We start from the raw sequence: 57,671 nt of genomic DNA on the forward strand, positions 1-57,671 counted from the left end.
CCGTGCCCTTGATGCTGGGCTTTGGCGAAGGCGCTGAGCTGCGCCGGCCGCTGGGCATCGCCATCTTCGGTGGCCTGCTGCTCAGCCAACTGCTGACCATCTTCACGACCCCGGTCGTCTATCTGGCCTTCGACCGTCTGGCCCCGACCGCCAAGCGCGAGCGCCGCGAAGAGGGCCCGCATCCCGACCGCATCGATCCGGACCCGATCCCGGGGGCGCCGTCGTGAACCTGTCGGGACCCTTCATCCGGCGGCCGGTCGCCACTATCCTGCTGACCATCGGCGTGGCGCTGGCGGGCATCTTCGCCTTCTTCGTGCTGCCGGTCTCGCCCCTGCCGCAGGTGGACTTCCCGACCATCTCGGTCTCGGCCAACCTGTCGGGCGCCAGTCCCGAGACCATGGCCTCCAGCGTCGCCACGCCGCTGGAACGCCGCCTGGGCACGATCTCCGGCGTCAACGAAATGACCTCGCAGAGTTCGACGGGCTCCAGCCGGGTCACCTTGCAGTTCGACCTGAACCGCAAGATCGACGGCGCCGCGCGCGAGGTGCAGGCCGCGATCAACGCCGCCCGCGCAGACCTGCCGGCGACGCTGCGCAGCAATCCGACCTATCGCAAGATGAACCCGTCGGACGCGCCGGTGATCATCCTGGCCCTGACCTCCAACACCAAGACGCCCGGCCAGATCTACGACGCGGTTTCCAACATCGTCGCCCAGCGCATCGCCCAGGTGACCGGCGTCGGCGATGTCGAGATCGGCGGCGGCTCGCTGCCGGCCGTGCGGATCTCGGCCAACCCCTTCCTGCTGAACCAGTACGGCGTGGCCATGGAAGACGTCCGCGCGGCGATCCAGTCGGCCAACGCCAACCGCCCCAAGGGCGCGCTGGAGGGCAACGGCCAGCGCTACCAGATCTACACCACCGGCGCGGGCCGCAAGGCCGCCGACTATGCCGGCCTGGTCGTCGCCTGGCGCGGCGGCGCGGCGATCCGCCTGTCCGACGTGGCGACCGTCACCGACAGCGTCGCCGACACTCGCACGCTAGGCCTCTTCAACGGCAAGCCGGCCATCATCGTGCTGATCACCGCCCAGCCCGGCGCCAACATCATCCAGACGGTCGACAGCGTCCGCGACGCCCTGCCCGAGCTGCGCGCCCAGTTGCCCAGCGACATCACGGTCGACGTCGCCAGCGACCGCACCAACTCGATCCGCGCCTCGCTGCACGAGATCGAGATCACCCTGCTGATCTCCATCGTCCTGGTCATCGTGGTGGTCAGCGTCTTCCTGCGCAGCGCGCGGGCGACCTTCATCCCGGCGGCGGCGACCATTGTCTCGCTGCTGGGAACGTTCGGGGTCATGTACCTGCTGGGCTTCTCGCTCAACAACCTCAGCCTGATGGCCATCACGGTCGCGACCGGCTTCGTGGTCGACGACGCTATCGTCGTGCTGGAGAACACCGCCCGCCACATCGAGAAGGGCATGGACCGCTTCGAGGCCGCCCTGCTGGGCGCGCGGGAAGTGGGCTTCACGGTGCTGTCGATCAGCATCTCGCTGGTCGCCGTCTTCATCCCCCTCCTCTTCATGGGCGGCCAGGTTGGGCGGCTGTTCCGCGAGTTCGCCGTCACCCTGTCGGCGGCAGTGCTGATCTCGCTGGTCATCAGCCTGACCACCACGCCGATGATGTGCGCCTACCTGCTACGTCCCGAGAAGAAGGAGAAGGAAGGCCGCCTGGCCCGCTTCTTCGAGCGCGCCTTCGACCGCGTGCACAAGATGTACGAGCACAGCCTGGACTGGGCCCTGGCCGCCAAGCCGCTGGTCATCCTGATCCTGGTCGCCGTCATCGCCATGACCGCCTGGCTCTACATCGCCGTGCCCAAGGGCTTCTTCCCGCAGCAGGACAGCGGCCAGCTGAACGCCGGCATCCGCGCCGACCAGTCGGTCTCGTCCCAGGCCATGCAGAAGAAGCTGCGCCAGGTGGTCGGCATCATCGACAAGGACCCCGCGGTCGACACCGTGGTCGGCTTCACTGGCGGCGGCCGGGCCGGCGGCGGCTTCCTGTTCGTGAACCTCAAGCCGATCGGCGAGCGCAAGGAGAAGGGCTCGGACGTCATCGCGCGCCTGCGGCCGCAGCTGCAGAAGGTGACCGGCCTCAACGTCTTCCTGAACCCGGTGCAGGACCTGCGCATGGGCGGCCGGCAGAGCAACTCGACCTACCAGTACACCCTGACCAGCGACTCGAGCGCCGCCCTCAAGGAATGGTCCGGCAAGCTGGCCGAGGCCATGAAGGGCCATGACGACGTGTTGACCGACGTCGACTCCGACCAGCAGGAGAACGGCGTCGAGACCTTGGTGACCATCGACCGCGACAGCGCCTCGCGCCTGGGAATCACGCCGCGCGCGGTCGACAACGCGCTGTACAACGCCTTCGGCCAGCGCCAGGTCGCGACCATCTACGAGGACGTCAACCAGTACGCCGTGATCCTGGAGTGGCAGCAGAAGTTCGCCCAGGGTCCCGAGGCGCTGAACGACGTCCACGTGCCGACCCGCCCCTCGGGAACGGCGACGGCGACCGGTCCCAGCGTCAATCCAGCCTTGCGTGACCAGTCGACCGGCTCGGCCCTCAACACCGCCGCCACGGCCATGACGCCGCTATCGGCCATCGCCAGCGTCTCACAGAACGCCACCCCGACCTCGGTCAACCACCAGAACGGCGAGCTGGCCACGACGGTCTCGTTCAACCTGGCCGAGGGCAAGTCGCTCAGCGACGCCCAGGCCGCCGTCGCCGCGGCCGAGGCCGAGATCGGCATGCCCACCAGCGTGCGCGGCAGCTTCCAGGGCCAGGCCCGCCAGGCCAACGACCAGATGAAGCAGCAGCCGCTGCTGATCCTGGCCGCGATCGTGGCGATCTACATCGTGCTGGGCATTCTCTACGAGAGCTACGTCCACCCGATCACGGTGCTGTCCACCCTGCCCGCCGCTGGCGTCGGCGCGGTTATCGCCCTGCTGATCTTCAAGATGGAGTTCTCGATCATCGCCTTGATCGGGGTCTTCCTGCTGCTGGGCATCGTCAAGAAGAACGCCATCCTGATCATCGACTTCGCCCTGGACGCCCAGCGCAGCCGAGGCCTGACCGCCCAGGAAGCCGCGCGCGAAGCCAGCCTGTTGCGCTTCCGCCCGATCCTGATGACCACCCTGGCCGCAGCCCTGGGCGCCCTGCCCCTGGCCATCGGTTTCGGCGAAGGCGCCGAGCTGCGCCGCCCGCTGGGCGTGGCCATCATCGGCGGCCTGATCGCCAGCCAGCTCCTGACCCTGATCACCACCCCCGTGGTCTATGTCTATCTCGACCGTCTGCGCGGCAAGGCGCGCGACAAGGACGAGCGGCATCTGACCCACCACGCGCCGGAACCCGCTCGATGACCCGCTTTCTCCATCTGATCGGCGCGGCCTCGCTGCTCGCCCTCGGCGCCTGCTCGATGACGCCGGCCTACGAGACGCCCGCCCTGAAATCCGCCCCGCCGGCCCAGTTCAAGGCCATGGAGGGCTGGAAGACCGCTACGCCGTCCGACCACCTGGATCGCGGCGACTGGTGGACGCTGCTCGGCGATCCGCAGCTGAACGCCCTGGCCGAGCGGGTGAAGGTGGACAACCAGACCATCGCCGCCGCCGAGGCCGCCTATCGCCAGGCCAGAGCGCTCGTTCGCGAGCAGCGCGCCGGCCTGTTCCCCAGTATCGACCTGTCGGGCTCGGCCACCAAGTCCGGCGGCGGCGGCACCAAGACCACAACGTCGGCCGGTGGCGCCACCAGCGCCGGCGACACCCAGCGCTATCAGGTCGGCATTGGCGCCAGCTGGGAGCCCGACGTCTGGGGCCGTATCCGCGCCGGCATCAGCGGGGCCAAGGCCTCGGCCGACGCCAGCGAGGCTGACCTCGCCGCCGCCCGTCTCTCCGCGCAAGGCGAACTGGCGACCAGCTATCTGGGCCTGCGCCGCGCCGACGCCGAGATCGCCATGGTCCAGTCCACGGTCGAGGGCTACCAGCGCAGCCTGCAGATCACCACCAACCGCTACAACGCCGCCATCGCGCCCAAGTCGGACGTGCTGCAGGCCCAGAGCCAGCTGGCCAACGCCCAGTCGACGCTGGAGGGCTTGGTCCAGGACCGCACAGCCTTCGAGAACGCCATCGCCGTTCTAGTCGGCGAGCCGGCCAGCGGCTTCCGCCTGGCGGCAGTTGCCAATTGGCAACCGGTCGTGCCCGAGATCCCGGTCGGCGTGCCCTCGGCCCTGCTGGAGCGCCGTCCCGACGTCGCCGCCGCCGAGCGCCGCGTGGCCGCCGCCAATGCCGACATCGGCGTGGCCCGCGCCGCCTTCTTCCCGACCTTCAACCTCAGCGCCGACGGTCGCTCGACCGCCAGCCGGCTGGGCGACCTGTTCGCGACCACGGCCAACACCTGGTCGCTGGGCCTGACCGCCGCCCAGACCCTGTTCGACGCCGGCGCTCGCCGCGCCCAGGTCGCCCAGAGCCGCGCCGCCTATGACCAGACGGCCGCCAACTACCGCCAGACGGCCCTGCAGGCCTTCGAGGACGTCGAAAACCAGCTGACCGCCGCCCGCACCCTGGAACGTCAGTACGCCCTGCAACTGACCGCCTCCCAGGCGGCCGACCAGACCGAGCAGATGCTGCTGAACCAGTACAAGGCCGGCCAGGTCGCCTACACGGACGTCGTCGCAGCCCAAGCCTCGGCCTTGTCGGCGCGGCGGACGCTGGTGACCACGGCGGTGTCGCGCCAGACGACGGCGGTGGCGCTGGTCCAGGCCCTGGGCGGCGGCTGGCGCTGAAAACTAGTTGAGGCCCCGGCCGCGCGACTCTAACACTTGTTTGAGCGCGACGATCCGGGAGCCTTCGCATGACGACCGCCTATCTCTGTGACGGGATCCGCACGCCGATCGGCCGCTATGGCGGCGCGCTATCCAAGGTCCGCGCAGACGACCTGGCGGCGATCCCGCTGAAGGCCCTGGCGGCGCGCAACGCCGGCCTCGATCTCTCCGCCATCGACGAGGTGGTGCTGGGCTGCGCCAACCAGGCTGGCGAGGACAACCGCAACGTCGCGCGCATGGGCCTGCTGCTGGCTGGCTATCCGGTCGAGGTTCCGGGCGTGACGGTCAACCGCCTGTGCGCCTCGGGCCTGGAGGCCGTCGGCTATGCCGCCCGCGCCATCCTTTCCGGCCACAACGACCTGGTCATCGCCGGCGGCGTCGAGAGCATGAGCCGCGCGCCGTTCGTGATGCCCAAGGCCGACAGCGCCTTCGCCCGCAACGCCGAGATCTACGACACCACGATCGGCTGGCGGTTCATCAATCCGGCGATGCGCCAGCTGTACGGCGTCGACTCAATGCCCGAGACCGCCGAGAACGTCGCCGCCGACTATGGCGTCAACCGCGAGGACCAAGACGCCTTCGCCCTGCGCAGCCAGCAGCGGGCGGCGGCCGCCCAGGCGAGCGGCTTCCTGGCCGGTGAGATCACCCCGGTCGAGATCCCTGGCAAGGCCGGCCCTACGATCGTCGACCGTGACGAACATCCGCGCGAGACCACCCTCGAAGCGCTCGCCAAGCTGAAACCCGTCGTCCGCGAAGGCGGCACGGTGACAGCGGGCAACGCGTCGGGCGTCAATGACGGTGCGGTGGCCATGATCGTCGCCTCCGAGGACGCCGTGAAGCGGCACGGCTTGACGCCTCGCGCAAGGATCACCGGCTATGCCACCGCCGGCGTCGCGCCGCGCGTGATGGGCATCGGCCCGGTCCCGGCGGTCCGTAAGCTGCTGGCCAAGACCGGCCTCGCCATCGGTGACTTCGACACGGTCGAACTGAACGAGGCCTTCGCCGCCCAGGGCCTGGCGGTCCTGCGCCAGCTCGGCCTGCCCGACGACGGCGCGCATGTGAACGCCAACGGCGGCGCCATCGCCCTGGGCCACCCGCTCGGCGCGTCCGGCGCGCGGCTGGTGCTGACGGCCCTGCGCCAGCTGGAAGCCACTGGCGGCAAGCGCGGCCTCGCCACCCTCTGCATCGGCGTCGGCCAGGGCGCGGCGCTGTCGTTCGAGCGCGTCTAGTGGACGCCGAACTGATCGAGGCCCTGCGACAGACGGTGCGGGCCCTGTGCCGCGACTTCCCGCCGCCCTACTGGCGCGCTCTGGACCGCGAGAAGGCCTATCCGACCGACTTCGTGGCCGCGATGACCAAGGCCGGCCTGCTGGGCGTGCTGATCCCGGAAGAGTACGGCGGCGGCGGTCTTGGCCTGACGGCAGCGGCGGCGATCCTGGAAGAGGTTCACGCCAGCGGCGGCAACGCCGCGGCCCTTCACGCCCAGATGTACACCATGGGCACGGTCCTGAGGCACGGCTCTATCGCGCAGAAAGAGACTTGGCTGCCCCGGATCGCCGATGGCTCTATCCGCCTCCAGGCCTTCGGCGTCACCGAGCCTACGGCCGGCACCGACACCACCTCGATCTCGACCTTCGCCCGGCGCGAGGGCGACACCTATGTCATCAACGGCCAGAAGGTCTGGACCAGCCGCGCCGAGCACTCCGACCTGATGGTTCTGCTGGCCCGCACCACGTCCAAGGACCAGGTCGCCCGCAAGAGCGAAGGCCTGTCGGTCTTCCTGGTCGACATGCGCGAGGCGAAGGGCAACGGCCTGACGATCAAGCCGATCGCCACCATGCTGAACCACGCCACGACCGAGGTCTTCTTCGACAACCTCGTCATTCCCGCCGACAGCCTGATCGGCGAGGAAGGCAAGGGCTTCCGCTACATCCTGGACGGCATGAACGCCGAGCGGATCCTGATCGGGGCCGAGTGCCTGGGTGACGCCGCCTGGCTGATCGGCAAGGCCCGTGACTACGCCAACAGCCGCGTCGTATTCGGCCGGCCAATCGGCCAGAACCAGGGCGTGCAGTTCCCGATCGCCCGCGCCTACGCCCAGGCCCACGCCGCGCGCCTGACGATCTATGATGCGGCCGCGCGCTACGACGCCGGGCAGCCGTGCGGCGAGCAGGCCAATATCGGCAAGATGCTGGCCTCGGAGGCCTCGTGGGCGGCGGCCGACATGTGCCTGCAGACCCACGGCGGCTTCGGCTTCGCCGAGGAGTACGACATCGAGCGCAAATTCCGCGAGACGCGCCTCTACCAGGTGGCGCCGATCTCGACGAATCTGATCCTGGCCTATGTCGCCGAGCACGTGCTCGGCCTGCCCCGGTCGTACTGATGCAGCGGCGGCGGACGGCGGTCCTGGCGGGTTCGGACCTGACGCGCCTGGCGGCGGTGCTCGACCGCCCCACGCCGACCGAAGTCCCGCCCGCCTGGCACTGGGCCTGCCTCGCCGAGCCTGTCCCGCGCGCTGACCTCGGCGCCGACGGTCATCAGAGGCGCGGCCTGTTCCTGCCGGCGATCGAAGCTCCCCGTCGGATGTTCGCTGCGGCTGACCTTCGGTTTACAAAACCGCTGCACCCCGGCCTCGAGACCGAGCTCGTCGAGGCCATCGCCAACGTCGAAGAAAAGCCGGGCGCGAGCGGCCCGCTAACCTTCGTCACCGTCGACCGAGCGTTCAGTCAGGCCGGCAAGGTCTGCGTCACTGAGCGCCAGACGATCGTCTACGCCGCTACTCCGCCCGCGCCGCGTACGCCCGATGACGAGCTTCCGCAGGCCGAGTGGTCCCACGAAACCCCCACCGATCCTGTGCTGCTGTTCGCCTTCTCGGCGGCGACCTCGAACAGCCACCGCATCCACTACGACCAGGCCTATGCGACCGACATCGAGGGTTACGCGGGCCTCGTCGTCCACGGCCCGCTGATCGCTTTGCTGCTGCTGGAGGCCATGCCCGCACGGCCGATCTCGCGCTTCTCGTTCCGCGCCCTGAAGCCCGCCTTCGCCGGCGAGACGATCACCGCCCACGGCCGGCTGACCGACGACGGTGCCGAGCTGTGGGCCACGAGCGGCGGCGCGGTGCTGATAAAGGCCCGCGCCGGCTTCTGACCCGCCCTACTCCTCCAGCGTCGACGTATCGAAGCCGTGATACAGCGATAGGAACCGGAACGGGTGGCCGGGCACGTATTCCTTGAACATCACGTTGTTGATGTCGGTGTTGGTGTCGAAAGCCCCGACCTTGGCCCCGGGCAGATGGATCGCCAGGTGGGCGCGGGCCAGGTTCAGGGCGACCTGGTCGATCCAGCGGGTGACGACCGCGCGCGACAGCCGGGCGTCCAGATAGGTCCGCAGCCAGCGCAACAGCACCGAGGTCGCCTCGGTCGGACGCGCCAGCACCAGATTGGCGGTGATCCGCGAGCCGGCCTGCATGTTGCGCTCGTTCTCGTTGATCACGAGATCGGCGTCGGCCCACTGCTGCAGAAGGTCGGCGACGCCGCGCTGCAGCAGCAGGTCGATGTCCGAGACGAACACCGGCCGTTGCAGCAGGTCCAGTAGGCCGCCCAGGCGCTGGAAGCGCACCGACTGGTAGTGGGCGACGGGAATCTCGATCAGGCCCTTGGGCGGGGCCTCGTAGCACTTGATCGTCACCTTGGCGGCGTCGAAGTCGTCGCCGGTGAAGACCAGTCGCGGGTCGTCTATCCGAACCGTCGCGGCCGCCTGGGCCAGACGCCCCGCGCCGCCGATCACGTGGATCACCACCAGGAACGGCACGTCGCCGTGCTTGATCACCGACAGGGTCAGCCAGCGGGCATAGAGCTCGACATACCGCTCGTCGGCGGCGGCGAAGAACACCACCCGGGCCCCCAGGGCGTCGGCGTGGGCCTTGAGCCCCTCGGCGTCCAGTGTCTTGCCGTCGCCAGTCAGGAAGGTCTGCGGACCATCGTCCGGCGCGGGCGGCGTCGGGCCGTCCAGATCGGCGCCAGTCAGGGCGTCCATCACCGCGCTGTAGTGGTGGATCCAGCCGACCCATTCCTCGCCCGGCGAGTCCACGTCCATGGCCGCCGCCTCGGCCAGGATCAGCTCGAACAGGTCCAGGCGCTGGCGCGTCGGGTGCTCGCACAGGATCAGGCTGGTGGCGTCGTGGTAGTATTTCATCCGGCCCAGCGGATGCAGTTTCCCGTGGTCGCGGGCCTGGGCCAGGGCCTGGACTAACTGCCCTTCGATATCGACCTTCGACGACGGCGGCGAGCTCTGGGGCGCGGCGCTGGTCACCTCGACACCCTCGAAGAAGCGGCCCAGCAGGGCCTGCATCATGGCGCGCGGCAGCGAAGCGCCCTCCCCGCCCAGGATCTCGAAGCGCAAGGCGCCACGCCAGCCGACCTGCAGCTCGAAGCGGTCCTGGGCCTGCTCCCAGACGGTCTCGCCGGGGAAAACCAGGTGCTCGACCTGTGGGGCCTTGGGCGCCAGCGTCAGCACGCCATCCAGATGGTCGACGCCCCAGCGGTGATGGGCGAAGCCGCGATGTGGTCCCTCGACCTTCAGCATCTCCAGATAGCGTGACGGCATGGTGATCCAGCCCGCCTCGGCCAGCAGCGGCAGGCGCTCGAGCAGCGTCGAGGGCCGGGCCAGCATCTGCATGACATGCAGCGCCACGACATAGTCGAAGCGGCCCTCGCGGGCGACCTGGGCCAGCAGGGCGCGATAGATGTCGGGATCGGAAAGGTCGCCGGTGAACGCGCCCACCGCCCCGCCAAGGGTCGCGTCGCACAGGTCGCTCGGCCACCCCGGCGGGCCGCCGCCGATCACCAGCACGCGGAAGCCGGGATCGGCGGCCTTGCGGCGACGCAGGTAGTCGATCAGCCCGTTCAGGGCGTTCAGCACCGCCAGGCGGCTGAACTGCGCCGGTCGGGCGACGCCGGGCGCGAACAGCGCGTCCATCCCCGGGGTGACCTCGACCGGAGCCTCCAGCGGCTCGCGGCTCACGAGCCTGCGTCCTCCCACAGCCGGCCGTCGGCGGGGATGGCCTTGACGCTGTGGCGACGAGCCAGTTCGTGGCGATAGAGGGCGTGCAGGTCGGGCTCGGCCTGCATCTCGCGATCGTCGCGATCCAGGGCCAGGCCGATCTCCAGATAGGTGCGCAGGTTGGCCAGGTTCGGCTGCGGGCGATTGCCGGCCTGATACTCGGCGATCATCTCGCCGTAGAGCTCTTCCAGCTTGCCGGCCAGCAGGTCCATGTCGAACAGCACGCAGGTGTCGCGGGTGGCCTCGAGCTGGGCGCGCAGAGCGCGGGCCTTCTCGGGGTTGGCCCCCAGTTCGACGGCCTTGTCGACATAGGCCTGGGCGCTGTCGACGACCAGCTCGGGCAGGCCGGCGCTGCGCACCAGGCTGCCGCAGACGCGCGAGGCGAAGCTCTTGCCCGACCAGGTCAGCACCGGCACGGCCATCCACAGCGCGTCCGAGGCCGTGGTGTGGGCGCCGTAGGGCGTGGTGTCCAGGAACAGGTCCGCCAGGCGGTAGCGCGCCAGGTGGAAGGCGTTCTGCAGCTTCTGGGCGAAGACCAGGCGGGTGCGATCCACGCCCCGCGCCTCGGCCGCGTCGCGCAGGCGGCCGTTGGTCTCGGGATTGTTGTCCAGCAACCACAGCACGCTGCCGGGCGTGCGCTTGAGGATCTCCATCCAGCGGTCGAAGACGAAGGGCGTGATCTTCTGCGTGCCATTGAAGCAGCAGAACACGAAAGCGTCCTCGGGCAGGCCGGCCTCGGTCCGCGTCGGCGCGACGTCGTTGACCTTCCGGCGGCGGTCGTTGGGCTGGTAGCAGGGGATCCGACGGACAGCCTCGGAGTAGTAGAGCTCCATCTCCGGCGGGATGATCCACGGATCGGCGACGATGTAGTGGTGGTAGTCGCTGCCCATCGTGCCCGGATAGCCCAGCCAATTGACCAGGATCGGGGCCGGACGGCGGGCGAAGACGGCCGTGCGGGCGTCGCGCGTGTGGCCGTTGACGTCGACCAGGATGTCGATCTGGTCATCGACGATGCGCTGGGCGGCTTCATCGTCCGACATCGGACGAATGTCGGTGAAGTGCTCGGCCGCGGCGCGAATGCGGGTGTTCAGGCCGTCGCTGGACTCCGGCCCGCAGTAGTAGGCGAAGACCTCGACCTTCGACTTGTCGTGCACCTCGAACAGCTCGGCCATCAGATAACCGACGGCGTGGTCGCGCAGGTCCGACGAGATGTAGCCGATGCGCGGGCGACGGCCCTTGATGTCGATCGGGGCGTCGCGGCGGTCGGCGCGGATCTGTTCGGGCGTGGTCTTGGACTCGCGCTCGATGAAGTGGTTGCCGGCCGCCAGCAGCAGCAGCGGGTCGTCGCTATAGGCCGAGATCGACAGCGGATTGACGCCGCGCAGCAGAGTCTCCCGGCTCAGGCGCTCGGTCGGCTGCAGGGCCGGCCACTTGCATTGGGCCAGACGAGTGGCGACCAGTTGGCCGATCACCTCCTCGGCGGTGGGGTCGAGGTCGGCGGCGCGCAGCAGGGCCAGCTCGGCCCGCGCGGGCTGCGAGATGTCGCCCAGCAGGCGGGCGATCTGCTTGAGGCAGGTGAAGGCGTAGTTCACGCCCATGCCGCTGGGAACGACGCTGCGGTTGGCTCCGGTCTCCCAGGTGGCCACGGCCATCTCGTGCAGGCCCGCCCGCTCCTGCAGGCCGCCCAGATTGACATAGGCGGGCATGAAGTCAGCGTTCAGCGCGATCGCCTGCTCCAGCGAGGCCGCCGCGCCGATGTTGTCGCCCAGGGCCGATTGCAGGATCGACCGATTGAACAGCGCCACGCACAGCTGCGGATGCTCGGGATTGAAGCGGATCCAGATCTTATAGGCCTGGTCGGCCAGGGCGGGTTGCCCCCCTGTCCCGAAGCGGGCGGCTATGGTGATCACTTCACCGAGCGAGCAACCCTCGGCGGTAAGCTTGCTGAGCAGATCCAGCGTATCGACGTCGGCCATTGTCTTCCTGATACCGATAAGCGGCGAGGGACAGGCGCGCGCAAAGGCGACGCGCGAGTCGGCGCAGCGCGATCATGGCATGGGGCTGGGGGCTCGACCAATGGCCGAGAGAGGGTTCGCCGCCCGCGCCGGTGGGCGCGAGCGGCGGCCGTTACTAGGTCGCGTTCAGGTACGAGACGATCTGGGCGTCGCTCAGGCTTTGCACCTGGCTCTGCGTCAGGGCGTTGGCCTGGGTCGGCGTCATCGCTTCGATGTTGGTCGTCGACAGGAAGTCCAGCTGGGTGGCGGTCAGACCCGGCAGTTGGCTGACTTCCAGCTGACCGACCTGGGTGGTGGTCAGCGCCGCGATCACGTCGGTCGACAGCTGGGCCACCTGGGTGGTGGCCAGCGAGGCCAGTTGCGTGCCGGCCAGGTCGGCCACGTCGGTCGCCGTCAGACCCTTCAGCTGCGACGCCGTCAGACCCTTGATCTGCGCCGTGGTGAGCGACGCGGTCTGGGTGGCGTCGAGGGCCGAGATGTTGGCCGACGAGATCGACTGCAGTTGCTGGGTGCTCAGCGCGCCGATCTGGGTGCCGACGAACTGACCGACGTCGGTGGCGTTCATCGCCCCGAGCTGGGTCGTGGTGATGGCCTTGACCTGGGTCTCGCTCAGAGCCGCCACCTGGGTGTCGGCCAGGCTCGAGAACGTCGTCGTGGTCATCGCCGCGACCTGGGTCGTGGCCATGGCGCCGATCTGGGTCACCGACAGCTCGCCCGCCTGGGCCGCGCTGAGCAGAACCACCTGGGCGGTGTTCAGCGCGCCGATCTGGGCCGTGGTCAGTTCGCCGATGTCGGTCGTCGACAGACCCTTCACCTGGTCGCCCGTGAGCGCCTTGATGTGGGTCGAGGTCAGCGAGCCCATCTGGGTCGCGTCCATCGCCGACAGGTTGGTGGTCGTCAGCGCGACCAGCTGGCTGGTGGCCAGGGACTGGATCATCCCGGTCGTCAGCTCGCCGATATCGGTCGTCGTCAGGTTCTTGATCTGATCGACGGTGATGCCCTTGATCTGCGTGGCGTTCAGCCCCGCCATCTGGGTGGCGTCCATCGCCGAGAAAGCGCTGGTCGTCATCGCGCCGATCTGAGCCGCCGACAGCGCCTGGATCTGGGTATCCGCCAGCTCGCCGATGTCGGTGGTCGTCAGGCCCTTCATGTGGGCGGTCGTCAGGCCCTTCAGCTGCGTCGCGGTCAGCACAGCCACCTGGGTGCTGTTCAGGCTCGAGAAGCCGCCGGAGGTCATGCCCGCCAGCTGGGTCGAGGTCAGGGCCTGGACCTGGGTGTCGGCCATGGCCGCGATGCTGGTCGCGTTCAGGCCGGCCATCTGGCTGGTCGTCAGACCCTTGACCTGATCAGCGCTCAGGGCGGCGATCTGGGTGTCGTTCAACTGGTTGAAGTTCGTCGACGAGATCGCCGAGATCTGGCCCGTGGTCAGGCCGCCGATCTGGGTGGTCGACAGCTCTTGCAGCTGGGTCAGGGCCAGGGCCCCGACCTGCAGGTTCGAGAGTGCGCCGATCTGGGTCGACGACAGCTCATCGATGTCGCTGACCGACAGACCCTTGAGTTGCGAGGCCGAGAGCGCCTGGATCTGGGTGTTGGCCAGGACAGCAACCTGGGTGTCGGCCAGGGCCGAGACACTGGCCGCCGACAGGTTCTTGATCTGGTCGACGGTCAGGGCCGCGATCTGGGTCGTCGTGAACTCGCCCACATCCGTCGCGTTCAGGGCCGCGATCTGGCTGGTGGCGATGCTCTTGATCTGAGTGACCGTGAGCGCCGCGACCTGCGTGGCGTCCAACGCCGAGAAGCTGCCCGTGCTCAGGGCCGACAGCTGCGTGCCGGTCAGGGCCTTGACCTGGGTGTCGGCCAGCTCGGCGATGTCGGTCGTCGTCAGGTTTTTGACCTGCAGGGTGGTGAGACCCTTGATCTGCGACTCGTTGAGCGCCGCCATCTGCGTGCCGTCCAGGGCCGAGAAGGCCGTGGTCGTCAGCGCCGACAGCTGGGTGGCGCTCAGTGCGGCGACCTGGGTATTGGCCAGTTCGGCGACATCCGTGGCGCGCAGCGCGCCGACCTGCTGGGTCGTCAGACCCTTCAGCTGGTTGGCCGTCAGCGACCCCATCTGGGTTGCGTCCAGGGCCTGAAGGGCCGAGGTCGTCAGGCCCGCGATCTGGGTCGAGGCCAGGGAGCCGATCTGCGTCGTCGAGAGCTGCGCGGCCTGGGTCGTGGCCAGGGCGGTGACCTGACCGGCGCTCAGGGCCGCGATCTGGGTGTCGACCAGTTCGCCGATGTCGGTCGTGTTCAGGCTTTGGATCTGAGCGTTCGACAGACCCTTCACCTGGGTGACCGTCAGCGAGGCCATCTGGGTCGCGTCCAGCGCCGACAGATTGCCGGTCGTCAGGGCGGCCAACTGGCTGGAGCTCAGGGCCTGGATCTGCGTGGTCGCCAACTCACCGATGTCGGTGGTCGTCAGGTTCTTCAGCTGGTCGACCGTAATGCCCTTGATCTGGGTAGCGGTCAGCGAGCCGAACTGGGTGGCGTCCAGGGCCGAGAAGCTGCTCGTCGTCAGAGCGGCGATCTGCGAGGTCGACAGCGCCTGGAGCTGAGTGGTCGCCAGATCGCCGACATCCGTCGTCGACATGTTCTTCAGCTGGGTCGCCGTGATGCCCTTGACCTGGTCGGCCGAGAGCGCGGCGACCTGGGTCCCGTTCAGAGCCGAGAAGCTGGTCGTCGTCAGGGCGCCGATCTGCGCGGTCGACAGCGCCTGCACCTGGGTATCCGCCAGGGCGGCGACGTTGGTGCTGGTCAGCGCGGCCGCCTGCTGGGACGTCAGCCCCTTGAGCTGAGCCGTCGTCAGGGCGCCGATCTGGGTGTCGTTCAGCAGCTGAACGTTGGTGGTCGAGAGCGCGCCCACCTGGGCGGCCGAAAGCCCGCCGATCTGGGTCGTCGACAGTTCCTGCACCTGGGTGCCGGCCAGCGAGCCGATCTGCAGGACCGACAGCGCGCCGACCTGGGCCGAGCTCAGTTCGTCGATGTCGGTAACCGACAAGCCCTTCAGCTGGGTCGCCGAGAGCGCCTGGATCTGGGTGTTGGCCAGGGCCGCGACCTGGGTGTCGGCCAGGGCCGAGACGCTGGCCGCCGACAGGCTCTTGATCTGATCGGCGCTCAGGGCCGCGACCTGGGTCGTCGCCAGCTCACCGATGTCGGTCGCACTCAGGTTCTTGAGCTGCGTCGCCGTGACGGCCTTCATCTGGGTCACGGTCAGCGACGCCACTTGGGTGGCGTCCAGGGCCGCGAAGGCCGTGTCGGTCAGGGACGCGATCTGCGAGGTAGTCAGCTGCGAGACCTGGGTCGTCGTCAGCTCACCGATGTCGGTCGTGGTCAGCGCCTTGAGCTGGCTGGCCGTGATCGACTTGATCTGGGTCTCGTTCAAGGTCGCCACCTGGGTGGCGCTCAGGGCCGAGAAGCCGGCCGTCGACAGAGCGGCCAGCTGGGTGCCCGCCAGGGCGGCCACCTGGGTGTCGGCCAGTTCGCCGACGTCCGTCGCGCTCAGGGCGCTGAGCTGGCTGGTCGTCAGGCCCTTCATCTGGGTCGTGGCCAGCGCGCCCACCTGGGTGGCGTCCCAGGCCGCGAACTTGGTCGCGCCCAGAGCGCCGATCAGCGTGGTGCTGAGGCCCTGGATCTGGGTCGTGGTCAGGTCATTGACGTTCAGCGCGGCGATCTGGACGCTCGAGAGCGCGCCAACCTGGGTATCGGCAAGTTCGCTGATGTCGGTGGTCGACAGACCGCCCAGCTGGCTGGTCGTCAGGCCCTTCATCTGGGTGACCGTCAGGGCCGCCGTCTGGGTCGCGTCCAGCGCCGACAGGTTCGCCGGCGTCAGGCTCTTGATCTGGTCGACGCTCAAGCCGCCGATCTGGGTCGTGGTCAGCTCGGCGACGTCCGTCGTGCTCAGGTTCTTCACCTGATCCAGCGTCACGCCCTTCAGCTGGCTGGTCGTCAGCGCGCTGAACTGGGTGGCGTCCAGCGCCGAGAAGCTGCTCGTCGTCAGGGCCGCGATCTGCGAGGTCGTCAGCTGGGAGACCTGCGTCGTCGTCAGCTCACCGACGTCGGTGGCGGTCAGCGCCTTGATCTGGCTGACCGTGATGGCCTTGACCTGGGTTTCGTTCAGCGCCGCCACCTGGGTGGCGTTCAGGGCCAAGAAGCTGCCGGTCGACAGGGCGGCGACCTGGGCGCCGGACAGGCCCTGGATCTGGGTGTCAGCGAGGGCGCTGACATTGGTGGTCGTCAGGGCGGCCGCCTGCTGGGTGGTCAGGCCCTTGAGCTGCCCCGCCGTCAGCGAGCCCAACTGGGTCCCGTCCATCAGCGTCAGGTTGGTCGAGGTGATCGCGCCAAGCTGGGTCGAGGTCAGACCGCCGATCTGGGTGGTCGACAGCTCCTGCACCTGGGTCGAGGCCAGGCCGGTGATCTGGGCGGCCGTCAACGCGCCGATCTGGGCCGAGGACAGCTCGTCGATGTCGGTGGTCGTCAGGCTCTTCAGCTGGGTGGCGTTCAGCGCCTGCAGCTGGGTGTTGACCAGCGCCGACACCTGGGTGGAGTCCATGGCCGAGATGCTGGCGGCCGACAGGCTCTTGATCTGGTCGACGGTCAGCGAACCGATCTGGGTCGAGGTGAACTCGCCGATGTCGGTGGTCGACAGGTTCTTCAGCTGGGTGGCCGTCAGGGCCTTGATTTGCGTCGTTTCCAGCGCCGCGACCTGCGTCGCGTTCAGCGCCGCGAAGCCGGTGTCGGTCAGCTGCGACACCTGAGCGGTCGTCAGCGCCTTCACCTGCGTATCGGCGAGCTCGCCGATGTCCGTCGCCGACATGGCGCGCAGCTGGCTGGTCGTGAGACTCTTCATCTGAGTCTCGGTCAGCGCCGCCATCTGGGTGCCGTCCAGGGCCGTGAAGGCCCCGGTGGTCAGAGCCGCCAGCTGCGTCGCGCCCAGGGCCGCGACCTGGGTCGTGGCCAGTTCGGCGACGTCGGTCGCGTTCAGGCCCTTAACCTGGTCGACGGTCAGGCCCTTGATCTGGGCCGCGCTCAGGGCGCCGACCTGGGTCGCGTCCATCGCGGAGAAGTTGCTGGCCGAGAACGCGCCCACCTGGCTGGCGCTGAGGCCGCCGATCTGGGTGACCGACAGGCTCTTCACCGCGGTCTGGCTCAGCGCCGCCAACTGCGAGTTCGCCAGCGCCTGGACCTGGGTGTCGGCCAGTTCGCCGACGTCGGTTGCGTTCAGCGCGCCGATCTGGGCGGTCGTCAGCCCCTTGATCTGGGTGGCCGTCAGGACCGCGACCTGGGTGTCGGCCAGGGCCGAGATGTTGCTCGTCGAGAGCGTCTTGATCTGGTCGGCGGTCAGGGCGCCGATCTGGGTCGTCGTCAGCTCACCGATGTCGGTGGTCGACAGACCCTGCAGCTGGCTGGTCGTCAGGCCCTTGATCTGGGCGGTCGTCAGGGCCGCCATCTGGGTGGCGTCCAGCGCCGACAGGCTGCCCGTCGTCATCGCGCTCATCTGCGCGGTCGACAGCGAGGCGATCTGGGTGGTCGACAGCTCGCCGACGTCGGTCGTCGTCAGGCCCTTGATCTGGCTGGCGGTCACGCCCTTCAGCTGATCGGTCGTCAGGGCCGCGACCTGCGTCGCGTTCAGCGACGAGAAGCTGGCGGTGTTGATCGCGCCCACCTGGGCGGCCGACAGCGCGCCCACCTGGGTGTCGGCCAGATTGCCGATGTTGGTGGTCGTCAGCGCGGCCAGCTGCTGGGTCGTCATGCCCTTCAGCTGCAGCGCGCTCAGCGAACCCATCTGGGTCGCGTCCATGACCACGAGGTTGGTCGTGGTGATCGCGCCCACCTGGCTCGAGGTCAGGCCGCCGATCTGGGTCGCCGACAGCGCATTGACCTGCGTACCGGCCAGGGCGGCGATCTGCGAGGTCGTCATCGCGCCCACCTGGGCCGCCGACAGCTCGCCGATGTCCGTGGCGTTCAGCGCCTTCACCTGGGCGACCGTCAGGGCCGCCATCTGGGTGGTGGCCAGCAGCGCGACCTGAGTGGTGCTCAGCGCCGAGACGCTGGCGGTCGTGAGGTTCTTGATCTGGTCAACGGTCAGGGCGGCGACCTGGGTATCGGCCAGTTCGCCGATGTCGGTCACGCTCAGGCCGGCCACCTGCTGGGTGGTCAGGCCCTTGATCTGGGCCGCCGTCAGGCCGGCGACCTGGGTCTCGTCCAGCGCCGAGATGTTGCCGGTCGTGACGTTGGAGAGCTGGGTCGTGCTCAGCGCGCCGATCTGGGTCGCCGCCAGCTCGCCGATGTCGGTCGTCGTCAGCGCCTTCAGCTGGCTGACGGTGATGCCCTTGACCTGGTCGGTCGAGAGCGCCGCCACCTGGGTCAGGTCCAGGCCCGAGAAGGCGCTCGTGGTGAGCGAGCCCAGTTGGGTGGCGCTCAGCGCGCCCACCTGGGTGTTGGCCAGCTCGCTGACATTGGTGGCGTCCAGCGCCCCCAGCTGCTGGGTGGTCACCGCCTTGATCTGGGTCTCGTTCAACGAGCCGACCTGGGTGGCGTCCAGCGCCTTGAAGGCCGAGGTCGTCAGGGCCGCGACCTGGGTCGTGGCCAGGGCGGCGACCTGGGTCGTGGCCAGGGCGGAGGCCTGGGTCGTGGCCAGCAGCGCGACCTGCGCGGTGGTCAGCGAGCCGATCTGGCCCGTGGTGAATTCACCGATGTCGGTGGCGTTCAGCGCCTTGACCTGGTCGGCGGTGACGGCCTTGATCTGATTGGCCGACAGGCCGGCCACCTGGGTGGTGTCCAGAGCCGAGAAGGTGGCGGGCTTCAGCGAGGCGATCTGCTGGGTCGTCAGGGCGCCGACCTGGGCCGCCGATAGCTCGCCGACGTCGGTCGCGTTCAGGCCATTGATCTGGCTGGTGGTCAGCGACGCGATCTGGTTGGTGCTGAGGACCGAGATCTGGGTCCCGTCCATCGCCGAAATATTGGTGGCCGAAAGCGCGGTCAGGCGATCGGTCGAGAGATAAGAAATCTGGGTGCCCGACATCTCGCCGATGTCGGTGACCGAAAGACCCTTCACCTGGGCGACGGTCAGGCCCTTGACCTGGGTCTCGTTGAGCTGGCCGACCTGGGTGGAGTCCAGCCCCGAGAAATTGGTGGCCGACAAAGCGCCGATCTGGGTCGAGCTGAGGACGGCGATGTGCGAGGTGTCCAGCGACGCCAGCTGGGTCGAGGTGAGCGCGGAAACCTGGTTGGTCGAAAGCTGGGTCAGCTGGGTGACGTCGAAGGTCACCGAAGTGGCGAACTTCGGGATCTGCGTCGTGGTGAGCGCCTTGACCTGGGTCGCGCTGAGCGCGGCGACCTGGGTGTCCGCGAGCGCGCCGATGCCGGTCGCGCTGATAGCGGCGATCTGTGATCCGTTGAGGGACTGGATGTCCGTAGTGGACAGGCCCTGGATCGCGGTGACCGAGAGAGCCGTAATCTGCCCGACGGAGAGACTCGAGATCGCCATACATTCATCCTTGCTGATGAACGCGCCCCAGCGCGCGCCCGAAGCAATGTGAAGACGCCCCCCAAAACGCAAGCGCCTCAATCAAGCCACACTACGGCCCGACGGGCGTAACCTTATTTCCTTTCCAAGTCCTTTCAACGAGACATGCGGCCGCAGACGACATTCCTGGGCTCGCACGGCTCCAGACGTGGAAGTCTCGGACGCATGAAGTCCGAAAAATCCTTACAAGACAAGGGCCATCAGTAAAGCTGCCGGAAGTGGCGCCTATGCCTGCCTCTGCAAGATTCTCCTAACGAGCGACTAATGCAGAGCGGTTTTCGAGCCGTTTGCGGCTCTTGGAGCCCCTCCGAGCCGTTTACGGTCGAACACGCGATTCGCGAGTCACCCTCTACCCAACCGGGAGAAGCTCGAAACTGGCGGCTAATCCGTCGACCGAAGAACTGGCGATCCAGACGTCGAATACTCCGGGTTCGGAGATCCAATAGTCGTTGTCGCCGACAAACATCAGGTGTTGTCGCTTCAGTTCGAACCGCACCTCCCGCTCGGCGCCCGGCGCCAGGGAGACGCGCTGGAAGCCCTTCAGCTCGCGCACTGGCCGGGTGCGGCTGGCGACACGGTCCCGGATGTACAGCTGAACGACATGGTCGCCGTGCAGGTTGCCGCTGTTCTTGACCTTGGCGCTCACGTGCAGCGTGTCGTTCCAGGCCAGGCGCGGCGTCGACAGCTTCATGTCGGTGACGTCGAAGCGCGTGTAGCTGAGGCCGAAGCCGAACGGATAGAGCGCGTCGTTGCGGATCGAGCGCCAGCGCGCCTTGTACTCCTGGCCGTTCGGATCGGACGGCGCGGGACGGCCGGTGGTGCGGCCGTTGTAGAAGAACGGCTCCTGGCCGCTGTCGATCGGGAAGCTGACCGGCAGCTTGCCCGACGGGTTCACAGCCCCGAACAGCACGTCGGCCACGGCGTTGCCCATCTCGCTGCCCAGGAACCAGGTCGCCACGATCGCCGGGGCGTCGCGGACCACACCATCCAGCTGGATGGCGCGGCCGTGGCGCAGCAGCACGATAACCGGCTTGCCCGTGGCGGCGATGGCCTCGGCCAGGCGCTGCTGGACGGGCGGGATGCGGATGTCTGTGCGCGACTTGGCCTCGCCCGTCATGTCCTGGCTCTCGCCGATGGCCAGCAGGACGATGTCGGCGGCGCGGGCCGCGGCCACGGCGCGCTCGAAGCCGTCGGCGATAGTGGTCTCGACCTCGCAGCCGCGCTCGACGATCAGGCTGCCGGGGTCAGCCAGCTGGGCGCGCAGGCCCGTGGCCAGGTCGACGTTCAGGCTGCGGTCGGCGAAGAAGCCGCCCCAGGCGCCCAGCACGTTGTCGCGATCGTCCGCAAACGGACCGATCAGCGCCAGGCGCTTGCCGGCCTTGGGCAGCGGCAGCAGCGCCCGGTCGTTCTTCAGCAGCACGATCGACCGCGCGCCGGCTTCGCGGCTCAGGGCCCGGATGGCGGGCGTCGCGGTATGCTCGGCCTCGTCGCGCGGGTCCAGCGAGCGATAGGGATTGTCGAAGAGGCCGATCGCCTCCTTCAGCGCCAGCACGCGGCGCACCGAGGCGTCGACCACCGCCATCGGCACCGCGCCCGAGGCGACCAGTTCCGGCAGGTAGCGATTGTAGAGGCCGCTCTGCATGCTCATGTCGACGCCGGCCAGGATGGCCAGGCGGGCGGCGTCGCGGTCGTCGGCGGCGAAGCCGTGGGCCACCAGCTCCTGGTCGGCCGTGTAGTCCGAGACCACCACACCCTTAAACCCCCACTCCCCGCGCAGGATGTCGGTCAGCAGCATCTTGTTGGCCGTGGCCGGCACGCCGTTGACGTCGTTGAACGCCGACATGGTGGTCAGGGCGCCGGCCGCGAAGGCGGCCTGGAACGGCGGCAGGTGCACCTCGCGCAGCGTGGCGTCCGACAGCTCGACGGAATTGTACTCCAGCCCCGCCGTCACCGCGCCATAGGCGGCGAAGTGCTTGGGCGTGGCCAGCATGCTGTCGTCGGCCTTCAGGTCCTTGCCCTGGAAGCCCCGCACGCGAGCGGCGGCCAGCACCTCGCCCAAGAACACGTCCTCGCCCGAGCCTTCGGCCACCCGGCCCCAGCGCTGGTCGCGGGCGACGTCGACCATCGGCGCGAAGGTCCAGTGCAGGCCCGAGGCCGTGGCCTCGACCGCCGTGGCGCGGGCGGTGCGCTCGGCCAGGTGTGGGTCGAAGCTGGCGGCCTCGGCTAGCGGGATCGGGAACACCGTGCGGAAACCGTGGATCACGTCGGCGGCGAACAGCAGCGGGATCTTCAGCCGCGAGCCCTCGATCGCGGCCTTCTGGGTGTCGCGCGCGGCCTGGGCGCCGACGCCATTGAACAGCGCGCCGATGCGGCCGGCCTTGACCTCGGCGGTCAGGATCTGGGCGTTGCGGATATTGACCAGCGGGTTCATGTCGCCGATCGGCGGCCGGATCATGTCGGCGAAGCACGACAGCTGGCCGGCCTTCTCCTCGATCGTCATCTGGGCCAGCAGGGCCTCGACACGACTGGAGGCGGCGAAGGCCTTGGGGGCGGTGACGGCCAGGCCCGCCAGGGCCGCGGCACCGGACAGGAAGGCGCGTCGGCTGGCCCCCACGGGGGCGCCGTTCGTCGTCTTCAAAGTCATGGAATCCCCCGGGGACGCTTCAACAGGCCGGCAAAATTGCCGCTAAAGCCTCCCGGCGCAACCGCGCTCGCCTATTCGGCGGGGTGCAATTGCGCCTCGGCCGGAACGCGAGCGGCGTTGTAGGTCTCCAGGTCCAGGATCCCTTCCCGCTTGGCCACGATGGTCGGGACCAGGGCCTGACCGGCGACGTTCACGGCGGTGCGGCCCATGTCCAGGATCGGGTCGATGGCCAGCAGCAAGCCCACGCCTTCCAGCGGCAGGCCCAGGGTCGACAGGGTCAGGGTCAGCATCACGGTCGCGCCGGTCAGGCCCGCCGTGGCGGCCGAGCCGATCACCGAGACGAAGACGATCAGGAAATAGTCCGACCAGCCCAGGTGCACGCCGAAGAACTGGGCCACGAAGATCGCTGAGATCGCCGGATAGATCGCTGCGCAGCCGTCCATCTTGGTGGTCGCGCCGAACGGCACGGCGAAGGCGGCATAGGCGCGCGGCACGCCCAGGCTGGTCTCGGTCACCGCTTCCGTCACCGGCAGGGTGCCGACCGACGAGCGCGACACGAAACCCAGTTGGATCGCCGGCCAGGCCCCCTGGAAGAACTTCACGGGGTTGAGGCCATTCAGCGCCAGGATCGTCGGGTAGACGACCAGCAGCACCAGGGCCAGACCGATATAGATCGCGCCGGTGAAGGCGCCCAGTTGGCCCAGAGTGGTCCAGCCGTACTGGGCCACCGCGTTGCCAAACAGGCCGATGGTGCCGATGGGCGTCAGGCGGATCACCCACCACAGCACCTTGCGCACGATGGCCAGGGCCGAGGCGTTGAACTTCAGGAAGGCCTCGCCCGCCTCGCCGACCTTCAGGGCCGCGACGCCGGTGACCAGCGAGATGACCACGATCTGCAGGACGTTGAACGACAGCGAGGTCGTGGCCGCGCCCTCGACGACCTTGGTCGAGGCGGCCAGGCCCAGGATGTTGCCGGGCACCAAGCCGGTCAGGAAGTCGAGCCACGAGCCGTGGGTCTTGGGCGCCTTGGCCGCGGCGGCCTCGACCGTGGTGTGCAGGCCCGGCTGCAGGATCAGACCCAGGACGATGCCGATCAGCACCGCGATCAGGGCGGTGACCGCGAACCAGAACAGGGTGCGCCAGACCAGGCGGGCGGCGTTCTGCAGCTGGGCGATGTTGGCGATCGAGGCGACGATGGCCGTGAACACCAGCGGCGGCACCAGGACGCGCAGCAGTTGGACGAAGATCGAGCCCACCTGGTGCAGGGTCTCGGCCAGGGCGTAGCCCGCCTGCCCTTCCGCCGGTCCCAGGTGGCGCGCCAGCAGGCCCAGGCCCAGACCCACGACCATGGCGGCCAGAACCTGGAACCCGAACCCGCTGATGAAGCGGCTACTCTTGGCTACGGCCATGTTCGATCCTCGACGAAATACTCAGGCGATAAATGTCGTGCGCCGTAGTGGGAATTACGAGCGAGGTTTTCCGGGAGCCCCTACCAGGAAAACTGAATCATGCCCCGGCGCCTAAAGGCTCGGCAGCAACTTCGCGTGATGCTCTTTCCGGCCTCTCGACAGGACTCGCCGGGGGCTGCAATTGCCTTTGCGGCAAAGGGGGCAGGCATGCGTGTGGCGGACTATGCGAGCGCAGTGAACGACGCTGGAGCGCCCGCGACCAAGTCACCTCGCGCCGTCGGACCGGACCTGCTGCGCGCCCTCGCCGTGCTGATGGTCATGCTGTGGCACCTGCCCCGGCCCGCGCGGGTCGGGATACTGCCGGACGCCTGGCCGTGGGGCTGGCTGGGGGTCGACGTCTTCTTCGTGCTGAGCGGCTATCTGATCGGCGGCCAGCTGATGGCGCGGATGGCCCAGGGCCGCCGCATCGACTTCGCCGACTTCTACCTGCGACGCGCCTTTCGCATCCTGCCGGCGTTCCTGGCCGTGCTGGCGCTGTATCTGCTGGTCCCGACCATGCGCGAAGGCAAGGACATGCTGCCCGCCTGGCGGTTCCTGACCTTCAGCATGAACTGGGACCTCGACAGCAAGGCGGCCGGGACGTTCAGCTCAGCCTGGTCGTTGTGCGTGGAGGAGTACTTCTACCTGCTGGCGCCCCTGACCCTGCTGGCCCTGCGGGGTCGCGCCAAGTGGATTGGCCCGGTTCTCGCCGGCTTGATCCTGGTGGGCGGCATGGCCTTGCGGGCCGGGCTCTACCCGTCCGTGGCCGACGCGCCGTGGAACCTCTACATGGCCAAGCTCTACTATCCGACCTGGGTGCGGTTGGACGGCCTGCTGCTAGGTGTGCTGCTGGCGGCGGGACGGACCTTCCGGCCCCAGCTGATGGCCTGCTGGTTGCCGTCATGGGCGGCGCTGCTGGGCGGTCTCGCGGTCATGGCCGGCGCCTTGCTAGTGATCAAGGACCAGGGCCCGCACCTGGACTTCGCCGGCTCGACCTTCGGCTATCCGCTGTTCTCGCTGGCCTGCGCCCTCCTGCTGTCGGCCTCGCTGGACGCCGAGCCGTGGCTGGCCAGGATCCCCCTGCCCGGCGTCGCGACCTTGGCGACGCTGTCCTACAGCCTCTACCTGGTCCACAAGCCGGTCTACACGCTGGACAAGGCCTGGCTGGACTCGGAAGCCCTCTCGGGCTGGCCGGCCCTGGCGCTCTATGGCTGCACCGTGATCGTGGCCGCGCTGGCGCTGCACTACGCCGTCGAGCGACCGTTCCTGAAGCTGCGGGACCGCGCCCTGCGGCGCTAGCCTTTCAGCTTCACCTTCACCGTCGTCGACAAGCCCGGCCGCAGACGCGCGACCTCGGCCTGGCCCGGATCGATGCGGATGCGCACCGGCACGCGCTGGACGATCTTGGTGAAGTTGCCCGTGCCCGGTTCGAACGGCAGCAGCGAGAACTGCGAGCCCGAGCCCGGCGCGAAGCTCTCGACGTGACCCTTCAGCGCCTTGCCGTCCAGGGCGTCGACCTTGATCGTCGCTTCCTGGCCCGGAAGCATGCGCGCGACCTGGGTCTCCTTGAAGTTGGCGACCACATAGAGCGCCTTCATCGGGACGATGGTCATCAGTCGCGTGCCGGGCTGGACGTAGTCGCCGGGCTCGGCTTGGCGGTCGCCCACCACGCCGTCCATCGGCGAGACGATCACCGTATGCGTCTGGTCCTGGCGGGCCAGGATCGAGGCGGCGCGAGCGCGGGCCACGGCGGCTTCGGCCTGAGCCAGATTGGCAGTCAGGGTGGCGCGCTTGGCGGCGGTGACAGCGGCCTGGTCCTGGCTGACCGATAGCTGGGCGCGGCTGCGGTCGGCGGCCGACTGGGCCCCGACGGCGGCGGCGCGGAAGCGTTCGACATCGCGCCGGGCCACCGCCCCGCTGTCGGCGAGGTCCTCGTAGCGCTTGCGGTCGGCCTGGGCGCGGACGTTCTCGGCGTCGGCGGCGGCGATCCCGGTCTGGGCGGCGCGGATGTTGGAACCGGCCAGGCGCTGCTCGGCGTCCAGCGAGATCAAAGCGGCTCGCGCGCTGGCGGCGGCGGCCTCGGCATTGGCGATGTCGGCGTCGGCCGAGGCCACGCGGGCGTCGAACTCCTCGGGATCGATGCGGACCAGCGGGTCGCCGCGCTTGACGGACTGGTTGTGGGCGACCAGCACCTGGGACACCAGGCCTCGGACCTTGGGCGCGACGCTGGAGCTGTCGGCCTGGACATAGGCCGCGTCGGTCGAGACCGCGCCCTTGGGCATGGCGATCAGCGCCGCGCCGCCGGCCGCGACGACGATCGCCCCGCCGACAGCCAGCACGGTCTTGCGCGAGAACGGCGCCTTCTTGGCCTTGGCGGCCGGGGCCTCGACGAGGCCTTCCTTGAACGTGGCGTCGGTCATTGGGCGGCCTCCAGGCCGAGGCGGCGCTTCAGGTGCGTCCGCGAGCGTTCGAGAATGGCGTCGGAGCGGTCGGCGTCGGGCTCGGCCCGCGCCAGGGTCAGGGCGCCGACCAATTCGGCCAGGGTCGAGCTGGCCTCGTCCTCGGCATGGTCGCGGCCCAGGGCCGACAGGTGCGTGGCGATGATCCCGGTCAGGTGCGCCACGCCCTTGGCGTAGCGTTCGCGCGAGGCCTCGGACAGCCGCGGCGCGTCGACGGCCAGGTACGGCAGCGGGCAGCCGCCGGTCCGCGAGTCGCGGTGCCGGGCCGACAGGTAGAAGTCGATATAGCCGGTGAGGGCTTCGCGCGGCGGCAGCTCCTTGACCTTCTCCAGCATGACCGTCGGCCCGCCTTCGAACATGTGGGCGATGGCGTCGGCGACGAACGCCTCCTTCGACGGGAAGTGGGCGTAGAAGCCGCCGTGCGTCAGGCCCGCGCGGGCCATGATCCCGGCCACGCCCAGGCGGTGCGGCCCCTCCTCGCGGATGGCCTTGGCGGCCTCGTCCAGCACCTTCTGGCGGGTGCGCGCCTTGTGTTCGTTGTCGTAGCGCATCTTGCGGCCTCGATTACATGACGCATATAATATTATAGCCATCATACTTTCAAGGGGCGCTCCGTGAGCCAACCGCCGATCGACCCTGGGGCCCTGCCCGACCGGACCAAGTTCCTGATCTTCGGCGTGATGGCGTTCGGCCAGTTCATGGCCCTGATCGACATCCAGATCGTCGCCGCCTCGCTGAACGACGTGCAGGCGGGTCTGTCCGCCGGACCGGACGAGATCAGCTGGGTGCAGACCGGCTACCTCATGGCCGAGCTGGTGATGATCCCGTTCGCGGCCTTCCTGGCTCAGGCGCTGTCGACGCGGTGGCTGTTCGCCCTGTCGGCGGGCCTGTTCACGATCTCGTCGGCCCTGTGCGGCATGGCCTGGGACATCGACTCGATGATCCTGTTCCGTGTGCTGCAGGGCTTCACCGGCGGGGCCATGGTGCCGACCGTCTTCGCCACGGGTTTCGCGATGTTCTCCGGACCGCAGCGGGCGATGATCCCGGCGATCCTGGGCATGGTCTCGGTGCTGGCCCCGACCCTGGGCCCCACGGTCGGCGGCTGGCTGACCGACGCCATCGGCTGGCGCTCGATCTTCTACATCAACATCGTGCCAGGCGCGCTCGTCACCCTGCTGGCGATCAACGTCATCAAGGTCGACCGACCGAATCTCTCGATGCTCAAGAAGATCGACTATTCGCACCTGGCGGCGATGGCGATCTTCCTGGGCGGCCTGGAGTTCGTGCTGGAGGAAGGCCCGCGCAAGCAGTGGTTCGAAGACACCCACATCGCGATCGCCGCCTGGGTCAGCGTCGTGGCCTTCGCCCTGTTCATCGAGCGCTCGTTCCGGTCGGGCGGGCCGATCGTGCGGCTGTCGCCGTTCCGCAAACCGACCTTCGCCTTCGCCTGCCTGTTCAACCTGGTGATCGGTTTCGGCCTCTATTCGTCGACCTATCTGATCCCCGTCTTCCTGGGCCGGGTGCGCGGCTATGACAGCCTGGAGATCGGCACGACGGTCTTCGTCACCGGCATCGCCCAGATCCTGTCGACGGTGATCGCCGCGCGGCTGTCGACGCGGGTCGATCCGCGCATCGTCGTCAGCGCCGGCCTGACCCTGTTCGCCGCCGCCCTGTGGCTGACCTCGCACATGACCAGCGAGTGGGGCTTCATGGCCCTGCTGGCTCCGCAGGCCCTGCGCGGTTTCGCGATCATGCTGTGCATCGTGCCCAGCGTGACGCTGGCGCTCGGCGGGTTCGAGATGGCCGCGCTGCGCTACGCCTCGGGCCTGTTCAACCTGATGCGCAACCTGGGCGGGGCCATCGGCATCGCCGTGGTCAACACCTGGCTGGGCGACAACGCCCGCATCCACGTGGCCCGCTTTGGCGAGGCCCTGGGCCAGGCCGGCCGCTCGGGGACCGACGCCCTCTCCACGCTGGCCGCCCGCATCGCCGAGCGCACGCCCGACGCTGCCCAGGCCGCGCTGATCCTGCAGGGCGAACTGGCCAAGGTGGTCGGCCGCGAGGCCCTGACCCTGGCCTTCAACGACGTCTTCCGAGTGATGGCCGTGCTGTTCCTGGCCGCCCTGGTCATGGCCCCGTTCTGCAAGCCCCCGCCCCTGGCCGGCGCCAAGCCTCCGCCGGATGCACACTAAAAAAATCCCCCGGGAACACGTGCTTCCCCGGGGTGCTTGCAGGTAGTTCGGAAAAGTCCTTCGAGGCTTAGTGGCCGCCGGCCACGCCTTCCTCGATCTCGTGCGTCGGGGCCTTCTTGGCCACGATCGCGAACCACAGGACGTAGAGGTAGCAGACCAGCGGAGCGATGAAGCCCATCGAGATCGAGCCGGTCAGCTCCTCGATCTTGGCGAAGGCCAGCGGCAGGAAGGCGCCGCCGACGATGGCCATGCACAGCAGACCCGAGGTCGCCGAGGTCGGCGCCGAGGAGCGTTGCAGGGTCAGGGTGAAGATGGTCGGGAACATGATCGAGTTGAACAGGCCGATCAGCAGCGCCGCGAAGGCCGGGATCAGGCCGCTGGTCAGCGGGGCCGAGGCCAGCAGCAGGTTCACGGTGCCGGTGTGAGCCGTCGGGGTCATGTCCTTAGTCACGATGACGACCAGGCACAGGGCGATGGCGCCCACGGCCACGAAGGTCAGCAGGGCGTAGTCCTTCACCGTCTTCAGCAGGGCCGAGCCGCCGAAGCGACCGATCATGGCGAACACCATGTAGAAGGTGGTCAGCTTGCCGGCCTGCTCGGACGGGATGTCCAGGATGCGCGCCTGCTCCAGGAACAGCAGCAGGTGCAGCGAGATCGCGACTTCAGCGCCGACGTACAGGAAGATGCCGATCGCGCCCAGGTTCGCCCACTTCGAGGTCAGGGCGGTGAACGGGTTGACCAGGTGGCCGGTCTTCGGCGCGGCGTCGGTGATCTTCTGGCGGACCAGGAAGATCAGCAGGATGAACAGCGCCAGACCCACGCCGATGGCGAGGTAGACGTTGGAGACGAAGCCCAGCGCCTGCTCGCGCATGGCCTGGGTGATCACCACGTCCTTGGTGAAGATCTCGCCCTTGAGCAGGAAGTTGGCGCCGAACCACAGGCCGCAGGCCGCGCCCAGCGAGTTGAACGCTTGCGACAGGTTCAGGCGGAACGACGACTCTTCGGGCTTGCCCATCGAGGCGATCAGCGGGTTGGCGGCCACCTGCAGCAGGGTCACGCCCGAGGCCATGACGAACAGGCCGACCAGGAAGATCCCGAAGGTGTGCAGCTTGGCCGCGGCGATGGCGATGAAGCAGCCGGCGACGATGCCGCCCAGGCCGACCATCACCGACTTGGCGTAGCCCAGCTTGGACAGGAACGCGGCCGACGGCAGCGACATGATCCCGTAGGCGATGAAGAAGGCAAAGCCCGTCAGGCTGGCTTCGACGGGGCTCAAAGTGAAGACGGTCTTGAAGGTCTTCAGCAGCGGGTCGAGCAGGTTGGTGACCAGGGCCCAGATGAAGAACAGGCAGGTCACATAGACGACGGCCAGCTTGACGCCGTTGCCTTTCGTCGTGGTTTTCGCGATCGCGGCGTCGGTCATCGGACGGCGCCCTCGAGGCTGTATTTTACCGCAATCACTTCACCACTCCCTAAGCGACGATGTTTCTGAGTCCGTCTTTGCGCGAACGCGCCATTCACCGGAAGCGTGACAACGTTGTCAACCACAGTCGTGGTTTTTCCACGATTGTTAGCGCTAACATTGGAACCAGATTTCTCCGTCTCCGCTGTTCTGGGCGGGATAGGAGAAAAACATGTCCGTCGTGGTGATCCTGGTGATGACGAGCGTGTTCGTGCTGGCGGCCATGGTCGGCCTGGCCGACGCCTTCGTGCATTTCATTTGCTGGAGCGCGAGCCGCCTGAGCGAGTCGGAGACGCTGACCGAGACGGCTCAGCCGCCGGCGCAGGGGATCACGGCGTAGCGCCGAGCCGTCCGCCAAGCGCTGCCCGAAGCATCCGTGAGTTCCAGGACGTACGGCGCCTTTGGCGTCCAGGCGCCCGCCTTGAGCGCTGGGTCCAGCGGGCCTTCGTCATCCCATAGCGGCCGAACGATCCAGGCCGGCGCGTCCGAGGCGGCGCAGAAAGCGCGGACATTGGCCGGCTTCGGCGGCGACACGCGTTGCGCCGCGACCGTCTGGGTGCGCATCCAGTCCCGCCCGACCAGACCCGCCGCCTGGAGGCGCTCCGACCTGTCCCACAGCGTCAGCGCCAGGGGGCGCGAGAACACCACGCCTGCGCTCTGTTCCTTGCTGGACCAGGTGGCTCGCCCCATCAATTGCCAGGGCTCGACATCGCCGCTGCCCCACAGCACCGCGCCGGGCCGTGACGCGGTCAGGGCGACCAGGGCTGGGTCCCTCCCCTCGTCGCGATGGCGGACATAGGCCGAGCGGTCGTCCCACAACGCGGCGGCCAGCAGGCCGATCACAGCGACAGAGGCGATGCGGATGGGCGCCGGCGGCGCGGTCCAGCCCCGCGCCAGGCCCAGGCCGACGATCAGGACGATCACGAGACCCGGCAGGTCGCTGCCCCAGACATAGCCCTGGCTGAACGGCCAGGCCTGCGGCAACCGCTCCAGCGCATGGGCCAGACCCGCACCGCGCAGGCCGGCATAGAACAGGGCTGACACGACCAGCAGCCCGATGGCCACGGCGCGAAACAGCGCCGGCCGGCTGTAGTGCATCTTGTCGCCGACCAGCACGAACAGCAGGCCGATCGCGGCGAGGCTCAGGCCCAGGGCGCCGACCTCGCGGAACATCCAGGCCGAGCCCAGAAAGGCCAGGCCCAGCAGGCCCGACGGCCCGCGCCGGGGCAGCTCGACGCACATAACGGCCAGGCTCATAGCGGCCAGCACCGCCATCGGCTCCAGCATCCGCCAGGCCTGGACCTGCAGGAACAGCAGCAGTGACAGGCCATCGCCCAGGATCGCGGTGACGGCCACGCCGGCCAGGCCGGCGATCAGCGCGCCCAGCGCCAGGCGACGCGGCGCGCCGTTCAGCAGGAAAGCGCCGGCGGCCAGGGTGCAGGCGTGGACCGCCAGGCGATTCCAGGTCTCGAGCGGCCACAGCGAGGGAAACACGATCGGGCTGCGCGCCTCGACCACCGTCCGCCAGGCCGGATCCATGACGGTGACGATGCGCTCGGCGACGGGCAGATGCAGCAGGCCCGCGATCGTGACGACGACGATCCCGACAAGGCCCGCCCACAGCCAGCGACGGTCCTCGAAACACATGGCCAGGCCAATGGCCGCCGCCGCGCACAGGCCCATGATCGGGTGGAACAGCATGGCCAGCAGGCAAAGGCCCAGCCCCGCGAACCGGCGGCCGGACAGATAGGCCGCCATGCCCGCAAACCCCGCCGTCTCGGCCAGGGCGCGCGGCGTGGCGTAGGGCTCGCCAAAGCCGATGATGTCCAGCGGGCCGTACAGCGACGGCAAGGCCACGGCGAAGACCACGGCCGCCCAGCGCAGGGCCGGCGGCCGGTCCGCCAGCAGCGTATCGACCAGCAGCGCCAGGGCCGCGAACCAGAGCAGCAGGGTGACGACGACGATCGCCAGCGCGCCGTTCGACAGGCCGAACGCCGCGATCAGCTTGGCCAGCAGGGGCGTGTACAGGCTGAACCCGAACTGGCCGTCATGGACGAACATCAGGTCCTTGCCCACGCCGCCAGGATCGAGCTTGGCGAGGGCGTCGGCGACATACAGGCGACCGTCGTGACGCACGCCCTGGTACGGGCGGCTCAGCAGGAAGATGCCGAACGCGGCCAGCAGACCCAGGATCTTATCGCGCCGGCTCACGGCTGAGCGGGGGCGGTGCGCGGGGCCTTGAACAGCAGCGCCCGGCGGACGGTGAAGTTGAACAGGAAGACGATCCCCGCGGTCGGGATCTTGGCCAGACCGGGCGTCATGTGCAGCACCTCGACCCACAGCGCCATCAGGCCCTGGGTCAGGATCAGGCCAGCCAGGCCCACGCCGATGAAGCCGATAAACTCACGCCGGCGGTCGGCGACCGGACGGTGGCGGAACACCACCGAGATCGACAGCAGATAGGTGACGGCGATGCCGCTGGTGAACCCCGTCCCCGAGGCGACCAGATAGTTCACGCCCAGCGCCGTCAGCCCCAGCAAAACGCTATAGTCCAGGCCCAGCGCCAGGGCGCTGGCCAGGCCGTACAGCGCCAGCTCACGCAGCCCCTCGGGTATGAGCCTCGAGAGCCGTCTCATGATCAGGCGGCGACCTTCTTCGGGACCATCCGTTCGCTGCGCAGGGCCTCGCGAGCGCCCGAGACGCCGGCCTCGCTGTACTCGGCGTCCTCGTTGACCTCCCACACGTCGTGCAGGGTCTCGCCGGCGATGATGTTCTCGGCGGTCAGGACGCCGGTCATCATGGCGTGGTCCTGGTTGTTGTACTTGTGCATGCCGTTGCGGCCGACCAGGTGCAGGCTCGGGAAGTGCATCTTCAGATCCAGGCGGATCATCTTGATGTGCTCGGCATAGGCGTCGTCATAGACCGGATAGGCCTTGTGCTGGCGCACCACGCAGGCGTCGTAGACATCGGCGGGATCCATCAGGCCGATCTTGGCGATCTCGCGCTTGGCCTGGGCGACCAGGTCCTCGTCCGAGGTGACCCACAGGCCGTCGCCCTCGAAGCAGAAGTATTCCAAACCGAGGCACGTCGAGACGCCGTCCGGGATCATCTCAGGCGACCACGAGCGGAAGTTCTGCACGCGGCCGACCTTCACCGACGGGTCGTGGATATAGATCCAGTTGTCGGGCAGTTCCTTCTGCGGCTTGCCAATCAGCACCACCGTCAGGAAGTCGCGGTACATCAACTCGCCGGCGTGGAAGACGCTGATCGGGGTCGGCGAAACCGCCTGCATCAGCTCACGGATCGGGGCCGAGGAGACGACGTCGTCGGCCGTGTAGATCTCTTTCTTGCCGTCCGCGCTGGTCACCGAGACGGTCCAGATCTTGGCCAGCTTGTCGTAGTGCAGCCCGTCGACCTTGCGGCCCATGCGGACCAAGCCGCCCAGGGCGATGATCTTCTGCGCGCAGGCTTCCCACATCATGCCGGGGCCCTTGCGGGGATAACGGAAGCTCTCGATCAGGGTCTTGGGCGCGCCTTCACCGATGGCCTTGGCCTTGACGCCCAGCGAGCGCTTGACGCCGTCGATGATGGCGGCGGCCAGGTCCAGGCCCTTGATGCGCTGGCTGGCCCAGTCGGCCGAGATCTCGTCGCAGCTCATGCCCCACACCTTCTCGGTGTAGGTCTTGAAGAAGATCGAGAACAGCTTCTCACCGAACTGGTTGCGGACCCATTCGTGGAAGGTGGTGGGCTTGGCGATCGGGTTCAGCTTGGCCCAGCCGAACGAGGCCATGCACTTGGTCGCGGTCCAGACGCCGAGGTTCGCGAGAGCCTCGAAGGCCTTCAGCGGATAGGCGTAGAACTTCTCGCGGTAGTAGATGCGCGACAGGCGCGGCCGGTCGATGAAGTCGTCGGGCAGGATCTCGTTCCAAAGGTCGACGATCTCCTTGCTCTTCGAGAAGAAGCGGTGACCGCCGATGTCGAACTTGAAGCCCTTGTAGTCCACGGTCCGGCTGATGCCGCCGACATAGGTCGGGTCCATCTCCAGCACGGTCACGCCGCGGCCCGCCTTGGCCAGCGTATAGGCGGTCGTCAGGCCGGCCGGTCCGGCGCCGATCACCAAGGTTTCCACGTGCTGGGCCATCCGCCCCTCCAGTCCCATTTCAATACAGGATGGGGCGTGATGGTTAAGGCCAGGTCCTCACGCGTGGTGAATCCAGGTTAATCGTGAATTCGAGACGATCGGTCGCGGTTCTAGATCACCAGCGCCGAAGCCCACTTCGCAAAGGCAAGCCACAGCGGGTTTTGCCAGACGAACAGAATGCCCACGGTCGCCCCCAGGACCACCAGGCCGCCCGCCAACGTCGAGCGGTGCGGGCGGCGGTCGGTAACCACGTCCCAAGCCATAAGCGCGACCGTGTAGATGTTCGGCAGGAAGAACGACCCGATCAGGAACGGAATGAACGGCATGCGGGCGAAGGCGGCGCCGATCATGGCGGCCATGCCCAGGATCATCAACCGCTTGTGCGCCGCCGGACTGCGCCGTAGGGCCAGGGCCGCCAGGAACAGGCCAGAGCATCCCACCATGGACAGCAGCGGCAGCGCCATCATCATGAACGGATCGAACGGCAGCCCCGCCAGCCGCTTGGAGAGGTTCAGGCCGGTCAGGGTCCCGACCACGATCATCGACAGCACCATGGGCAGGCCGACCAGGCCCAGCTTCATGTGCAGGTCCCGCCGGCCCGCGGCCACGAAGCCGACCTGGACCATGAACAGGACGATCCAGGCGCTGAAAAGCGTCGCGTGGACGTGCACCAGGGCCGACGGCGGCAAGACCATCGGCTGGGGCGGCAGCAGAGCGCGGAAGTAGTAGGTGCGGCCAAAGCCGACCAGCACCGCCAGCAGCATGCTGGCCGCCAGGGCGGTGAAGAACATCCGCTCGCCGGAGAGCTTCCGCGCGGAGGCCTTGCCCGAGAGAATGGCGATGTCGATAGGCATGTCATCTGGTCTCCTGACCGCTTGGCGTCAGCGGCCGGGATCGCAGCGAGGTCGTCTGATGGACAGGACGGCGAACCGATGATTGCCTGATGAAACGCCGACCAAGACGCGCTAAGGCGAAGTTCGACGGTGTGCTCGGGGAACGCGCGTTGGGAGAGGACCAAAAGCCGATTGATCTGGCGCACGCGCCCGACTTCGCGGTCGGCGGCGTTTCGGTGCGCCCGTCCCTTCGCCAGGTTATCGAGGCCGATGGTCGCGAGACCGTGCTGGAGCCCCGCGTCATGCAGGTGCTGGTCGCCCTGGCGCAGGCCGACGGCGCCATCGTCAGCCGCGACGACCTGACCGTCCGCTGCTGGTCGGGCCGCATCGTCGGCGAGGACGCCATCAACCGGGTGATCTCGCGCCTGCGCCGCCTGGCCGACGAGACCGGCGTCTTCCGCATCGAGACCATCACCAAGGTCGGCTACCGCCTGCTGGTCGAGGGCCAGGACGAAACGTCGGCGCAGGCCCCCGCCCGCCCCGATCGCCGCCTGCTGATCGCCAGCGGCGCGGCGGGCGTCGTCGCGATCGGCGCGGGCGCGCTGCTGGGCCGCCGCTGGCTCAAGCCCGCCAGGCCGAACGTCACGCCGCTGATCGTCCAGGCCACCACCGCCCTGGAACAGGGCACGGCCGAGAGCAACGACCAGGCCATCGGCCTGCTCAAGCGCGCCGTCGAGCTCAGCCCCAACGACGAGACCGCCTGGGGCGTGCTGGCCTTCTGCTATGCCGCCGCCGTCCAGCGCCGCTCACCCCAGGTGCAGGCCGACCTGATCGCCCGAGCCCGCGAGGCGGCTCGACGCGCCGAGGCGCTCCATCCCGGCGATCCGAACGCGCGCGCGGCGCTCATCCTGCTGGAGCCGGGTCTGCGACACTGGGCCTGGTCCGAGCGGTCCCTGCGCGACCTGATCAAGGACCATCCCGAGAACCTGCCCGCCCGCATGATGCTGGCCGAGGTGCTGGGCGCCGTCGGTCGCTGGCGCGAAGGCGCGGCCCTGTACGACACGGTCGACACCGCCAACTATCCCACGCCCGGCCGCGTCCAACGCCAGGTCCAGGCCCTGTGGTCGGCGGGACGGCTGCAGGAGGCCGACCGGGCGATCGCGCGCGCCGTGTCGATGTACCCCACGCACTTCGCGGTGTGGTTCACCCACTTCCACCTGCTGCTCTACACCGGCCGCGCCCGCGAGGCCCTGGCCAAGGTCGAGAACCTGGAAGGCCGCCCCGAGAACGTCGACGAGAGCAATTTCCAGACGATCCGCCAGGTCGCCAAGGGCATGGTCAGCCGCATGCCGGCCGATATCGACGCCGCCATCGAGCGCATCCAGGCCTCGGCGCGCGAAGGCGCGGGTCATGCCGAGAATTCGGTCCAGTTCGCCTCTGCCTTGGGGCGAAGCGATACGGCCTTCGAGATCGGCCAGGCCTACTTCTTCGGGCGCGGCTTCGTGGTGCCGGACGTCCGGTTCGCCATGCGCCAGAAGGCTTTCACGCCGCTGGCCGACCGCCGGACCAACTTCCTGTTCTTCCCGTCCACAGCGGGGATGCGCGGCGACCCGCGTTTCGCCCAGCTGACCGAGGCTCTGGGCCTGGCCGCCTATTGGCGCGAGACCCGGACACGGCCCGACTACCAAGTCGCCTAGTCGACAGGTCTGCATCCTTCCGGCGGTGAGCCGCGTTGTGAAGCCCGAGGGACCTTCACTGGCGAGGATCACATGCCACGTCTTATCGTTATCGGCCTGGCTGTCGGCGCCATGGCTCTTCCCGCCATGATGGCGCCGACCGACGCGAACGCCGCATCCTGTCGCAGCCGCAAGGCCACCGGCACCGTCATCGGCGGCCTGGGCGGCGCCCTGGTCGGCAACGCCATCTCCAAGGGCGGCGGCGGTCTTCTGATCGGCGGCGTCGGCGGCGCGCTGGTCGGCCGCGAGATCGGCAAGAGCGGCTGCCACCGCACGCGCACGGCCTATTACAGCTCCGGCTCAAGCTCGCGCGGCTATGCGCCGTCGCCCCAGGCTCAGCCGGTCCGTCAGGTCTATTACGACCACATGGGCAATCCGGTCGCCAGCGGCACGGTCCAGAACGGGACCTTCCAACAGGTGTCCAACACCGCCCCGTCCGGTGGCTCATGCCGTGACGCGACGATCTCCTATTACGACGACCGCGGCCGTCTGAGCTCGCGCAACGTCCAGATCTGCCCCCGCTAAGAAACAACGGAAATCCAGACGATGATCCGCAAGCCCGTGATGGCCGTTCTGGCCCTCGCTACCCTCGGCCTCGCCGCGTGCGAGAACGGCCATGACAGCATGGCCAATCCCAAGATCTGCGCCGACTTCAAGACCGCGCCCGGCGCCACGGCCGCGGCAGATCCGTCGATGCCGGTCGAAGAATGCACGCGTCGCTGGGCCTACAGCCTGGCCGGCTCGAAGGACAGCGCCGAGGTCGTGGCCGACGCCGTGGTCGCCGCCTGCGCCGCCCAACTTAGCAAGTGGAACCAGTCCGCGCTGGGCCAGTCCGCGGCCGGCAGCGGCGAGCAGGCGCTCAGCCTGACCACCGGCCAGCCGACCAACCCGCTGGCCGAGCACAGCGCCTTCGCCCAGGGCCGCGCCCTGCTCTACGTGGTCCAGGCTCGCGCCGGCCGCTGCAAGGCCCCACCGATCGAGAACGGCGCGCCGACGGGGCTCTAGACCCCCGAACTAGGCCTTGGCCGCCTGCTCCCACTCCAGGAACTCCGGAGTCTTTAGCAGGCGGTCGGCATAGGCCTGGGCCGGGCCGGCGTCGCCGTAGTCCGCCAGCTTGATCTCGTAGGTGCGGAAGCGCGTCGCCACCGGCGTCCAGAAGGCGTCGGCGATCGACCATTCGCCCAGCAGGAACGGGCCGCCCGAGCGCGCCAGCAGCTGGTTCCAGCGCTCGACGATCTTGCGCACGTCCTTCTGGGTGGCTTCGGAGATGTCCAGCTTGTGCGGCGCTGCGTCCAGCGCCATCGCGCACTCGCCGCGCAGCGCCTGGAAGCCCGAGTGCATCTCGGACGCCGTCGCGCGGGCCAGGGCGCGCAGGGCCGTGTCGGCCGGCCATAGCTTGGCGTCCGGGAACTTCTCAGCCAGGTATTCGCAGATCGCCAGCGAGTCCCAGACCACCAGGTCGCCGTCCTTCAGGGCCGGCGCCAGCTTGCTGGGCGAGATCTTGCCGATCTCGGCGGTCGTCACCTCGCCCTGGCGCAGCGCGACCTCGATCTCTTCGAATGCCGCGCCGGTGCGCTTGAGCGCCAGCCACGGGCGCAGCGACCAGCTGGACCAGGCCTTGGTGCCGATGACGAGTTCCATGACGCACTCTCCCCACGCGTAAATGCCGGATGGCCTTTCGGCTTACCCTGCGTCTAAGGTGGCCTCAACGATTAGAACAAATGTTTGAGGGAGAGAGTCCATGGCGGAAACCGCCACGCCGTCGCCCGTGATCGCGCCCGTATCAAGCGCCTATCGTCGTTACGCCCTCTGGGTCCTGCTGATCATCTACACCCTGAACTTCCTGGACCGACAGGTGGTCAATATCCTGGCCGAGCCGATCAAGCGCGACCTTAACCTGGCCGACTGGCAGCTGGGCATGATGACCGGCCTGGCTTTCGCCATCTTCTACACCGTGCTGGGCATCCCGATCGCCCGCATCGCCGAGACCAAGAACCGCCCCTACATCATCGGCGCGTCGGTGGCCGCCTGGAGCGCCTTCACGGTGCTGTGCGGCTTCACCCAGAACTTCTGGCAGCTGATCCTGATGCGGATCGGGGTGGGCGTCGGCGAGGCTGGCTGCACGCCGCCCGCCCACTCGCTGATCACCGACTATGTGCCCAAGGAAAAGCGGGCCAGCGCCATCGCCTTCTACTCGATCGGCACGCCGCTGGGCACGCTGGCCGGCATGGCCATGGGCGGGCTGATCGCCGACGCCTACGGTTGGCGCGCGGCCTTCATGGTCGCGGGCGCGCCGGGCGTGCTGTTCGCCCTGGTCGCCGCCTTCACCCTGGTCGAGCCGCGCAAGAAGCTGGCCGCCGAGATGGCTGCTCGCGCCAGTTCGCAGATCAGCTTCGCCGCCGCCCTGGCGGTGCTGGCGACCAAGAAGACCTTCTGGCTGGTGGCCCTGGCCGCCTCGATCAAGGCCTTCATCGGCTATGGCCACGCGCCGTTCACGGCCTCGTTCTTCTTCCGCAATCACGGACCGGAGCTGACGCAGTTGGCCGCGAACGTCGGCCTGAAGCCGGCGGGGTTCTTAGGGTTGGCCCTGGGCCTGATCGGCGGCACGGCAGGCGTCATCGGCGCCTGGCTGGGCGGGGTCTTCGCCGACCGCCTGGGGGCCAAGGACCTGCGGGCCTACGTCACCGTGCCGGCGATCGCCTCGGTGATCACCATCCCGATCTACATCACCGCCGTCAGCCTGGACGCGCCGATGACCGCCATCGGCCTGCTGGCCATCAACGCCCTGCTGGGCACGCTGTGGTACGGCCCCGTCTACGCCACGGCCCAGAGCATCGTCGATCCGGCCTTGCGGGCGACGGCCTCGGCCGTGCTGCTGCTGATCATCAACCTGATCGGCCTGGGCCTGGGTCCCGTCGCCGTGGGCCTGCTCAGCGACGTGCTGGCCGGCCACATGGGCCTGGGCGAAGCCCAAGGCGTGCGCTGGGCGCTGATCGTTTCCGCCACCTTAGGCTTTGCCGCGTTCGGCCTGTTCTGGGCGGCGCGGAACAGCATCCGGGAAGAGATGGTCGCCTGATTTGGCGGGCGCCGGAGGCTTGCGAAATAGCCTCTGGCGCTTTGGCTTCCGCTCCGTCACAGTCCCCTCAAAGAATTAGAACAAATGTTTGAAGGGAGAGAGTCAGTATGGCCGACGCGCGTGCGTCCGGCGGCGAACGGCCGCTTTATTCGAATGGCTACAAGGCGACGGTGCTGGGGCTGCTTCTGGCGACCTACACCTTCAACTTCATCGACCGGACGATCATCGCCACCATCGGCCAGGCCATCAAGGTCGACCTGAAGCTGACCGACACCCAGCTCGGCTTGCTGGGCGGCCTCTACTTCGCCCTGCTCTACACCATCCTTGGCATCCCGATCGCCCGCCTGGCCGAGCGATGGAACCGGGTGACCATCATCTCGGTGTCGCTGGTCGTCTGGTCAGGCTTCACCGCCCTGTGCGGCGCGGCCACCAGCTTTGCCCAACTGGCCCTGTTCCGCTTCGGCGTGGGCGTCGGCGAGGCCGGCTGCTCGCCGCCCAGCCACTCGCTGATCAGCGACTATTACGAGCCCAAGAAACGCGCCTCGGCCCTGTCGATCTATTCGTTCGGCATCCCGCTGGGCACCATGTTCGGCGCGGTCGCCGGCGGCTGGCTGGCCCAGGAGTTCAGCTGGCGCGTGGCCTTCGTCATCGTCGGCCTGCCCGGCATCATCCTGGCCCTGATCGTCAAGCTGGTGGTCAAGGAACCGCCACGCGGCCACTCCGAGATCGCCGAGCGCCCGCTCGAGGCCGAAAATCTGGTCGTCGAGCCCGCGCCCAAGCCGGCCTTCTCGCTGGCCAACGAGTTCTCCGAGCTGTGGGCGGTCTTCAAGATCCTGTTCTTCAAATGGCCCGTGCTGAACATGGTGCTGGGCGTGACCATCGCCTCGTTCGGCTCATACGGCTCGGGCGCCTTCGTACCGTCCTACTTCGTGCGCGCCTTCGGCCTGGGCCTGGCGCAGGTCGGCCTGATCACCGGCCTGATCGGCGGCTTCTCTGCGGGCGTCGGCACCCTGGTCGGCGGCTTCCTCAGCGACTGGGCCGGCAAGCGCAGCGTCAAATGGTACGCCTGGGTCCCGGCCATCGGCCTGATCATCTGCACGCCGATCTACATCCTCGCCTACCTGCAGAGCGAGTGGCAGGCGACGGCGATGATCCTGCTGATCCCCGGCATCTTCCACTACGTGTATCTGGCCCCGACGTTCGCCGTGGTCCAGAACTCGGTGGAGCCGCGTCGCCGGGCCACCGCCACGGCCCTGCTGTTCTTCTTCCTCAATCTGATCGCCTTGGGCGGCGGGCCGGTCTTCACCGGCTGGCTGATCGACCACTTGGCCCAGTACCACTTCAACGTCCCGGACGCGGGCGGCGTGATCCACAGCGTGCTGGCCTCGTTTGGTGTCGAAGGCGGCCAGAACTTCGCGGCGACCTGCCCCGGCGGCATCGCGCCCAAGAACTCGGCGCCCGAGCTGGCGGCGCAGTGCCGCTCGACCCTGGCCCTGTCCAGCCAGCAAGGCATCATCGTCTCGCTGTGCTTCTACGCCTGGGCCGGAGTCCACTACGCCCTGGCTGCGATCGGCATGGTCAAGCACATGAAGTCGCGTGAAGCCGCGTAAGTAATAAGCCTCTTCCCTTGACTCCGGGGGCGGTCGGGCCGAAACGGCCGCCCCATGATCAGCCGCTACGCCCGCCCCGAAGCCGCCGCCATCTGGTCCAGCCAGACCAAGTACAAGATCTGGTTCGAGATCGAGGCCCACGCCGCCGACGCCATGGCCGAGATCGGGACCATCCCGAAGCTCGCCGCCGAGACGATATGGGAAAAAGGCCGCGACGCGGTCTGGGACAGCGATCGCATCGACGAGATCGAGCGCGTCACCAAGCATGACGTCATCGCCTTCCTGACCCACGTGTCGGAGATCGTCGGTCCGGAAGCCCGCTTCCTGCACCAGGGCATGACCAGCAGCGACGTGCTGGACACCTGCTTCGCCGTGCAGCTGAGCAAGGCCACCGACCTGCTGCTGGAAGACGTCGACCTGGTTCTGGCCGCCCTGAAGCGCCGCGCGCTCGAGCACAAGATGACCGTCTGCGTCGGTCGCAGCCACGGCATCCACGCCGAGCCCCTGACCTTCGGCCTGAAGCTGGCCGGCTACTACGCCGAGTTCCAGCGCGCCAAGGAGCGCCTGGCCATGGCCAAATTCGAGATCGCCACCTGCGCGATCTCGGGCGCCGTCGGCACCTTCGCCAATGTCGATCCGCGCGTCGAACAGCACGTGGCCGACAAGATGGGCCTGGCCGTCGAGCCGGTCTCGACCCAGGTGATCCCGCGCGACCGCCACGCGGCCTATTTCGCCGCCCTGGGCGTCGTGGCCTCGTCGGTCGAGCGTCTGGCCACCGAGATCCGGCACCTGCAGCGTACCGAGGTGCTGGAAGCCGAAGAGCCGTTCGATCCGGGCCAGAAGGGCTCGTCGGCCATGCCGCACAAGCGCAACCCGATCCTGACCGAAAACCTGACGGGCCTGGCCCGCCTCGTCCGCTCGGCCGTGATCCCGGCGATGGAAAACGTCGCCCTCTGGCACGAGCGCGACATCAGCCACTCGTCGGTCGAGCGCGGCATCGGCCCCGACGCCACCATCCACCTCGACTTCGCCCTGCGCCGCCTGGCTGGCGTCATCGAGCGCTTCAACATCTATCCCGACAACATGGCCAAGAACCTGGACAAGCTGGGCGGCCTGGTCTTCTCGCAACGGGTCATGCTGGCCCTGACGCAAGAGGGCGTGTCGCGCGAGGACGCCTATGCCGCCGTGCAGGGCAACTCGATGAAGGTGTGGCGCGGCGAGGGTCGGTTCATCGACTTCCTCAAGGCTGACCCGGTGGTCTCCAAGGCCCTGACGGACGAAGTGCTCGAGGAGCTGTTCGACTACGGCTACCACACCAAGAACGTCGACGTGATCTTCAAGCGCGTCTTCGGGGAACAGGGCTGACCCGCAAGGCAGGCTTCCCGGCGGTCGTCGACGCGAATACCCGCGTCCTGATCCTGGGCAGCCTGCCGGGCGAGGCCTCGCTGGCGGTTCAGCAGTATTACGGCAATCCGAGGAATGCCTTCTGGCGGCTGATGGAGGGCGTGCTCGATACGCCCCTCGTTCCGCTGGACTATGAGGCGCGGCTGGCGGCGTTGCTGACCCACGGCGTCGGCCTGTGGGACGTGATCGCCGAGGCCGAGCGGCCCGGCAGCCTGGACGCGGCGATCCGCGATCCGGCGGCGAATGATCTTCTCCAACTTATCGAGACCCTGCCGGCGCTACGAGCCGTCGCCTTCAACGGCGGCACGGCGGCGAAGCTGGGCGGGAAGCTGATCGGCGAGCGCGCCCAGACGATCGCCCTGCCCTCCTCCAGCCCTGCCCACGCGGCACGGACATTCGCGCAGAAGGCTGAGGCCTGGAGCGCGCTGAAGCCCTTCCTCAGTGCGCCGGCGGTTTCCAGTTGATCACATGATAGACCGCGTCCGTGGTCCCCACGTTCTTCAAGGCATGCGGACTGTTGCTGGCGTTGAACACCACGCCACCCGGCCCGACCTTCTTCCACACCCCGCCCGACAGCACCTCGACCTCACCCTCGCGGATGATCACCAGCTCCTCGTTGGGATGGGTGTGGGGCGCGTGTGAGCTGAGCCCCGGCTTCAGGGTCGTGACGTGCATCTCCAGCTCATCCAGCGTCGCCGTCGGGCCGCGCGTGATCTGGGCATAGGCGCCGACGTCGGTGGGGTGGGACTTGATCTCGTCCCAACGCCAGACCGACGGGCCGAGCAGCGCCGGCTTGGGGGCCTGGGCGACGGCGACGCCGGCCAGGGTCACAGCCACCGCGCCAACGGCGATGGCGAGGTCTCGTTTCGTGATCATCGGCATCGTCCTAGAACGTGTACGGTTTGCGCTGCGGGCGGCTGAGCATGGCGTTGGCGGCGTCGTCGCCGATGAAGCGCTCGGCCTTCGGATCCCACTTCAGGCGGCGGCCGGTCTTCATGGCCGTGTGGTGCAGCAGGCAGGTGGTGCAGGCGCGGTGGCCGACCTCGGCCGAGGCCGATGGGGCCTTGCGGGTCTTGATCGAGTCCAGCCAGTCGCCGTGCTGCTCCTCGGACTTGCGCAGGTGGATCTCGTTAGCGCCGATCACACTGTCCAGAACCTTGGGATTGCTGGCGCTGAGGGCCGGGCTCGGCTTCTGGCCAAAGCTCGGGTCGCTGGAGGTGACCGCCGCATCGCGGGCGACGAAGATCCAGCCCTCGGTCCCGATAAACTTCACCCCGTTCGGGAAGTCGCCCGAGATGTCCATGGTCACGCCGTTGGCGTAGCGGGCGTGGGTCAGGAACTTGCCATGCACGTTCCACAGGCCACTGGTCGGGAACTCGGCCGAGCCCCAGATCTCGACGGGACCTGAGTGCTCCATGTCCATGCCCCAGTGGGCGGTGTCGACGTGGTGAGCGCCCCAGCCGGTGATCATGCCGGCGCCGAACTGCTCGCAGCGCAGCCAGCCCGGCCGGCTGAAGTCGGCCTGCGGATGGACCCGCATCTCGGTATAGTAGGCCTCGGGCGTCGAGCCCAGCCAGGCGTCGTAGTTCAGGTTGGCCGGGATCGGCTGCTGCGGCGCTTCGGGACCGGACGGGTCGCCCGGCAGGCCGACCTCGACATGCTTCAACTGGCCGATGCGGCCGTTGCGGACCAGCTCGCAGGCGCGGCGGAACTGCGGCCACGGCTTGTCCGAGCGCTGCTGCGAGCCGATCTGCAGGATGCGGCCGGTGGCGGCCACCGCGTCGGCCATGGTCCGCCCCTCGGCGATGGTCAGCGAGGCCGGCTTCTGCAGGTAGACGTCTTTGCCGGCCTTGACCGCGTGCACGGCCAGGATGGCGTGCTGGTGGTCGGGCGTGGCGATGATGACCGCGTCGATGTCCTTGACGGCCAGCAGCTCGTGATAGTCGGCATAGGTCCGGGCGCTGTCCCAGGCGCGGCCGTACTTCTTGGAGTAGGTCTCGTCGACCAACTGCTTACCCAGGGCCAGGCGCTTGGAGTCGAGGTCGCAGACCGCCAGGATCTGGGCGTGGTCGTATTTGAAGGTCTCGGCCATGTCGTGGCCACGGGCGATGCGGCCCACGCCGATGACGCCGATGTTGATGCGGTTGGACGGCGCGTTCTGGCCGAAGACCGTGGCCGGCACGATGGTCGGGAAGGCGATGCCGGCGGCCAGGACTTGTCTACGAGAAAGATTGGGACGGGTCAGCTTGCTCATCGTCATCTCCCTTAGGCCAGCACAGGCTTGGTGGCGTTCTTCTGGGCGGTCAGCACCAGTTCGGCGGCCAGCAGGGCCTGCTCCTGATCCTGGGCGACGGACGTGCGCTCGACGATGTCGGTGACGAACTGCGGCCCGAACGGCAGCTGGACCTGGCTGCAGTCGATGTAGCGGGCCTGCTTCTTGTCGACGATCAGCAGGTGGTTGGCGCCTGGCCGGCCCGTGGGATCGACGTACTTGCGCAGCTCGATATAGCCCTCGGTGCCGAGGATGAAGAGCCGCCCGTCGCCCCAGACGCCCAGGCCGTCGGGCGTGTACCAGTCCACCCGCACATAGCCCGTGCCGCCGTCGCCCACGGCGGTCAGGTCGCCGAAGTCCTCGAACTTCGGGTGGTCGGTGTTGGCGATGTTGCCGGTCTGGCTGGCCACGACCTTGGCGGTCTTGCTGCCGGTGTAGAACAGGAACTGGTCGGCCTGGTGCGAGCCGATGTCGGTGAGGATGCCGCCATAGCGGGCCTTGTCCCAGAACCAGTCCGGGCGGCCCTGGCCGATGCGGTGCGGGGCCAGGTTCACCGTCTGGACGACCTTGCCGATCGCGCCGGCCTGAACGAGCTCGCCAGCCTTGATCGCCGACGGCACTTCCAGCCGTTCGGAGTACATGATCGCGTACTTGCGGCCGGTCTTCTTCACCGCCGCGCGGACCTGGGCCAGCTGCGCCAGGGTGATGATGCCGGGCTTGTCGGCCAGATAGTCCTTGCCCGCGGCCATGACCTTCAGGCCCAGCGGCGTACGCTGGTCGGGGATGGGCGCGGCGGCGACCAGCTGGACCGACTTGTCATTGAGGATCTGGTCGATGCTGGCGGCGACCGGCACGTCGCCATGCTGCTTCTTGAAGTCGGCGAGCTGCTTGGCGTCGTTGTTATAGGCGTAGACCCACACGCACTCGCCGCCGCCCCGCTTCACGGCCGCGGTCATGCTCATGATGTGGTAGTGATCCAGGCCGATCACCGCGAACTTGATCTTGTGCTTGGCCGTCAGGGCTGGCCCCGGCGCGGCGACCTCCTGGGCGATGGCCGCGGCGTTGGCCCCATTGGCGGCCAAGGCCGCGCCACCCAGTCCCGCCGCCATCAGCACCGCTCGGCGACTTGCGAGATCGTTCATCGGTTTCCTCCACGCGCCAGCTTGCCTGACCACTTGTTGGCAGAGATCAGACCACCAAAACGCGACCGATAAAATCCCCTTTTAGGTCGTAGTCGCCCAACCCGTGGTCGCGCCGTCGGCTTCGTTTCACATTACGGGAAATTCATCTGCGCTGGGCCCGCGCATGGGGCAGCATCACCACCATCTTGAGGGGCATTGGGATCCTACACATGCGCATCTTCCTGCTGGCCGCCGTTTCGGTGGCCGCGATCTCCGGCTCGGCCTTCGCCGCCGATAAGCCGATGTACGGCGCGTGGGGCGTCGACCTGACGGCCCGCGACACCGCCGTGAAACCGGGCGACGACTTCAACAAGTTCGCCAATGGCGCCTGGGAAAAGAAGACGACCATCCCGGCCGACCAAGCCTCGGCCGGCGTCGGCTACGACGTCTACAACCGCTCGCAGGACCAGCTGCGCACCCTGATCGAGACGGCCGACGCCTCGACCCCGATCGGCGGCCTGTACAAGAGCTTCACCGACGAGGCCAAGGTCGAGCAGGTCGACGACACGCCGCTGAAGGTCGACCTGGCCGCCGTGGCCGCCGTCTCGTCCAAGGCCGAGCTGGCCAAGAGCCTGGGCGCGGCCCATGGCGGCTTCGGCCCGGACCTGTTCTCGCTGGACATCTATCCGGACGCCAAGAACCCCGAGCTCAACACCCTCTATATCGGCCAATCGGGCCTGGGCCTGCCCGACCGCGACTACTACCTGACCGACGGCTTCAAGCCGCAGCTGGCGGCCTACACGGCCTTCGCCGAGCGGGCGCTGAAGATGGCCGGCTACCCCGACCCGGCCAAGTCGGCCGCCGACGTCGTGGCCTTCGAGACCGCCATCGCCAAGGTCAGCTGGGCCGTCGCCGAGCGCCGCGACATCGACAAGATCTACAACCCCGTCACCCTGGACGAGCTAAAGGCCTATGCGCCCGAGGTTCCGTGGACGGACTACCTGGCCGCCGCCGGGATCACCGGCCGCAACCAGCTGGTGCTGGGCGAAAAGACCGCCGTCCGTGACATCGCCAAGCTGTTCGCCAGCACGCCGCTGGAGACCTTGAAGGCCTGGCGCGTCGTGCAGGGCGTGCAGGAGATGTCGCCGTACCTGTCCAAGCGCTTCGTCGACAGCCGCTTTGAATATATCAAGGTGCTGAGCGGCCAGACCCAGCTGCGTCCGCGCTGGAAGCGCGGCGTGCAGCTGGTCGACGGCAGCCTGGGCGAGTTGGTCGGTCAGGCCTATGTCGCCAAGTACTTCCCGCCCTCGTCCAAGGCCCAGATGGTCGAGTTGATCGCCAACCTGAAGGTGGCGATGGCCGAGCGCATCCAGAAGGCCCCTTGGATGGCCCCGGCCACCAAGCAGGCGGCGCTGAGCAAGCTGTCGAAGATGAAGGTCATGGTCGGCTATCCCGACAAGTGGCGCGACTATTCGGGCCTGAAGCTCGACGCCAACGACCTGTACGGCAACGTCCGTCGCAGCGGCGCCTTCGAGTGGGCCTACACCCTGGGCGACCTGGGCAAGCCGGTCGACAGCGGCAAGTGGGTCATGACCCCGCAGACCGTGAACGCCTACAACGGTGGGCTGGAGAACAAGATCGTGTTCCCCGCCGGCATCCTGCAGGCCCCCTACTTCGATCCGGCGGCGGATGCGGCGGTGAACTACGGTGCGATCGGCGCGGTGATCGGCCACGAGATCAGCCACGGCTTCGACGACCAGGGCCGCAAGATCGACGACACCGGCAAGCTGCGGGACTGGTGGACCGCCGAGGACGCCAAACGCTTCGAGGCCCAGGCCGCGGTGCTGGGCGGCCAGTACGGGACCTACGAGCCCGTGCCGGGCATGAAGATCAATCCGGCCCTGACCATGGGCGAGAACATCGCCGACCTGGCCGGCCTGCAGGTGGCCTATGACGCCTATCACGCCTCGCTGAAGGGCAAGCCCGCCCCGACGATCGACGGCATGACCGGCGACCAGCGCTTCTTCCTGGCCTTCGCCCAGAGCTGGCAGGACAAGTCGCGCGACGATTCGCTGAAGCAGCAGATGGCGTCCGACCCGCACGCGCCGTCGAACTTCCGGGTCATCGGCCCGACGCGCAATGTCGACGCCTGGTACGCGGCCTTCGGCGTGAAAGCCGGCGACAAGTTCTACCTGCCGCCGGAGAAGCGCTCGCGGATCTGGTAGGGACCAAAGAAAAGGGCCGCTCTTTCGAGCGGCCCTTATTCGTTCGGCTTAAGCGAGAAACTTACTCGCCGGCCTTCAGCTGTTCACGGGCCACGGCCAGCAGTTCAGCCATCTTCATGCGGACCTCGCCTTCCGACGCGGCGACGCCCGAACCCTTCAGGTCTTCGAAGACCTTGCGGAACACGTCCTCGTCGCCGGGCTGTTCGAAGTCGGACTTCACCACGGCGCGAGCATATTCCTCGACCGTCGCCAGGCCCATCAGGCCAGCCGCCCATTCGCCCAGCAGGCGGTTGCGACGGGCGGTCGCCTTGAATTCCAGTTCGTTGTCGTGCGCGAACTTGCGTTCGAAAGCCTGCTCGCGTTCGTCGAAGGTGGTCATGAAGGCCCCAAAGTCGCCAGCCTGTCGCGGCCAGATGAATTCATCCGGCCGCGACAGGCCATATTTCTAAACATTTTGAGCATGATGGTCGCCGAAACCGGCGTCCACTTTCAGCTATCACGCTCTTAAGCCGGCTGCATATCTCGTGGCGGTCTCCACCGCAATCGGCGGATAAGCCGCAGGCGACGTTTCCGGTCTCAGCATAGACTAAAACAACCCACCTTTGTTTGCGCGGCCGCGCTCATTCGGGTAGGTTCCATAAGATATTTTTTAGTGAGCGGCCTTGAGTCGAATGCCGTGCGCAGCTATCCGCCGCGCGCGCTTTTCGTTTTCTTCGGTGGGGCGCACGCTTTCCAGAAGGGCCTCGACGAGAGCCATGACGACCCGTCGCAAGAAGATCTACGAAGGCAAGGCCAAGATCTTGTACGAGGGGCCCGAGCCCGGCACCCTGATCCAGTACTTCAAGGACGACGCAACGGCCTTCAACGCCCAGAAGAAGGCCATCCTGGAAGGCAAGGGCGTCATCAACAACCGCATCAGCGAGTACATCATGACTCGCCTGAACGGGATCGGCGTCCAGAACCACTTCATCCGCCGCCTGAACCTGCGCGAGCAGTTGATCAAGGAAGTCGAGATCGTCCCGCTCGAGGTCGTGGTGCGCAACATCGCCGCCGGCTCGATCGCCACGCGCCTGGGCCTGACCGAGGGTCAGCCCCTGCCCCGCTCGATCATCGAGTTCTACTACAAGGACGACAAGCTGGGCGACCCGATGGTCTCCGAGGAGCACATCACCGCGTTCAACTGGGCCGCGACCCAGGAGATCGACGACATGATGGCTACCGCCCTGCGGGTGAACGACTATCTGTCGGGCCTGTTCAGCGCCGTCGGCATCACCCTGGTGGACTTCAAGATCGAGTTCGGCCGCATCTACGAGGGTGACTTCTCGCGGATCATCCTGGCCGACGAGATCAGCCCCGACAGCTGCCGCCTGTGGGACTCGGTCACCAGCGAGAAGCTGGACAAGGACCGCTTCCGCCGCGACCTGGGCAATGTCATCGAGAGCTATACCGAGGTGGCCCGCCGCCTGGGGATCATGAAGGAAATGCCGACCGTCATCCAAGGCGGCGTGCACTAAGCCCTTCATCTGGAAGAAGCGCGAAGCCTCAGGCCGCGCGGGGAGAACCTGTCAGTGAAAGCCACCGTCCACGTGTTCCTGAAGCCCGGCGTGCTCGACGTCCAGGGCAAGGCTGTCGAGAACGCCCTGCATGGCCTGGGCTGGCCCTCGGTCAAGGACGCCCGCGTCGGCCGCGTCATCGAATTCGATCTCGAAGCCACGGACGCCGAAGCCGCCAAGGCCGAGGTCAAGTCCATGTGCGAGAAGCTGCTGGCCAATACGGTCATCGAAAGCTACCGCATCGACGTCGCATAAGACGCCATGATGGGGCGGATTTAATCCGCCCCGCCTCTTCCCCTCGAAGCGTCGCCACACAATGTTCGGCGAGCAGACGAGAGAGGGAGAGCCGTCGATGAGCGCGAAGTTTCACCTTGCCGAGGTCAATGTCGGACGCCTGAAGGCGGCCATCGACCATCCGATGATCAAGGACTTCGCGGACAATCTCGACCGCATCAACGCTCTCGCGGAATCCTCGCCCGGCTTCGTCTGGCGACTGAAGGGCGACGGCAACAACGCCACCGACCTGGCGATCGACGGCGATCCCCTGTTCATTCCGAACCTGTCGGTCTGGGAAGACGTCCCGTCCCTGGGCGCCTACGTCTATCGCAGCGGCCACGTCGAGATCATGCGCCGCCGCAAGGAATGGTTCGAGCACATGGAAACCTACATGGCCCTGTGGTGGGTGCCGGTAGGCCATGAACCGACGGTGGAAGAGGCGCTAGAAAAGCTGGCGCTGCTCGAGGCCCACGGCCCGACGCCCTCGGCTTTCACGTTCAAGAGCCCCTTCCCGCCTCCGACCGGTGAACCCGTCGCGCCCGAGCTGGACGAATGTGCGTAGTTTCCGTCCGCGCCGGGACTGACATCCCGTTCGAACGGTGCTACAGGCCCGCGCCATGAAAGCCGCCGTCGTCGTATTCCCCGGTTCGAACTGCGATCGTGACTGCAAGGTCGCCATCGAGCGCTCCGCTGGAGCCCGTGTCGAAATGGTCTGGCACCAGGAGACGGCGCTGCCGGACGACCTGGACCTGATCGTCCTGCCCGGCGGCTTCTCGTACGGCGACTACCTGCGCTGCGGCGCCATGGCGGCCCAGAGCCCGGTCATGAAGGAAGTCGTCTCGGCCGCCGAAAAGGGCGTCGCCGTCGTCGGCATCTGCAACGGCTTCCAGGTGCTGACGGAAGTCGGGCTGCTGCCCGGCGCCCTGCTGCGCAACGCCGGCCTGAAGTACGTCTGCAAGCCGATCGGCCTGGACATCGTCAACGGCCAGACCCGCTTCACCGCCGGTTTCGGCGAGCAGCGCGAAGCCGTGATGACCGTCGGCAACGGCGAGGGCAACTACTTCGCCGACGAGGAAACGCTCGACCGGATCGAAGGCGAAGGCCAGGTGGTGTTCCGCTATCAGGAAAACCCCAACGGGTCGGCCCGCGCCATCGCCGGCATCGTCAACAAGGGCGGCAACGTCCTGGGCCTGATGCCCCACCCCGACCGCGCCTTCGACGCCGACCTCGGCTCCGAGGACGGCGCGGTGCTGTTCCGCAGCATCTTCCAGAGCGCCTGATACGGATGGGCCTCGCGATGCATCGTTCAGCTGTCATCGCCATCGCCCTTCTCGCCGGTCTTTCAGCCTCCGCCGCCCATGCCCAGAACCGCTACTGCGACGCGGGCGACTTCGTCGAGCAGGCCCTCGACAAGGGCGTCGCCGTCTATCGCGTCACGGCCCCGAAGGCCTTCTTCCACAACATCTCTTCCGCCCTCTGCCCCGGGGCGAAGCCTGCCTGTCCGCTCAAGAGCTATCTGATCGCCAAGGACCAGGTCCTGGTCGGCGACATCCAGGACGGCTGGGCCTGCGCCTGGTACCCGGGCGTGAAGACCCGCTACACCGCCGGCTGGCTGCGGGCGGCGGATCTGACCAGGGAAGCGACGCCGACGGCGCCCCTGGGCTGGCTGGGCGACTGGTCCTTCGGTGGCAACAGCCAGATCAGCATCACCCGCGACAAGCACGGCGGCCTGCACGTCGGCGGGGACACCGTGAACACGGGCCGGCCTTCCATGCCGTCCGGCGGCTTCGAAGGCGACCTGAGAGTGGACGGCTCCGCCGGGCTTTACAGCACCTACGACGCCGCCGAGGCGGCCCGCTACAAGAAGCTGTTTCCCGACGCCCCGGAACTGACCTTCTGCACAGTCAAGTTCCGCCGCATCGATCGCTACCTGATCGCCAGCGACGGCGAGGGTTGCTCGGGCGTGGGCGCAACATTCATGGGCGTCTATACGCGCTGACGGGCACAATCGTGCGCCATGGCGCTGTTACACTGTAGCACGCGCCGAAAACCGCTCCTAAGGTGCCCGCCTCTGTAGGAGGGTCAAATCCCATGAGTCTCGCTTCCACCCTGCGCGCTGGCCTGCTGGCCGCCGCAGCCCTGTCCGTCTTCGCCGCTGCCGCCGCTCAGGCGCAGGTCACGTCGATGACCCCGGACATCGACGGCAAGTACGTCCAGACCAAGGTCAATTACGACTACGAGAAGCGCGTGGTCATGATCCCCATGCGCGACGGGACCAAGCTGTACACTGTCATCGTGATCCCCAAGGGCGGCAAGAACCTGCCCATCATGCTGACCCGCACGCCCTACAACGCCGCCAAGCGCGCCGCGCGCGCCGACAGCCCGCGCATGGTCTCGGCCATGCCGCAGGGCGACGAGCCGTTCGTGGCCGACGGCGGCTATATCCGCGTCTTCCAGGACATCCGCGGCAAGTACGGCTCGGAGGGCGAGTACGTCATGACCCGGCCGCTGAAGGGGCCGCTGAACTCGTCCGAGGTCGACCACTCCACCGACGCCTACGACACCATCGACTGGCTGGTGAAGAACGTGCCCGAGACCAATGGCAAGGTCGGCATGCTGGGCAGCTCGTACGAGGGCTTCACCGTCGTGATGGCGCTGGTCAATCCGCACCCGGCCCTGAAGGTCGCCGCGCCCATGAGCCCGATGGTCGACGGCTGGATGGGCGACGACTGGTTCCAGTACGGCGCCTTCCGCCAGATCAATTTCGACTACTTCGCCGGCCAGACCAGCGTGCGCGGCGCGGGCGAGAGCGTCCAGCGACAAGGCTATGACGACTACGCCAACTTCCTGCGCGAAGGCTCGGCGGGCGACTACGCCAAGAACCACGGCCTGGACAAGCTGCCCTGGACCCAGAAGCTGTTCGCTCACCCGGCCTATGACAGCTTCTGGAGCGAGCAGGCCCTCGACAAGACCATGGAGAAGACACCGCTCAAGGTGCCGACCATGTGGATCCAGGGCCTGTGGGACCAGGAGGACATCTGGGGTGCGGTGCACGCCTATCCGGCCCTGGAGAGCAAGGACGCCGGCAACGACAAGAACTACCTGGTGCTGGGTCCCTGGCGGCACAGCCAGGTCAATTACGACGGCTATAACCTGGGCCCGTTCAAGTGGGACGGCGACACCGCCCTGCAGTTTCGCCGCGACGTGATGAAGCCGTTCTTCGACCAGTATCTGAAGGACGGTCCCAAGGCCGACACCCCGCCAGTGCTGATCTACGACCCGGGCCAGAACAAGTGGAACCGCTACGCGTCGTGGCCGCAGGCCGGCGGCGAGGGCAAGCCGGGCAAGAACCTCTATCTGGACGCCAAGGGCGCCCTCTCCTTCTCCGCCCCGGCGGCGGCCAAGGGCGCGGCGGCCTATGACGAATATGTCGCCGACCCGGCCAAGCCGGTGCCTTACATCCCGCGCCCGATGCAGTTCAGCGACCGCAGCCGCTGGACGCCGTGGCTGGTCACCGACCAGCGCAGCGTCGACGGTCGTCCCGACGTCCTCACCTACACCAGCGAAGTCCTGACCGAGCCGCTGAAGATCGCCGGCGTGCCCAAGGTCAACCTGGTCGCCTCGACCAGCGGCACCGACAGCGACTGGGTGGTCAAGCTGATCGACGTCTTCCCCGACGAGGTGCCCAGCCAGCCCGAGTTGGGCGGCTACCAGCTGTCGGTGGGCATGGACATCTTCCGCGGCCGTTATCGCGAGAGCTTCAGCGCGCCCAAGGCCCTGACGCCGAACAAGCCGCTGAAGTACCAGTTCATCCTGCCGACCGCGAACTACACCTTCCAGCCGGGTCACCGGATCATGGTGCAGGTCCAGTCCAGCTGGTTCCCGCTCTATGACCGCAACCCGCAGACCTTCGTGCCGAACATCTTCTTCGCCAAGCCGGCCGACTACGTAAAGGCCACGCAGCGGGTGTTCCACGCGGGCGCCGAGGCCAGCTTCATCGAGCTGCCGGTGGTGGACGCCAAGTAGCCATACGAAAAGGGCCGGCGGTGACCATCCGCCGGCCCTTCCCATCTACGGAGAGGTGTTCAAGTCAGGTCAGCGGTCGCCGCGCCTGAGGTTCTCGTCCTGAGGCTTGGCCTGGTCGCCGGGATTGCGGCCCGGCTCGTTCGAGTTCTGCTTGGGCTGCCCTTGCTGCTGCTGCTGGTCGGGCGCTCGGCGCTGCTGGTCGTTCTGCTGCTGCTGCGGGTCGCGATTGTTGTCAGCCATCGGGCTTACTCCTGTTTCACTCCGCACGCTCTCGGCGCACGAGGACAGAACGGGCCCCGACTTGCGACGTTCCTACGGCGGAGTCGCCTTAATTCCGGCTAAGCTCAAGAATCTTCACGGGTTTCCCGATCATCTGCCCCTTCATGTAGGGGTCGTCGGCCCGCGTTTCCGTCGCCGCCGCGTGGATGGCGCGGACCACATCCATGCCCTCGACCACCTTGCCAAAGGCGGCAAAGCCCCCGCCGTCCTTATTGCGAGCGCCCCCATAGTCCAGCGACGGATTATCGCCCAGGCAGATGAAAAACTCTGAGGTCGCCGAGCCCGGCGTGTCCCGCGCCATCGAGATCACGCCGTCGGTGTGGCGGACGCCGGTGCGCTTGGTCGTCTCGAGGGGAATCGGCGGCAGCGATGGACCGCCGTCGCCCAGCCCGCCCTGGATCACGCTGATGGTGGCGGGATTGTTGTCGTTCTTGGGCGAGACGGTCCGATAGAAGCTCCCGCCCTTCATCAGCCCCTTGTCGGCATAGGCCAGGAAGTTGGCCACGGTGATCGGCGCGCGGTCGGGATAGAGGGCGATGATGATCGTCCCCTTCTCGGTCACCAGTTTCGCACGCACTTCGCGGTCACGACCGGCGGCCGTCAGCGGCGCGGCGGCCAGGGCGGCGAGTACGGTACGACGGCGCATGAGGGTCTCCTGCAACGATATCCCCACCATGGCGCCGTTCGCGGGAGAAAGCTTCGCCTGGAGCTAGAGAATTAAGGTTAAGCTGCACGGCCCAGGGGAGATCGGTGGAATACCCGTTTCAGGTCTACCAATGTTCGGCCAAGGGAAAACAGGAGGGCATCGGCGGAGCCTTCCCAGACGCACAGAGTTAACATCACCATGGCCGACCCCGAAGTTCGGTTCCCCGAGACCTATGTCAGCGGCGTGCCCGTCTGGGCCAAGCGCCGCAAGCGCTCGAGCATCAATCCGCTGCTGAATACGATCATCGTCGTGCTGGCCCTGTTCGGCGCCATCGTGATCGGCGTTTCCCTGCGCATGGGCTCCATCGAAAAGGGCGGCGCGGTCATCGATCAGTGGATCGCCCTGGGCATGAAGCACCTGGAGACCGCCATCAAGGCGATGTAACGGCCTACTGGCTGTAGCGGAATCTGAGCGAGCGGGTTAGAAGGCGCGCCCATGAGCACGCCCCAAAAGCCCATGGCCGAATTGGCCGCCGAGTTCGGTCTGAAACCCGCCGAATATGACGTTGTCCTCAAGCGCCTGGGCCGAGAGCCCAATCTGGTGGAGCTGGGCGTCTTCTCGGTGATGTGGTCCGAGCACTGCTCGTACAAGTCCTCGAAGAACCAGCTGAAGAAGTTCCCGATCGACGGGCCGCGCGTGATCTGCGGTCCGGGCGAGAACGCCGGCGTCATCGACATCGGGGACGGCGACGCGATCATCTTCAAGATGGAGAGCCACAACCACCCGTCCTACATCGAGCCCTATCAGGGCGCGGCGACGGGCGTGGGCGGCATCATGCGCGACGTCTTCACGATGGGCGCGCGGCCGATCGCGCTGCTGAACGCCCTGCGCTTCGGCGATCCCAGCCACCCGAAGACCAAGCGCCTGGTGGATGGCGTGGTCGCCGGCATCGCCGGCTACGGCAACTGCGTGGGCGTACCCACCGTCGCAGGCGAGACCAACTTCCACAAGGGTTACAACGGCAACATCCTGGTCAACGCGATGTGCGTGGGCCTGGCCAAGGCCGACAGCATCTTCTACTCGGCCGCGCCCGGTCCAAACCTGGCGGTCGTCTATTTCGGCTCCAAGACCGGCCGCGACGGCATCCACGGCGCGACCATGTCCTCGGCCGAGTTCTCCGAGGACTCGGAAGAGAAGCGCCCCACCGTCCAGGTCGGCGACCCCTTCGCCGAAAAGCTGCTGATCGAAGCCACCCTGGAACTGATGGCCACCGGCGCGGTCGCCGCCATCCAGGACATGGGCGCGGCGGGCCTGACCTCGTCGTCGGTCGAGATGGCCGGCAAGGGCGGCGTCGGCATCGAGCTGAACATGGACATGGTCCCGCAGCGCGAAGAGGGCATGTCGGCCTACGAGATGATGCTGTCGGAAAGCCAGGAGCGCATGCTGGCGGTCCTGAAGCCCGGCCGCGAGCAGGACGGCCACGCCATCTTCGAGAAGTGGGGCCTGGACGCCGCCGTCATCGGCTACACTACCGACACCGGCCGCCTGGTGTTGAAGCATCACGGCGAGACGGTCTGCGACGTGCCGCTGGCCCCGCTGTTCGACGATGCGCCGCTGTATGACCGCCCGTGGGTGCAGCCCAAGCTCGACCCGCGCCTCGACCCTGCCAAGATCCCCGCGCCGATCGACTGGAACGAAGCGGTCCTGAAGATCGTCGGTTGCCCAGACATGGCCTCCAAGCGCTGGCTGTGGGAACAGTACGACCGCCACGTGATGGCCGACACCCTGGAAGACAGCGCCACCGGCTGCGACGCCGGCATCGTGCGCATCCACGGCTCGGGCAAGGCCATCGCCGTGACCAGCGACTGCACCCCGCGCTACGTCCAGGCCGACCCCTATGAGGGCGGCAAGCAGGCCGTCGCAGAAGCCTGGCGTAACCTGACGGCCGCCGGCGCCCTGCCGATCGCCATCACCGACAACCTCAACTTCGGCAGCCCTGAAAAGCCCGAGACCATGGGCCAGATCGTGCGCGCCACCGACGGCATGGCCGAGGCCTGCCGCGCGCTGGACTTCCCGGTCGTGTCGGGCAACGTGTCGCTCTACAACGAGACCAACGGCGTCGCCATTCCGCCGACCCCGACCGTCGGCGCCGTGGGCCTGCTGGACGACTACGACCTGCGTACCGGCTTCGGCGCTGTGGCCGAGGGCGACACGCTCGTCCTGATCGGCGAGACGCACGGCGAGCTGGGCGCCTCGATCTATCTGCGCGAGATCCTGGGCCGCGAGGACGGCGCCCCGCCGCCGGTCGACCTGGCCGTCGAGCGCAAGAACGGCGACTTCGTCCGGGGCCTGATCTCGTCGGGCCTGCTCGCCGGTGTCCACGACCTGTCGGACGGCGGCCTGCTGATCGCCGCGGCCGACATTGCCCTGGCCAGCAAGGTCGGCGTCACCCTGAACGCCTCCAGCCACGCCCACGCTCACCCCTACCTGTTCGGCGAAGACCAGGCCCGCTACCTGATCGCCACCCCGGACCCCGACGCGGTGCTGGAAGCGGCCAAGGAAGCCGGCATCCACGCCAATGTGGCCGGCGTCGCGGGCGGTGACACGTTTGCGTCAAAGGACCTGTTTAGCGTCTCGCTGACCGCTCTGCGCTCGGCCCACGAAGCCTGGTTGCCGGGCTACATGAACGCCCCCAAGGCGTAAGAGAAAGCACGAGTACAATGCGTATCCTCGCCCTGACCGCCGTCGCTGCTCTC

General features: G+C 67.8%; 44 protein-coding genes and 1 pseudogene (2 of these 45 cut by a window edge). 26 read left to right on the forward strand and 19 right to left on the reverse strand.

Translation table 11 applies throughout. The annotated features are described in order from the left end of the window. The 6 genes from AC1RR5_RS19240 to AC1RR5_RS19265 all read left to right on the forward strand — a co-directional run. Positions 1–227, forward strand: partial view of a multidrug efflux RND transporter permease subunit gene (locus tag AC1RR5_RS19240; RefSeq protein ID WP_492923993.1) — the 3' end only. The gene continues 2,905 nt to the left of window position 1, outside the view; 227 of the gene's 3,132 nt are visible here — the last part of the coding sequence; its start codon lies off the left edge, out of view; the stop codon is at positions 225–227. Then, entirely contained in the window at positions 224–3,412 is a 3,189-nt protein-coding gene (locus AC1RR5_RS19245) for an efflux RND transporter permease subunit (RefSeq protein ID WP_492923995.1), read from the forward strand. Before AC1RR5_RS19240 ends, AC1RR5_RS19245 begins: the two co-directional genes overlap by 4 nt. Continuing rightward, on the forward strand, positions 3,409–4,830 hold the full coding sequence (locus AC1RR5_RS19250) for an efflux transporter outer membrane subunit (protein WP_492923997.1): 1,422 nt from the start codon (positions 3,409–3,411) through the stop codon (positions 4,828–4,830). Before AC1RR5_RS19245 ends, AC1RR5_RS19250 begins: the two co-directional genes overlap by 4 nt. Before the next feature lie 68 nt (positions 4,831–4,898). Further along, the gene (pcaF, locus tag AC1RR5_RS19255; protein WP_492923999.1) at positions 4,899–6,098 is read left to right on the forward strand and encodes a 3-oxoadipyl-CoA thiolase; all 1,200 of its coding nucleotides are present in this window, start codon (positions 4,899–4,901) and stop codon (positions 6,096–6,098) included. Further along, positions 6,050–7,252, forward strand: coding sequence for an acyl-CoA dehydrogenase family protein (locus tag AC1RR5_RS19260; protein WP_492924115.1), 1,203 nt, complete (start codon positions 6,050–6,052; stop codon positions 7,250–7,252). Before pcaF ends, AC1RR5_RS19260 begins: the two co-directional genes overlap by 49 nt. Beyond that, entirely contained in the window at positions 7,252–8,019 is a 768-nt protein-coding gene (locus tag AC1RR5_RS19265) for an HTD2 family dehydratase (RefSeq protein WP_492924001.1), read from the forward strand. Before AC1RR5_RS19260 ends, AC1RR5_RS19265 begins: the two co-directional genes overlap by 1 nt. Positions 8,020–8,025: 6 nt before the next feature. Here the strand turns inward: AC1RR5_RS19265 and AC1RR5_RS19270 are convergent, their stop codons facing one another. The 5 genes from AC1RR5_RS19270 to AC1RR5_RS19290 form a co-directional block, all read right to left on the reverse strand. Then, positions 8,026–9,894, reverse strand: coding sequence for an FkbM family methyltransferase (locus tag AC1RR5_RS19270; protein ID WP_492924003.1), 1,869 nt, complete (start codon positions 9,892–9,894; stop codon positions 8,026–8,028). Next, positions 9,891–11,909, reverse strand: coding sequence for an O-linked N-acetylglucosamine transferase, SPINDLY family protein (locus AC1RR5_RS19275; protein WP_492924005.1), 2,019 nt, complete (start codon positions 11,907–11,909; stop codon positions 9,891–9,893). Before AC1RR5_RS19275 ends, AC1RR5_RS19270 begins: the two co-directional genes overlap by 4 nt. A gap of 154 nt (positions 11,910–12,063) precedes the next feature. Continuing rightward, positions 12,064–19,473 carry a beta strand repeat-containing protein gene (locus AC1RR5_RS19280; protein WP_492924007.1) on the reverse strand — a complete coding sequence of 2,470 codons (7,410 nt, stop codon included), beginning with the start codon at positions 19,471–19,473 and terminating at the stop codon, positions 12,064–12,066. A gap of 388 nt (positions 19,474–19,861) precedes the next feature. Further along, on the reverse strand, positions 19,862–22,156 hold the full coding sequence (bglX, locus tag AC1RR5_RS19285) for a beta-glucosidase BglX (RefSeq protein ID WP_492924009.1): 2,295 nt from the start codon (positions 22,154–22,156) through the stop codon (positions 19,862–19,864). A gap of 71 nt (positions 22,157–22,227) precedes the next feature. Beyond that, a complete protein-coding gene (locus AC1RR5_RS19290; RefSeq protein ID WP_492924011.1) occupies positions 22,228–23,565 on the reverse strand; it encodes a dicarboxylate/amino acid:cation symporter in 1,338 nt (445 codons plus the stop codon). A gap of 207 nt (positions 23,566–23,772) precedes the next feature. Here AC1RR5_RS19290 and AC1RR5_RS19295 point away from each other — a divergent pair, with 207 nt between their 5' ends. Then, positions 23,773–24,903, forward strand: a complete 1,131-nt coding sequence (locus tag AC1RR5_RS19295; protein WP_492924013.1) for an acyltransferase family protein — start codon at positions 23,773–23,775, stop codon at positions 24,901–24,903. On the opposite strand, the gene AC1RR5_RS19300 is transcribed toward AC1RR5_RS19295, so the two are convergent. Next, a complete protein-coding gene (locus AC1RR5_RS19300; protein WP_492924015.1) occupies positions 24,900–26,024 on the reverse strand; it encodes an HlyD family secretion protein in 1,125 nt (374 codons plus the stop codon). The two genes, AC1RR5_RS19295 and AC1RR5_RS19300, sit on opposite strands and share 4 nt — an antisense overlap. After that, positions 26,021–26,614: a TetR/AcrR family transcriptional regulator gene (locus AC1RR5_RS19305; protein ID WP_492924017.1), complete on the reverse strand. Its 594-nt coding sequence runs from the start codon at positions 26,612–26,614 to the stop codon at positions 26,021–26,023. The genes AC1RR5_RS19300 and AC1RR5_RS19305 overlap by 4 nt, the downstream gene beginning before the upstream one ends. A gap of 63 nt (positions 26,615–26,677) precedes the next feature. On the opposite strand from AC1RR5_RS19305, the gene AC1RR5_RS19310 reads away from it, so the two are divergent. Next, positions 26,678–28,255 carry a DHA2 family efflux MFS transporter permease subunit gene (locus AC1RR5_RS19310; RefSeq protein ID WP_492924019.1) on the forward strand — a complete coding sequence of 526 codons (1,578 nt, stop codon included), beginning with the start codon at positions 26,678–26,680 and terminating at the stop codon, positions 28,253–28,255. 67 nt (positions 28,256–28,322) lie between these two features. On the opposite strand, the gene AC1RR5_RS19315 is transcribed toward AC1RR5_RS19310, so the two are convergent. Then, a complete protein-coding gene (locus tag AC1RR5_RS19315; RefSeq protein ID WP_492924021.1) occupies positions 28,323–29,678 on the reverse strand; it encodes a sugar MFS transporter in 1,356 nt (451 codons plus the stop codon). A 211-nt stretch (positions 29,679–29,889) separates the two neighbouring features. Between AC1RR5_RS19315 and AC1RR5_RS19320 the strand changes: the two genes are divergently transcribed. Continuing rightward, the gene (locus AC1RR5_RS19320) at positions 29,890–30,057 is read left to right on the forward strand and encodes a hypothetical protein (protein WP_492924023.1); all 168 of its coding nucleotides are present in this window, start codon (positions 29,890–29,892) and stop codon (positions 30,055–30,057) included. On the opposite strand, the gene AC1RR5_RS19325 is transcribed toward AC1RR5_RS19320, so the two are convergent. From AC1RR5_RS19325 to AC1RR5_RS19340, 4 genes are all read right to left on the reverse strand, one after another. Continuing rightward, on the reverse strand, positions 30,027–31,928 hold the full coding sequence (locus AC1RR5_RS19325) for a hypothetical protein (protein WP_492924025.1): 1,902 nt from the start codon (positions 31,926–31,928) through the stop codon (positions 30,027–30,029). The genes AC1RR5_RS19320 and AC1RR5_RS19325 overlap by 31 nt on opposite strands. Further along, the gene (locus AC1RR5_RS19330) at positions 31,925–32,353 is read right to left on the reverse strand and encodes a GtrA family protein (protein ID WP_492924027.1); all 429 of its coding nucleotides are present in this window, start codon (positions 32,351–32,353) and stop codon (positions 31,925–31,927) included. Before AC1RR5_RS19330 ends, AC1RR5_RS19325 begins: the two co-directional genes overlap by 4 nt. Positions 32,354–32,355: 2 nt before the next feature. Then, positions 32,356–33,858 (reverse strand): NAD(P)/FAD-dependent oxidoreductase, encoded by a 1,503-nt coding sequence (locus AC1RR5_RS19335; RefSeq protein WP_492924029.1) that lies wholly within the window; start codon positions 33,856–33,858, stop codon positions 32,356–32,358. 110 nt (positions 33,859–33,968) lie between these two features. Next, positions 33,969–34,712, reverse strand: coding sequence for a hypothetical protein (locus AC1RR5_RS19340; protein WP_492924031.1), 744 nt, complete (start codon positions 34,710–34,712; stop codon positions 33,969–33,971). Positions 34,713–34,861: 149 nt separating this feature from the next. Between AC1RR5_RS19340 and AC1RR5_RS19345 the strand changes: the two genes are divergently transcribed. From AC1RR5_RS19345 to AC1RR5_RS19355, 3 genes are all read left to right on the forward strand, one after another. Continuing rightward, the gene (locus AC1RR5_RS19345) at positions 34,862–36,388 is read left to right on the forward strand and encodes a winged helix-turn-helix domain-containing protein (protein ID WP_492924033.1); all 1,527 of its coding nucleotides are present in this window, start codon (positions 34,862–34,864) and stop codon (positions 36,386–36,388) included. A 72-nt stretch (positions 36,389–36,460) separates the two neighbouring features. Continuing rightward, positions 36,461–36,952, forward strand: a complete 492-nt coding sequence (locus AC1RR5_RS19350) for a hypothetical protein (RefSeq protein WP_492924035.1) — start codon at positions 36,461–36,463, stop codon at positions 36,950–36,952. A gap of 21 nt (positions 36,953–36,973) precedes the next feature. Continuing rightward, the gene (locus tag AC1RR5_RS19355) at positions 36,974–37,432 is read left to right on the forward strand and encodes a hypothetical protein (RefSeq protein WP_492924037.1); all 459 of its coding nucleotides are present in this window, start codon (positions 36,974–36,976) and stop codon (positions 37,430–37,432) included. A gap of 9 nt (positions 37,433–37,441) precedes the next feature. On the opposite strand, the gene AC1RR5_RS19360 is transcribed toward AC1RR5_RS19355, so the two are convergent. Beyond that, complete coding sequence (locus tag AC1RR5_RS19360) at positions 37,442–38,068, reverse strand: glutathione S-transferase family protein (RefSeq protein ID WP_492924039.1); 627 nt, start codon at positions 38,066–38,068, stop codon at positions 37,442–37,444. 100 nt (positions 38,069–38,168) lie between these two features. Here AC1RR5_RS19360 and AC1RR5_RS19365 point away from each other — a divergent pair, with 100 nt between their 5' ends. The 4 genes from AC1RR5_RS19365 to AC1RR5_RS19380 all read left to right on the forward strand — a co-directional run bounded on the left by AC1RR5_RS19365 (position 38,169) and on the right by AC1RR5_RS19380 (position 42,981). Then, complete coding sequence (locus tag AC1RR5_RS19365) at positions 38,169–39,503, forward strand: spinster family MFS transporter (protein WP_492924041.1); 1,335 nt, start codon at positions 38,169–38,171, stop codon at positions 39,501–39,503. A 107-nt stretch (positions 39,504–39,610) separates the two neighbouring features. Further along, a complete protein-coding gene (locus AC1RR5_RS19370; protein WP_492924043.1) occupies positions 39,611–41,113 on the forward strand; it encodes a spinster family MFS transporter in 1,503 nt (500 codons plus the stop codon). Between the two features lie 54 nt (positions 41,114–41,167). After that, complete coding sequence (purB, locus tag AC1RR5_RS19375) at positions 41,168–42,478, forward strand: adenylosuccinate lyase (RefSeq protein ID WP_492924045.1); 1,311 nt, start codon at positions 41,168–41,170, stop codon at positions 42,476–42,478. Then, complete coding sequence (locus tag AC1RR5_RS19380) at positions 42,475–42,981, forward strand: DNA-deoxyinosine glycosylase (protein ID WP_492924117.1); 507 nt, start codon at positions 42,475–42,477, stop codon at positions 42,979–42,981. The genes purB and AC1RR5_RS19380 overlap by 4 nt, the downstream gene beginning before the upstream one ends. Here the strand turns inward: AC1RR5_RS19380 and AC1RR5_RS19385 are convergent. The 3 genes from AC1RR5_RS19385 to AC1RR5_RS19395 are packed head-to-tail and all read right to left on the reverse strand — an operon-like array spanning position 42,956 to position 45,931. After that, complete coding sequence (locus tag AC1RR5_RS19385; protein WP_492924047.1) at positions 42,956–43,393, reverse strand: cupin domain-containing protein; 438 nt, start codon at positions 43,391–43,393, stop codon at positions 42,956–42,958. The genes AC1RR5_RS19380 and AC1RR5_RS19385 overlap by 26 nt on opposite strands. 10 nt (positions 43,394–43,403) lie before the next feature. Further along, the gene (locus AC1RR5_RS19390; protein ID WP_492924049.1) at positions 43,404–44,771 is read right to left on the reverse strand and encodes a Gfo/Idh/MocA family protein; all 1,368 of its coding nucleotides are present in this window, start codon (positions 44,769–44,771) and stop codon (positions 43,404–43,406) included. Positions 44,772–44,782: 11 nt separating this feature from the next. Beyond that, positions 44,783–45,931, reverse strand: a complete 1,149-nt coding sequence (locus AC1RR5_RS19395) for a Gfo/Idh/MocA family protein (protein ID WP_492924050.1) — start codon at positions 45,929–45,931, stop codon at positions 44,783–44,785. Between the two features lie 209 nt (positions 45,932–46,140). On the opposite strand from AC1RR5_RS19395, the gene AC1RR5_RS19400 reads away from it, so the two are divergent. After that, positions 46,141–48,135, forward strand: a complete 1,995-nt coding sequence (locus AC1RR5_RS19400) for a M13 family metallopeptidase (RefSeq protein ID WP_492924052.1) — start codon at positions 46,141–46,143, stop codon at positions 48,133–48,135. 61 nt (positions 48,136–48,196) lie between these two features. Here AC1RR5_RS19400 and AC1RR5_RS19405 read toward each other — a convergent pair whose 3' ends face one another. Then, positions 48,197–48,514: a DUF1476 domain-containing protein gene (locus AC1RR5_RS19405; protein WP_492924053.1), complete on the reverse strand. Its 318-nt coding sequence runs from the start codon at positions 48,512–48,514 to the stop codon at positions 48,197–48,199. Positions 48,515–48,890: 376 nt separating this feature from the next. Here AC1RR5_RS19405 and purC point away from each other — a divergent pair, with 376 nt between their 5' ends. From purC to AC1RR5_RS19435, 6 genes are all read left to right on the forward strand, one after another. Next, entirely contained in the window at positions 48,891–49,649 is a 759-nt protein-coding gene (gene purC, locus AC1RR5_RS19410) for a phosphoribosylaminoimidazolesuccinocarboxamide synthase (RefSeq protein WP_492924055.1), read from the forward strand. Between the two features lie 54 nt (positions 49,650–49,703). After that, a complete protein-coding gene (gene purS / locus AC1RR5_RS19415) occupies positions 49,704–49,943 on the forward strand; it encodes a phosphoribosylformylglycinamidine synthase subunit PurS (RefSeq protein WP_492924057.1) in 240 nt (79 codons plus the stop codon). A gap of 97 nt (positions 49,944–50,040) precedes the next feature. Beyond that, positions 50,041–50,526, forward strand: coding sequence for a DUF3291 domain-containing protein (locus AC1RR5_RS19420; protein ID WP_492924059.1), 486 nt, complete (start codon positions 50,041–50,043; stop codon positions 50,524–50,526). 55 nt (positions 50,527–50,581) lie between these two features. Further along, positions 50,582–51,244 carry a phosphoribosylformylglycinamidine synthase subunit PurQ gene (purQ, locus tag AC1RR5_RS19425; protein WP_492924061.1) on the forward strand — a complete coding sequence of 221 codons (663 nt, stop codon included), beginning with the start codon at positions 50,582–50,584 and terminating at the stop codon, positions 51,242–51,244. Between the two features lie 17 nt (positions 51,245–51,261). Beyond that, complete coding sequence (locus AC1RR5_RS19430; protein ID WP_492924063.1) at positions 51,262–51,963, forward strand: hypothetical protein; 702 nt, start codon at positions 51,262–51,264, stop codon at positions 51,961–51,963. Between the two features lie 92 nt (positions 51,964–52,055). Beyond that, positions 52,056–53,990, forward strand: coding sequence for a CocE/NonD family hydrolase (locus AC1RR5_RS19435; RefSeq protein WP_492924065.1), 1,935 nt, complete (start codon positions 52,056–52,058; stop codon positions 53,988–53,990). A 69-nt stretch (positions 53,991–54,059) separates the two neighbouring features. On the opposite strand, the gene AC1RR5_RS19440 is transcribed toward AC1RR5_RS19435, so the two are convergent. Both AC1RR5_RS19440 and AC1RR5_RS19445 read right to left on the reverse strand, forming a co-directional pair. After that, entirely contained in the window at positions 54,060–54,230 is a 171-nt protein-coding gene (locus AC1RR5_RS19440) for a hypothetical protein (RefSeq protein ID WP_492924067.1), read from the reverse strand. Positions 54,231–54,318: 88 nt separating this feature from the next. Then, positions 54,319–54,915: a peptidylprolyl isomerase gene (locus AC1RR5_RS19445; protein ID WP_492924069.1), complete on the reverse strand. Its 597-nt coding sequence runs from the start codon at positions 54,913–54,915 to the stop codon at positions 54,319–54,321. A gap of 198 nt (positions 54,916–55,113) precedes the next feature. Here AC1RR5_RS19445 and AC1RR5_RS19450 point away from each other — a divergent pair. From AC1RR5_RS19450 to AC1RR5_RS19460, 3 genes and pseudogenes are all read left to right on the forward strand, one after another. Continuing rightward, positions 55,114–55,317, forward strand: a pseudogene (locus AC1RR5_RS19450) (hypothetical protein); the annotation flags it as partial. 93 nt (positions 55,318–55,410) lie between these two features. Next, positions 55,411–57,618: a phosphoribosylformylglycinamidine synthase subunit PurL gene (gene purL, locus AC1RR5_RS19455; RefSeq protein WP_492924071.1), complete on the forward strand. Its 2,208-nt coding sequence runs from the start codon at positions 55,411–55,413 to the stop codon at positions 57,616–57,618. Positions 57,619–57,635: 17 nt separating this feature from the next. Continuing rightward, on the forward strand, positions 57,636–57,671 hold the start of the coding sequence (locus AC1RR5_RS19460; RefSeq protein WP_492924073.1) for a hypothetical protein. Its footprint extends 312 nt past the window's final position; only the first 36 of its 348 coding nucleotides appear in the window; its start codon is at positions 57,636–57,638; its stop codon lies off the right edge, out of view.

The organism is Caulobacter sp. GW821-FHT11E11 (genome assembly GCF_058808315.1).

Bases quoted from the DNA above. Each gene is read 5' to 3' on its own strand.
- AC1RR5_RS19250 (WP_492923997.1), top strand. From the start codon at position 3,409: ATGACCCGCTTTCTCCATCTGATCGGCGCGGCCTCGCTGCTCGCCCTC.
- pcaF (WP_492923999.1), top strand. From the start codon at position 4,899: ATGACGACCGCCTATCTCTGTGACGGGATCCGCACGCCGATCGGCCGC.
- AC1RR5_RS19265 (WP_492924001.1), top strand. From the start codon at position 7,252: ATGCAGCGGCGGCGGACGGCGGTCCTGGCGGGTTCGGACCTGACGCGC.
- AC1RR5_RS19275 (WP_492924005.1), bottom strand. From the start codon at position 11,909: ATGGCCGACGTCGATACGCTGGATCTGCTCAGCAAGCTTACCGCCGAG.
- AC1RR5_RS19280 (WP_492924007.1), bottom strand. From the start codon at position 19,473: ATGGCGATCTCGAGTCTCTCCGTCGGGCAGATTACGGCTCTCTCGGTC.
- bglX (WP_492924009.1), bottom strand. From the start codon at position 22,156: ATGACTTTGAAGACGACGAACGGCGCCCCCGTGGGGGCCAGCCGACGC.
- AC1RR5_RS19290 (WP_492924011.1), bottom strand. From the start codon at position 23,565: ATGGCCGTAGCCAAGAGTAGCCGCTTCATCAGCGGGTTCGGGTTCCAG.
- AC1RR5_RS19295 (WP_492924013.1), top strand. From the start codon at position 23,773: ATGCGTGTGGCGGACTATGCGAGCGCAGTGAACGACGCTGGAGCGCCC.
- AC1RR5_RS19300 (WP_492924015.1), bottom strand. From the start codon at position 26,024: ATGACCGACGCCACGTTCAAGGAAGGCCTCGTCGAGGCCCCGGCCGCC.
- AC1RR5_RS19305 (WP_492924017.1), bottom strand. From the start codon at position 26,614: ATGCGCTACGACAACGAACACAAGGCGCGCACCCGCCAGAAGGTGCTG.
- AC1RR5_RS19315 (WP_492924021.1), bottom strand. From the start codon at position 29,678: ATGACCGACGCCGCGATCGCGAAAACCACGACGAAAGGCAACGGCGTC.
- AC1RR5_RS19320 (WP_492924023.1), top strand. From the start codon at position 29,890: ATGTCCGTCGTGGTGATCCTGGTGATGACGAGCGTGTTCGTGCTGGCG.
- AC1RR5_RS19330 (WP_492924027.1), bottom strand. From the start codon at position 32,353: ATGAGACGGCTCTCGAGGCTCATACCCGAGGGGCTGCGTGAGCTGGCG.
- AC1RR5_RS19335 (WP_492924029.1), bottom strand. From the start codon at position 33,858: ATGGCCCAGCACGTGGAAACCTTGGTGATCGGCGCCGGACCGGCCGGC.
- AC1RR5_RS19340 (WP_492924031.1), bottom strand. From the start codon at position 34,712: ATGCCTATCGACATCGCCATTCTCTCGGGCAAGGCCTCCGCGCGGAAG.
- AC1RR5_RS19350 (WP_492924035.1), top strand. From the start codon at position 36,461: ATGCCACGTCTTATCGTTATCGGCCTGGCTGTCGGCGCCATGGCTCTT.
- AC1RR5_RS19355 (WP_492924037.1), top strand. From the start codon at position 36,974: ATGATCCGCAAGCCCGTGATGGCCGTTCTGGCCCTCGCTACCCTCGGC.
- AC1RR5_RS19360 (WP_492924039.1), bottom strand. From the start codon at position 38,068: ATGGAACTCGTCATCGGCACCAAGGCCTGGTCCAGCTGGTCGCTGCGC.
- AC1RR5_RS19365 (WP_492924041.1), top strand. From the start codon at position 38,169: ATGGCGGAAACCGCCACGCCGTCGCCCGTGATCGCGCCCGTATCAAGC.
- AC1RR5_RS19370 (WP_492924043.1), top strand. From the start codon at position 39,611: ATGGCCGACGCGCGTGCGTCCGGCGGCGAACGGCCGCTTTATTCGAAT.
- purB (WP_492924045.1), top strand. From the start codon at position 41,168: ATGATCAGCCGCTACGCCCGCCCCGAAGCCGCCGCCATCTGGTCCAGC.
- AC1RR5_RS19385 (WP_492924047.1), bottom strand. From the start codon at position 43,393: ATGATCACGAAACGAGACCTCGCCATCGCCGTTGGCGCGGTGGCTGTG.
- AC1RR5_RS19390 (WP_492924049.1), bottom strand. From the start codon at position 44,771: ATGAGCAAGCTGACCCGTCCCAATCTTTCTCGTAGACAAGTCCTGGCC.
- AC1RR5_RS19395 (WP_492924050.1), bottom strand. From the start codon at position 45,931: ATGAACGATCTCGCAAGTCGCCGAGCGGTGCTGATGGCGGCGGGACTG.
- AC1RR5_RS19400 (WP_492924052.1), top strand. From the start codon at position 46,141: ATGCGCATCTTCCTGCTGGCCGCCGTTTCGGTGGCCGCGATCTCCGGC.
- AC1RR5_RS19405 (WP_492924053.1), bottom strand. From the start codon at position 48,514: ATGACCACCTTCGACGAACGCGAGCAGGCTTTCGAACGCAAGTTCGCG.
- purC (WP_492924055.1), top strand. From the start codon at position 48,891: ATGACGACCCGTCGCAAGAAGATCTACGAAGGCAAGGCCAAGATCTTG.
- AC1RR5_RS19420 (WP_492924059.1), top strand. From the start codon at position 50,041: ATGAGCGCGAAGTTTCACCTTGCCGAGGTCAATGTCGGACGCCTGAAG.
- purQ (WP_492924061.1), top strand. From the start codon at position 50,582: ATGAAAGCCGCCGTCGTCGTATTCCCCGGTTCGAACTGCGATCGTGAC.
- AC1RR5_RS19430 (WP_492924063.1), top strand. From the start codon at position 51,262: ATGCATCGTTCAGCTGTCATCGCCATCGCCCTTCTCGCCGGTCTTTCA.
- AC1RR5_RS19435 (WP_492924065.1), top strand. From the start codon at position 52,056: ATGAGTCTCGCTTCCACCCTGCGCGCTGGCCTGCTGGCCGCCGCAGCC.
- AC1RR5_RS19440 (WP_492924067.1), bottom strand. From the start codon at position 54,230: ATGGCTGACAACAATCGCGACCCGCAGCAGCAGCAGAACGACCAGCAG.
- AC1RR5_RS19445 (WP_492924069.1), bottom strand. From the start codon at position 54,915: ATGCGCCGTCGTACCGTACTCGCCGCCCTGGCCGCCGCGCCGCTGACG.
- purL (WP_492924071.1), top strand. From the start codon at position 55,411: ATGAGCACGCCCCAAAAGCCCATGGCCGAATTGGCCGCCGAGTTCGGT.